The following is a 54619-nucleotide window of genomic DNA, read 5'->3' as shown; positions in this document are numbered from 1 at the left end:
CCTGTACGCGATCCTGTTCGGCACGTCGCTCCCGGTCACGGCGATCATGGTGCCGGTCTATGGCCTGTTCGTGCAGTTGCAATTGCTGGACTCGATGCCGGCAACCGTCTTCTTCATGGCGACTACCACCTTGCCCATGGCCATTTGGATGACCAAGAACTTCATGGACTCCGTGCCGCTTGAGCTGGAAGAAGCTGCCTGGATGGACGGGGCCTCAGGACTGGCCACACTCCGGAGAATCGTCGTACCGCTGATGAGTCAAGGGCTGGGCGTCGTGTTCATCTTCGTTTTCATCCAGGCCTGGGGTAACTTCTTCGTCCCGTTCATCCTGTTGTTGTCCAGTTCCAAGCAACCAGCCGCGGTGTCCGTCTTCAGCTTCTTTGGCCAGCACGGAGCCATTGCTTACGGAGAACTTGCCGCGTTCTCCATCTTGTATTCGGTCCCGGTGCTGATCCTCTACACCGTGGTTGCCAGGGGCTCCGGCAGCGCGTTTGCGCTTTCCGGCGCGATGAAGGGCTGAACAGCCGACGGCCGGGACTGAGCAGCCGGGACTCAGCAGCCGGGACTCAGTCGATGTCCTCCACGATGGTGCCGTACGGAATGGAATCATCCAGATGCGCTTGATGGCCTGTAAGGCCGCGGTTGTAGAGTACGCGCACACCATGAAGCTTGTCCGCGGCCGATTGCATCAAGATGGGGCGGACGGTTTGGATGAACCGCTCGTCCTTGCCGTCGAGGTATTCCTGATAACTGGCTGGAAGCTGGATCATGGCAAAAGAATAGTCCTGCAGGACCGTCAAGGGGAGGGCTCGCGACCCGGTTCTCCGAGGCGTACTATTTTGGGCTTCAACCGTGCCGGACGTCCAAACGAACAATCTTCAGAAATCAGGCGAAACGTAGCGTAAAAGTGCGTCTTAATTCGGTGGGGGATTTGTCGCACCCGGGGCCTCGTTCTAGAGTCGTATTCAAGTTACCGCGGTAACGTGTCAGCGATCCTCCGCCGGATCTGCCTCTTGAAGGCAGGCAGGAGGGTGTGGGTGCCCCCATGTGGGCCTGACATTTGCACACGGACAACTTCATTCCAGGCGTAACAGTCGCGGCTGCGCCCTGCTGGAGTTCGTTGCGTGTATCCCCAAACTCAATTCACCGATTCTGCAGTCCACGGACCTGGTTTTCAAGTCCGTGAACGCAGGCCCGCTGACACACAGCCAAGGACGCAAATGTCACCACCAAGCCTCATCGACACTCATCCGAACCTGACCGGCGCCGCTCCCGTTGCGCTGTCCTACGAACTTTTCCCTCCCCGCTCTCCAGCGGCCGCGGAGTCCCTCTGGACGACCATCGGCGAGCTCGAGGCCACTGACCCCGACTTCGTTTCCGTGACCTACGGCGCCAGCGGATCCAACCGGGACACCGCCGTCGAGCTCATCAACCGGCTCCTGCTCGAAACGACCCTGCGGCCATTGGCCCACCTGACCTGCGTCGGAAACACCCCGGAGGAATTGGCCGAGATCATCGGCGAGCTCCTGGACAACGGCGTGCGCGGCATCCTTGCGCTGCGTGGCGACCTCCCCAAGGACAGCGGGCAGCCGGTCAACGGTTCGCTGCGCTACGCCCAGGACCTGATCGAACTGATCCGCCGCGTGGAACAGCGACGTTCGGCCCTCCTGTGCGCTGGCAAGATCGCCGTCGGCGTGGCCGCCTATCCCACCCGCCACCCTGAGTCCCCGAGCGTGGAGCACGACGTCGAGGTGCTGCTCGCGAAGCAGCGCTCGGGCGCCGACTTCGCCATCACGCAGGTCTTCTTCCACACCGAGCAATATGCGGACCTGATCTCCCGTGCCCGACGTGCCGGCGTCACGATCCCGATCATTCCGGGCGTCATGCCGCTGACGAGCCTTCGCCGGCTCAAGCGCCTCGGTGAGCTCACCGGCGTCGAACCGGCACCGGAGCTGATCGACCGCCTTGCCGCGGCGGACAGCGACGCCGAACGGCGCAAGATCGGAGTCCGCGCCACCGTGGACCTGGCCAATGCCGCCCTCCAGGCCGGTGCTCCGGGCATCCACCTGTACACCTTCAACGAGCACGCCTGCGCCCTGGACGTGCTGGACAAGCTTGCCTTGCCCCGGCCGGCCCGGCCTGCCAGCAGGCTCAGCGCGATTGCCCGCCGGCAAGAACTCGTCAGCTGATCAGCCAACGCTGCTCCGCAAACCCCTAGACACATCGATTTGCACCTACTGCCCCAAGGAAATCCCATGACTGAACAGAATCTCACCCAGTTCCCCGCTGCATCCCTGCTCGGCTACCCGCGCATCGGCCGCCGTCGCGAACTCAAGAAGGCTGTCGAAGCCTACTGGGCCGGCAAGATCGATGCCGCTGCCCTTGACGCCGCCGCCAAGGACATCCAGCTGACCACCGCGAAGCGGCTCCAGGAACTCGGCCTCAATGAAGCCGCCGCCGTTCCTGGCACCTTCTCCTTCTACGACCAGGTGCTTGACGCCACGGCTCACTTGGGCGCCGTCCCGGCCCGCTTCGGCCAGCTGCTCAACGCCGAAGGCCAGCTCGACATCGATGGCTACTTCACGCTGGCCCGCGGCAACAAGGAACAGCAGCCGCTGGAAATGACCAAGTGGTTCGACACCAACTACCACTACCTCGTTCCGGAAATCGGCCCGGAGACCGACTTCAAGCTCGCCTCCAACCGCATCGTCGAGGAATTCGAGTTCGCCCTGGCCAACGGCATCGAGACCCGCCCGTATATCGTCGGCCCGGTCACCTACCTGCTGCTTTCCAAGGCTTCCGACGACGCCCCTGCGGACTTCGCTCCGCTGTCCCGCCTCGAGGACATCCTCCCGGTCTACGTTGAACTTCTCGGCAAGCTTGCCGCTGCAGGTGCCAGCTGGATCCAGTTGGACGAGCCCGCCCTCGTCGTCGACCAGGACACCCCGGCCGCGGAAATCCAGGCCGCCACCGCCCGTGCGTACGAAGTGCTGTCGGGCGCTGCAGCGCGCCCGCAGCTCTTCGTCTCCACCCCGTACGGTTCACTCGACGGCCAGCTCGGCACCCTTGCCGCGACCAACATCGACGCCCTGCACATCGACGTCTTCAAGGGCGCGGTTCCGTCCGCAGCTGCCCTGGCGGGCCTGGGCAACAAGACCCTGGTTGCCGGCGTCGTTGACGGCCACAACATCTGGCGCAACGACCTCGCCGTCTCGGCCGCCAAGCTGGACGAACTGAAGGCCGCAGCCGGCAAGCTTGCCGTCAGCACCTCCACTTCCACCCAGCACGTTCCGCACGACACTGCCGAGGAGACCCAGCTCTCCGCGCAGCTCCGCAGCTGGCTCGCATTCGCTGACCAGAAGGCCGTCGAGGTAAAGGTCCTCGCGGACTACCTGGCCAACCCGGCTTCCGCGAAGGCCGCCATCGACGAAGCATCCGCTGTGATCGCCTCCCGCGCCACCGCCGAAGGCGTCCAGCGCGCCGACGTACGTGCCCGCACCGCTGCCCTCACCGAGGCCGACTTCAACCGCTCCGAGTACTCGGTCCGCGAAGCCGCCCAGGAAGCAGCGCTGCACTTGCCGCCGCTGCCCACCACCACCATCGGCTCCTTCCCCCAGACCTCGGAAATCCGCTCCGCCCGTGCCCGCAACAACAAGGGCGAGTTGAGCAACGAGCAGTACGAGCAGCTCATGAAGGACGAGATCAAGCGCGTCGTCGAGCTGCAGGAAGAGCTCGGCTACGACGTCCTGGTGCACGGCGAGCCCGAGCGCAACGACATGGTCCAGTACTTCGCAGAGAACCTCGAAGGCTTCGACGTGACGGTTCACGGCTGGGTCCAGTCCTACGGCTCCCGCTGCACCCGTCCGTCCATCCTCTGGGGCGATGTCACCCGTTCGGCTCCCATCACGGTTGTCTGGGCCGAATACGCGCAGTCCCTCACCAGCAAGCCGATGAAGGGCATGCTCACCGGTCCGGTCACCATCCTGGCGTGGTCCTTCGTCCGCGACGACCAGCCGCTGGGCGAGACCGCCAACCAGGTCGGACTTGCGCTGCGTGATGAAATCGCCGATCTCGAAGCTGCCGGCATCAAGGTCATCCAGGTGGACGAGCCCGCACTGCGCGAACTCCTGCCGCTGCGCAAGGCCGACCACGCCGCTTACTTGAAGTGGTCGGTTGACTCCTTCCGCCTGGCCACCGCCGGCGCCGGTGACGCCACCCAGATCCACACCCACCTCTGCTACTCGGAGTTCGGTGTGATCATTGACGCGATCGACGGCCTCGACGCCGACGTCACGTCCATCGAAGCTGCGCGTTCACGCATGGAGGTTGTCCACGACCTCGAGGCGCACCACTTCGGCCGTGGCGTTGGTCCGGGCGTCTACGACATCCACTCGCCGCGTGTTCCGGGCGAGGCAGAAGTCACCGAGCTCCTGTCCACCGCCGTCAAGCACGTTCCGTCCCGCCAGCTCTGGGTCAACCCGGACTGCGGCCTGAAGACCCGTGGCTACGCCGAGACCGAAGAGTCCCTGCGCAACCTGGTCAAGGCCACCAAGACGGTCCGCGCCAGCCTGCTGGAAGCAGCCAAGTAGGCATCACGCAGTACAAACGGCGTCGGCCGGTCACCTTGCGAGGTGGCCGGCCGACGTCGTTTTAACTCTGCGTCAGGACTCTTAGTCCTGTGTCAGGACTCCCAGAGGATCTCGTCGTCCACCACGCCGTCCTCGTCCGCCGCCACTACCAGGAGTTCGTCGGTGAAGTGCGAGCCCAAGGTGAAGTCCAGGACGAAATAGCGCTCCGGCTGGCCGGGGTAGATCGCCACATGACCTAGTTTGAGGGCCCTGAGGAAGACGTCCTTGGTGAGCTGCGTCTTGTCGCGGACGCCGAACACCGCCTCCAGTTGCTCTTCCTTGAGCTGGTTGGAGTGGAAGTGGAGGAACTGCTGGGAGTTGGTGCCGTCCTGGTCCAGCTCCTCGGCGATCATGTCCCGGACCTGGTCCACCAACTCGGGGAGGTAACCCAGGCGGTAGTCCACCTTGTGGAGTGCCTTCTCGTCGAAGTGGTCATGCGCCGTGACGTTCAGGTCCAGTTCGAGGGGATTTCCGGCGAGCTCGTGCGAAGCCACGTAACAGTGCTCCCGCCCGTGGTTGAGCTCGATCTCCCCAAAATGTTTGCTCGCTACCTTGCTCATGTCTTCAAGATAGTCCCAAACAAGCGGCGTGTTCTAGCATCCTGGAAGATTTCAGGTACGCGGTTTGGGCGTTGACTTTTGAGTCGTTTTGGGCATCGTCGCGGCGCTGCGCGCCCGGACCGTTGCGGTGCTCCCGCGAAGGGTGTCCGCCAGCAATTCCGTGAACAGCTGCACCTGCGCCGTGCGCTTCTCGTTGAGGAGCAGGGCGAACACGTTGCGGGCGAGCCGGATGTCCGGAACATCGAGCACCACGACGCCGGGCGGCCGGTGCCGCAGCGCGAGTTCCGGCACCAAGGCGGCGCCGAGCCCCGCTGCCGCCATCTCGAGGCTGGCGTGGAAGTCATCGCTGTACGCCACGACGCGCGGGTGCAGATTGCAACTGGCGAACAGGCGCTCGATCACCACGGCGTCGCTGGTGCCCGGATGGTGCATGATCCAAGGCATGTCCGAGAGTTGCGAGGCCTGCATCTCGGCGTCCTCCCGGATGCCCCACGACGCGGGGAGCACAACCCGGAAATCGTCATCGCCGATCCATTGCCGGTCCAAGGTGTGGGGCCACGCGAGCCCGGACTGGCCTACTTGGTACACCAGTGCGAGGTCCAGTTCGCCGCCGGTGCGCAGCCCCTGGATGGTCTGGGACGGTTCGGCCACCCATACGCGCAGTTCTATGCCCAGCTTCTTCCAGCGCGGGTTCCGGAGTATGTCCGGGAGGATGTAGGTTGCCAGGCTGGGGAAAATGCCAAGCCGAAGTTCCTGGACGGGGGAGTCCGTGCTGCGTGAGGCGGCCGCCAGCAGGGTCTCGACGTCGGTGAGCACCTTGGAGGCATGGCGCACCATGGTGAGGGCGGCTTCGGTGGGAACCACGCTTCGGGCGGAACGGTGGAAGAGTTCGACGCCGGTATCCCGTTCCAGCGCTGCCATCTGTTGGGAGACGGCCGACGCGGTGTAGCCGAGCCGCGCGGCGGCTGCCGCGAAGGAACCGAGCCGCGTGACTTCAAGCAGTGTCCGGAGGTGGAGAAGGTTGACCATCAGTGATCCTTAGGCTCGGTGCCGGCCGAAAGACCGTGGAAGCCAGCATAGCTGTGTGAATTCGGTCTCCGCTGTTGCTGTTGCTGGGTCGGCCCGGCGCCACGAAACCGTGTTTGCAGGATGCCGCGACACGCCGGGATCCAAGCGACACGCTGGCGATTAAATGTGGCTAAGTAGTCCACAGGGTGTGGATTACGTCTCCGGATTTGGCGGATTCCCGGACATTTTTACCTCCCTTGCCTGTGGACTACCGGTGCGTAAAATGACATACTTGTAATACATCATCTTGGGGTTCCGCCGAGGCGCTTGCACTACATGTAGTATCGATTTACGGATTGAGCGGGAAACCAGCACAAGACATGAATGCAAGACGTGAATAGAAGAGTTTGGCCGCCCAGGCGGCCAGCGGGCCAGTATCGGAGTCGGAATCAGTTCCGGTCGGGGCCTGCCGAACGAAGAGCAAAGACTTCAACAAAGGGGACAGGGACCATGACTGTTACGGTTTACACGAAGCCGGCCTGTGTTCAGTGCAACGCAACGTACCGTGCACTCGACAAAAAGGGCATCGCCTACCAGAGCGTTGACATCTCACAGGATGCCGAGGCCCTTGAGCGCCTGAAGGCCCTTGGATACATGCAGGCCCCCGTCGTGGTGACCGAGCAGGACCACTGGTCAGGATTCCGTCCGGACAAGATCGAAGAGCTGGCACTGGCTGCCGCTTCGGTGGCCTAGTTTTTGAGGGACTAGTCTTTCAGGACTCCGCCACAACAAGAACAAAGTATTCCAATGTAGTCGAGGTGACTCCCATGGCAGCGCTGGCAACAGCTCCTGCTCAAGCAATGGCTGAAGCTGTCAGCACGCGGAGTCACCTCATCTACTTTTCCTCCACATCTGAGAACACCAAGCGCTTCGTCCAGAAGCTCGGCGTCGACGCGGCACGCATCCCGCTCCATGCCAAGGACGTGCCGCTGCTCGCACTGGAACCCTTCGTCCTTGTGTTGCCCACGTATGGCGGCACGAATGGCGAAGGATCGGTGCCCAAGCAAGTCATCAGGTTTCTGAACAACCCGCAGAACAGGGAACTGATCCGCGGCGTCATCGGAGCAGGAAACACCAACTTCGCGGAAAACTACTGCATGGCGGGAGACATCATCGCCACCAAATGCCGGGTTCCGCTTCTTTATCGATTCGAACTCATGGGGACTCCGGAAGATGTTGACCGGGTCAATCAAGGATTGGAAAAGTTTTGGACACGACTGTCGCAGATACAGAAGTAACCAAGGGCGCTGTGGACACCGCCAAGGTCAAGAAGCCATTGCCGGAGGCCTACAAGGGCCTTGGCTACCATGAGCTCAACGCCATGTTGAACCTCTATGGTCCGAACGGAGAGATCCAGTTCGAAGCCGACCGCGAGGCCGCGCACCAGTACTTCCTGCAGCACGTGAACAACAACACCGTTTTCTTCCACGACCTGGAAGAGAAGCTGGACTACCTGGTCAAGAACCAGTACTACGAGCGCGAAACCCTCGATCAGTACACGATGAACTTCATCCGTGAGCTCTTCAACCGCGCTTACAAGAAGAAGTTCCGCTTCGAGACCTTCCTCGGCGCCTTCAAGTTCTACACCTCGTACACGCTCAAGACGTTCGACGGCAAGCGTTTCCTCGAGCGCTACGAAGACCGCGTCTGCATGGTTGCCCTGCACCTTGCCCGCGGCAACGAAGAACTGGCCAGCCGCCTCGTCGACGAGATCATCGACGGCCGCTTCCAGCCCGCCACGCCCACGTTCCTCAACGCCGGCAAGGCCCAGCGCGGCGAGTTGGTCTCCTGCTTCCTGTTGCGCATCGAAGACAACATGGAATCGATCGCCCGCGGTATCAACTCGGCGCTGCAGCTGTCCAAGCGCGGCGGCGGCGTGGCCCTCTCGCTGACCAACATCCGCGAGCACGGCGCCCCGATCAAGCAGATCGAGAACCAGTCCTCCGGCGTCATCCCGGTCATGAAGCTCCTCGAAGACAGCTTCTCCTACGCCAACCAGCTCGGTGCCCGCCAGGGTGCGGGGGCCGTGTACCTGCACGCCCACCACCCGGACATCTACCGCTTCCTGGACACCAAGCGTGAAAACGCCGACGAGAAAATCCGCATCAAGACGCTGTCCCTCGGCGTCGTGGTTCCGGACATCACGTTCGAGCTGGCCAAGAAGAACGAGGACATGTACCTGTTCTCCCCGTACGACGTCGAACGCGTCTACGGCGTTCCGTTCTCCGACATCTCGGTCACCGAGAAGTACTACGAGATGGTGGACGACTCCCGGATCAAGAAGACCAAGATCAGCGCCCGTGAGTTCTTCCAGACCCTCGCGGAGATCCAGTTCGAGTCCGGCTACCCGTACATCATGTTCGAGGACACCGTGAACCGGGCCAACCCGATCGCGGGCAAGATCACCATGAGCAACCTGTGCTCGGAGATCCTGCAGGTTTCCACGCCGTCCATCTACGCCGAGGACCTCAGCTACGAGACGGTGGGCAAGGACATCTCCTGCAACCTTGGTTCGATGAACATCGCCAAGACCATGGATTCCCCGGACTTCGGCTTGTCGATCGAGACCTCCATCCGTGCCCTCAGCGCGGTGTCGGACATGTCCTACATCAATTCGGTGCCGTCCATCGCGCAGGGCAACGCCCAGAGCCACGCCATCGGCCTTGGCCAGATGAACCTGCACGGCTACCTTGCCCGTGAACACGTCCACTACGGTTCCGAAGAGGGCCTGGACTTCACCAACATCTACTTCTACACGGTGCTGTTCCACGCTCTCCGCGCCTCGAACAAGCTGGCCATCGAGACCGGTCAGCCCTTTGCCGGCTTCGAGAACTCCACATATGCAAGCGGCGAGTTCTTCAACAAGTACACCGAGCAGGAATGGACCCCGGAGACCGAGCGCGTTAGCGAGCTCTTCGCCGGCATCCACATTCCGACGCAGGACGACTGGCGCGAGCTGAAGGCTTCCGTCATGGAGCACGGCATCTACAACCAGAACCTGCAGGCCGTGCCGCCCACGGGTTCCATCAGCTACATCAACAACTCGACGTCGTCGATCCACCCGGTGGCCGCCAAGATCGAAATCCGCAAGGAAGGCAAGATCGGCCGCGTCTACTACCCGGCTCCGTACCTCGACAACGACAACCTGGAGTACTACCAGGACGCGTACGAGATCGGCTACGAGAAGATCATCGACACCTACGCCGCCGCCACGCAGCACGTGGACCAGGGCCTGTCCCTGACGCTGTTCTTCAAGGACACCGCCACCACGCGTGACATCAACAAGGCGCAGATCTACGCATGGCGCAAGGGCATCAAGACCCTCTACTACATCCGCCTCCGCCAGCTCGCGCTGGAAGGTACCGAAGTTGAGGGCTGCGTTTCCTGCATGCTGTAACCGATAACGGTTGTTTATTTGCGGCAGCCGCCGCGCCTCAAAACTGAAGAGCACGACGCCGGGTGAGCGCCCGGCGTCGTACGCTTACCTTAAAGAACACATACGTTAAGGGGACGAAATGACCGAGAAGGTCAAGCTGCTTAGCCACGTCGAAGCGATCAACTGGAACCGCATCCAGGATGACAAGGACGTGGAGGTCTGGAACCGCCTGGTCAACAACTTCTGGCTGCCGGAGAAGGTGCCGCTGTCCAACGACGTCCAGTCCTGGCACACCCTGACGCCGGACGAGCAGCAACTCACCATGCGCGTATTCACGGGCCTGACCCTGCTGGACACCATCCAGGGCACAGTGGGCGCCGTTTCCCTGATCCCGGATGCCATCACCCCTCATGAAGAGGCCGTGTACACCAACATCGCCTTCATGGAGTCGGTGCACGCGAAGTCGTATTCGTCGATTTTCTCGACCCTGTGCTCCACCAAGGAGATCGACGACGCCTTCCGCTGGTCCCTCGAGAACGAGAACCTGCAGAAGAAGGCGCAGATCGTCATGGACTACTACCAGGGCGACGATCCCCTGAAGCGCAAGGTCGCTTCCACGCTGCTGGAATCGTTCCTGTTCTACTCCGGCTTCTACCTTCCGATGTACTGGTCTTCCCGTGCCAAGCTCACGAACACGGCTGACCTCATTCGCTTGATCATCCGCGACGAAGCCGTGCACGGCTACTACATCGGCTACAAGTTCCAGAAGGGCCTGGAAAAGGTCTCCGAGGAAAAGCGCCAGGAAATCAAGGACTACACTTTCGAGCTGCTCTTCGAGCTGTACGAAAACGAGGTCCAGTACACGCACGACCTGTACGACGGCGTGGGCCTGGCCGAGGACGTCAAGAAGTTCCTGCACTACAACGCCAACAAGGCCCTCATGAACCTCGGCTACGAGGCCATGTTCCCGGCCTCCGTCACCGACGTGAACCCGGCCATCCTGTCGGCCCTGTCGCCCAACGCCGACGAGAACCACGACTTCTTCTCGGGGTCTGGGTCGTCTTATGTGATTGGCAAGGCTGTTAATACTGAGGATGAGGACTGGGAGTTCTAGTTCGGTTGTGAGATGTCGACCTAGTTGGAAGAAACGACATCCATTGTGAATTGACAAGTTAGTTGGCATCAGGGACAGGTTAGTTGGCATAGTGACAAAGAACTTGGCATATGACAAGTTAGTTGGCACCAACGGTTGGTGTTTGGAAGTTGGTTTGCGCCCAGGTTTGTGCTTGAACATACTCCGACCAAGGGCCCTTGCTCGACCAAACAAGGGTCGAGTAGGGACCAGCTCTGGAAATTCGCAATCTTCATCCGGTACGTGAGCCTCTGAATCGCGGATGTGGATAAATGAATCCGGATGGACTCTGGCCCTCAGGTCCCAGACTGTGGAAGAGGCTTTGAGTGTTGTCCGTAAAGGACAAGATTCGATTCCAATCGCGCTCACGAGCGTGATCAAAGAGCCTCAGCCAGCCGTCCGTTCAAATGCCGGGTCAAGAATATCTCCAAGGAGACGTTCCGCGTCGGAAATATCCTCGAGCCGCATGAGTGCCTCGCCTCGGAGGACCTTGGCCATGCGGTCATAGCCGATGCCGGTCAGTTGCGCGTAGCTGTGGATGCTATGGCCCGTATCCCTGAGTCTGGAGTTGATCCTCGCGGCAATCGTATGCTGCAGCCGTGCCGCTGCGATGCGTGATTTCTCTGCCTCCGTGGTGCCTTCGAGCCAAGTGATGGAGCTGGCTTTCCCAAATAGCCGGCGGTCTGACGGCGCGGCCATCTCGCGGGGCCGGAATCGGGGGTCGCTCATGAATTGATCCTACGCGTGACTCTGGCTTGAATCCTTGGCGTGTCGGCAAATAGACCCATCTATGTCTGATACACATAGTCTATGTCTAAAAGACATAAGCGTGTATCGAGTGACGGTGATGATGGGACAGCGTTTGAAAGCAAGAAATAGAGGCGTAGCGGCAGATCCCTACCGCAATCTCGTGAATGCAGACGACCGGGACGTCATCGCGTGGACGGACGCGGCGGGGGATGCCCGTACTTCCGTTGCGGACGCACGGTGCCTGAGGCATGGGCTTGAATCCGCGCGGATGGTCCGGCGGCCGGTGAAGTATCAACACCGTCGCAATTACGAGGGCTACTACTGGTGTGCCGGGAGCGGTCAAAGTGTTTGGTATGAATCAATGACGGAGTACTCGGTGCTGATGGAGTTGGATCACACCACGGACCTGGCCAAGGTCGCAGCCCAGCCGTTTTGCATCCTCTTCGCCGATGGGGCCAGACACTACCCGGACTATTTTGCCCTACATTCCTCTGGCAGGCAGGTGGTCTACGACGTCAGACCTGCGGACCGCGTCGACGAGAAGGCCACGGTTCAGTTCGAAAAGACCCGGCGTGTCTGCGAGGAAGTCGGCTGGGGCTACGAAGTCCTGCATGGAGTCATGGGGGTGCGGCGGCACAACCTTGAATGGCTGGCCGGATACCGTCACCCCTATGTCGACCCCGGACACCGGGAACGCGCCCGGATCCTTGACGCGTCTACCGAACCGGTGCCGTTGGCGCAACTGGCTGTTGACCTCGATGCGGTATTGCCCGCCAAGTCCCTTCCGGGGATCTACCACCTCATGTGGAGCCAGGACCTCACCTACGACCCGTCGAAGCCCCTGGGGTGGCGCACCCTGATCGAAAGGAACCATCGTGGATAGTGTCCAGCTCGGAGATACCCTCAATCTTGAGGAGGGAGACTACATTCTCGAAAGCATCCAGGGAGCCAACCTTGGCCTGCGGAACACACAGACTGCCGAACGCATGTCCGTTCACATCAGTGCTCTTCCGTCCCTGATGTTGACGCCGCCGAAATTCAGCCTTGAGGAACCCGGCCCGCGGTCCCTGGAGTGGGGCGATTCCAGGGAAATGGAGCGCGTAGCCAAGCTGGCGGCCCACCTGGAGGAAATGATGCACGGGGCACCCCTCACCGGAGGGGAGCGACGTGACGACTACGACACAGAGAAGACGACCTGGACCAAGCGGGTTGAGAACAAAGCCGGGGAACTGAATTCGCTAGGGATCAAGTGTTCCCGGCGCACCCTCGCCCGATGGGCCAGTGACTACAGGGAACGCGGCCACGCAGGTCTGGCGGACAAGCGACATGAGCGTCGACAAGAGCCTCTGGGTCGTTTGGATGAGCGGGTCAAGGAAGTCCTGATAAGCGTGATCGCGGGTGAGACGGACCGATCCACCGGGTCGGCGGACCGGTTGATTCGCATCCTGAAAGCGGAAATCATCAAGACGTATCCGGGTGAAGACACCTTCATCCCCTCGGACCGCACCTTGAGACGCCACATCAATGCTCTTACCCGAGGCAAGTACACCACCGGGAACGCGGCCAACCGGCGGACTGCCGCCAACGCGCCAAAACGAATGTACAGTCCCCGCCCGGCCATCGCACCCGGGCACGAGGTCCAGGTGGACTCCTCGCCATTCGACGTGATGGTCATCACCGGCATCGACCAGGAGAGCGGAAAGCTGAAGATCGGGCGGGCAAATCTCGTCATCATGCTGGACAAAGCGACGCAAAGCATCATAGCCACCAGCGTGAGACTCAAAGGAGTGAAAGGCGTGGATCTTGCCTTCATGCTCGCCCAGTGCCTGACCCCCCGTCTGATGCGGCCGCAAGGACTGGTCGCGTTCAATGAATACGAGCTGGCTGAGATGCCATGGGCGAAGTTTCTCTCCGTTGAGGAGGCCGCCAGATTCGAGACGACGCGCCCCTTTATCAAGCCCCAGCGCATCATGAAAGACAACGGATCCGACTATGCTTCCGCGGTCTTCGAATCAGCGTGTACCCAGTTCGGCATTGACACCACCAGCGCCGCCATACATACGCCCACGGACAAACCGAATGTCGAGAGGGCCTTCCTCACGATCAAGACCAAGTTCGCCCAACACCTGCCGGGTTACACCGGGGGCAGCACCGACAAGCGCGGAGAGCATCCGGAGAAGGAGGACCTGCTCGACGTCTATACGCTGGCGGAACTGTTCGAACGGTGGGTGGCCATTGTCTGGCAAAACATGAAGCACGATTCCTTGCGGGACCCTTTGGTTCCGTCGATCGTTCATTCCCCGAATTCGATGTACCTGGCCATGTTCCCCATGACCGGATACGTGCCCCTGCCACTCAGGGCCGAGGACTACATTGCACTGCTTCCGACAGAGCTGCGCACAATCCAGCTCGACGGCATTCAGATCGACTACCGCCGATATGATGCGCCAGAGCTCCACCCCTACAGGCTGCAGGCGTCCGCTGACGCAAACCGGGACGGCAAATGGACCGTCCACTACAACCCGCATGATCCCAGCGCCGTCTGGATACGCGATCCGCAAGAGGACGGGTTCATCCAGTGCGACTGGATGAACCGCGATGCATTCGCCAAGCCGTTCTCGGCCAGCATCCGCCGCGACGCCCGCGAAATCACCGCCGCCCAAGGAGTTTTGGGCGACGACGCCAGCACCCAGGCGGCCATTGAACTGATCGGGCAGACCAAAGCAGCCCGCCGGCGCCACGCCGCTGTCCTGGAGCGCCAGGAATCCGCCCGCAACCTCGCATCCCTTTCCGGCACGAAGCTGCCGTTGCCTGCCCCAAGGCTTGTTGCCGATGCGGTCGCGAGCTACACCATCGACGACGGGGAAATCGAATATGACGAGCTGGAGATCTTCGATCCCATGAAAGGACTGGCCAATTGATCTTCAGCCATGCAGATGCTCCCTCACTGGATCGCCACGAGGACCTGCACGAACTCCTGGCCCATCAGCCTTCCCGCCCGCAAATGCCCGCGCCCGAGCGATACGGGGAACTTGCGGAACAGGAACGCCGGGCGTTCGACACCCAGCGGCTGGACTTCCTGGGGGGCGGCCTCACCGTTGCCACACCCCAGGTCAAGGCCTTGATCAGAAACGTGCGTTTGGCCATTCTGGGAAATCGGGGCCGTGCCTCGGGTCGCACGGGTGTCATGGTCTCCGGCCAGTCCACCGTCGGCAAGACCACAGCCTGTATCGCCCTGATGCGCAGCGTCCATGCGCTATACAGACTTCAGCATCCCGGCATCAGCGGCCGGGGAGCCATCCCCGTGGCGTACGTGGAGGTTCCTGCCGGTTCTTCGGCCAAGGCAATGATCGGAAGGTTTGCGCACTTCTACGGGCTGGAGTTGCCGACACGATCCACCCTCGAACAGACCCTCCACGCCGTAGTCACCGCGATGCGTTCGTGCTCCACGCAGCTGGTGGTGGTCGACGAACTGCAGAATCTGAACCGGATCAGCCAGGGAAACGGTGAATCGGTCGACGTCCTCAAGAGCCTGTCCAACCAGGTCCCGGCGACATTCGTGTACTCCGGGATCAGTATCCACCTCGGTGGATTGCTCGCGGGGGAGCGGGGGAACCAAATCAGCCGGCGCTTCACGCTGCTGGAGATGCAGCGCTACGGACACGCGACGGCCGATGAAGTGAAGACCTGGAACGGCATCGTGCGGGCGTTCTCCCAAGAACTACCGCTTATGGCCCATGACAGCGCGACATTTCTCAAGAATGCGGCCTGGCTTCACAAGCGAAGCGGAGGAAATATCGGCACTCTCCAGCGGATACTCGTCGGGGGTGCCCAGCTGCTCATCGTTGATGGCGACCCTGGCCAGGAAACCCTGACGCGGGAGTACATGGAAGCGATCCCCGTGGACATGGGCGCCGAGCGCGCCGAAGGGAAACTAGATGACAGCCCGGCCCTGCGGCAGCTGGCAGGCTGATTCATGGGACTCGACATGACCCGGGCCTTTCCCGTCAAGATCCGCCCCCTGCACCTGGAAACACCTGACAGCTATGGCCGACGACTCGCTCTTGCCAACGGCCTGCCAGCGGAATCCTCAACCACAGCAGCCCGCCACCTGGCCGCGGGACCTGCTGCGCGGGCCATCAGGGAAGGACTTGCGAGGTGGTGCGAGGTCAAGGGCGATCTCCGGGCCGGGCACTTCCAACGTCAACCCCAACGCGGTGGCGATGGCCTGCCTGCACGCACCATGTGCAGGCTTTGCGCCCAGGGTGAGACCGTTGAGCAGTTCGCTCATGACGAGTCCTACTGTTGCCTGCGGCACGGGTTGTGGACCGGACCGGGATTCGGTTTTCAGGATTCGGTTGAGGACCAGCTCCTGGCCGTGGAATTACGCTATCGTCGCTTGCGGCAATCAGGACGCATGCCAACAGCCCTGGTGCAGGAGGTGGCCGTGCTCGTCAACAGGGACAGCGGGCATCCTGAATTCGGAACGGCATTCGATCCCGGATCGTACAGTGCGGTGGTTTCTCTGGCCCAGCTCCTGACGGATCGCTCCTTCCAACGTGATCTCTTTAGAGCGACTCGGACCTTCGCCGAGGCCCGAGAGCTCCTTGAGAGAGAAATTCAGGCGCGGATGCCTGGCGCCGGGCAGGTCCTCGTTGATGGTGTGTGGCGGCTTCTCCGACCTGCCTTCCTCGCGGTGCGAGATCGGGTGCAGGGCCAGGATCGCCCGGTCCCTGCCGTTTGCGCGCTTCTCGGTTTCGATCCGTCCAGCATTGCTGGTGCAGCGGAGGTTCAGCGCCCGTTGGAGCCTTTTGCCCGCTATCTTGACATCCTGGGAACTTCCCTTGTCGACCGGTGGGCAAACACCTGTGAGCTGACCCTGGTGGCAGGCCAGCAGGACCGGCCCCGCGCCGAATCCAAACAGGGTGCTGCCTGGGTCGCCGCGTTCATTTGTGCCCACGGCCACTGGAGCCAGCGCACCCTCAACACCGCCTACAGCGGCCTAAAGAAGGGCAGAGACGGCTGCCCCTACTGCGCGGGGCTACGGGCCCTCGCCGGATTCAATTCCATGGCTGAAACCCACCCTCGGCTGGCGGCCGAATGGCATCCTTCGCTGAACGGCACCACGAAGCCGTCCGACGTCACCGGCGCCGGCAACTCAGCATCCTACTGGTGGGCCTGCCGGAAACGGCACGAGTGGCAGGCTACGCCGAACAACAGGGCAAAAGGCAAAGGGTGCCCATACTGCTCGGGGCTCAGATGTCTACCCGGTGTGAACACGCTGGATGTCACCCACCCGGAGATCGCCGCCGAATGGAACCACCGCCTGAACCCCGGCATGACACCCTCGACTACCACTGCCGGAAGCGGCATTACTGTCGATTGGGTTTGTAGCCAAGGCCACGAATATGTATCAGCACCAGCGTCACGCACAGGCCAGGGAAGGGGATGTCCAGTGTGCGCCAACCTGCGGGTCCTGGAAGGGGTGAACGACCTAGCGACCACACACCCGCTAATTGCCGCCGAGTGGCATCCCGGGCTGAACGGAGCTATGACTCCCCGAACCGTGGTCGCAGGTTCAGGCAAGAAATACTACTGGCGCTGCCCGGCCGGACACGACTACCTTTCCCCGGTGTCCAGCAGAACGAACGGGAAGGGTTGTCCCGCCTGTGCAGGTCAGCAGGTCATTACCGGATTCAACGACCTGCGCACAACCCACCCCGGCGTGGCGGCGGAATGGGATCATGAGGCAAACGGGAGCCGGACCCCGGAAAGCGTCATCGCCGGAAGCGCACGAATCGGCCATTGGATCTGCGCGCTCGGCCACCATTATGCGAAGCCCATCAACCAACGCGCAGCAGGCGCAGGCTGCCAGTACTGCGCCAACAGGAAAGTGCTCCAAGGCTTCAACGATCTCGCGACCCGGTATCCGGCGATCGCCCGGGATTGGCACACACACAGGAATGGATTGCTGACACCTGCAGACGTGGTTCCCGGGAACACACCCCGCTGGTGGAAGTGCGGCGCAGGTCACGAGCAATTCGGAACGGTCCCGAACAGGATCAAGACGCAGGGATGCACAGAATGCCCCCCCAGACCGCCGTCAAGACAACAGGGAACGTGGCCGGTCATCAGGACCCGGAGATCCTTAGCGGTTCGATCCTCAGGGGAGTTTCTCCGGGCCAGAGGAGCACGGCGTTTCCATCCCGTGAATTCTCCATGTTCAGAACATCGACCCTTGTCGTGCTGCCATCGGGGTGCATGATTTCGTCAATGCGGCGCTGGTGCCAGTGCCCGCTGAAGACATGGGCGGGTCGGGTGGCAGCCACCGCCTGGGCCAGCAGTTCCCGCGTGACGTTGGCTCGGGCACTGACGTCAGCGGGCAGGTTCAGCCCGGACCTCAACTGAATCTCTGCCGGGACATCGTGGGTGAGAAGGATGTCCACCGGTCCGCCGGCGATGAATTCGGCGACGTGGTCCGGGGCAAGGTCCTCGATTGCCCACCAGTCTTTGCCTTCGGTGCGGTACCGGAAGTCCACACTGAACGCGCCTCCCAGCCCGCCGACCGTCAGCCCCTGGACGGTGGTTCTTCCGGGGCGGGGAAGGTACTTGATGTTCGATCGTAGCGTTGCGAGCCCGTCTTCATCGATCGGCAGCTTTTCGAGCTCAGCCCAGTTGTCGTGATTACCGGCAATGAAGATCAGCCGGATGTCTGAGGCTTCCAGATAGAGGTTGAGCCGGGCTTCGAAGCGGCCCTTCATTTTGCCGGGCCAGAGGGCTCCGAAATCGCCGACCTGGAGGATGGTTTTCACCCCCTGCCAGGCGGCTGAACGGACCACGGTCCGGGCCCAGCCGAGGTTTCCATGCCAGTCACCGGCCACGACGATAGGAACTGAATTCACTCCATGAGCCTACTTGCTTTGGATTCGGGACCGGCGAATGAACGACCCAGGGGCTGTGCAGGCGCGGTTCATTATTTCCACCACGGTGTTCGTGCTTGGACCTCTAACGCAAGGCTTGGACTTTGGCGGTTTCTGACGGGACCGCACGGACCTTACAGACGCAACGAGAATGCCAGCGGGCCACCGGAGCTAGCGAGAGGATGCAAGCCGATCCCGGCACAAGCACCCCACGACCAACGCGGTCCGGGCGCTGAACTTGGAACCCGCCGTAAGAATCCAGCTATGAACGAGCATCCGAAACGCAGTCACGCGTCAGATAGGTCCGGCACTGCTTGGGTATGGCAGTTTGATTGGAGATCGGTTTCGCAGTCTGATCGGGGCCCACTTCACGGCTCGCCGGTTGATGAATCGCAGTTTCAGTTGAGCCCACCCCACCGTTGGTTCCATCAAAGTGTTTTTCCCAACAGTGGAAGGCAGTCATGGAGTCGAGAGTGGAGCTGTTCGCGAGTATCCGGCGGGATGCCAGGGTTCATGGTTTGTCGATCCGGGCTCTTGCCCGCCGGCACCGGGTCGCCAGGAGAACTGTCCGTCAGGCTCTGGCTGCGGCGGAACCGCCCGAACGGAAGCCTCCCAAGCGACGGGCTCCGAAGCTGGGTCAGTTGAAGAGTGTTATTGATCAGATGCTGCTCTCTGACCTGGATGCCCCGCGGAAGCAACGCCACACAGCGCAACGGGTTTTCGACCGTCTGGTGTATGAACACCGGGCGGTCATTTCGTACTCCACGGTCCGTCAGTATGTGAATGGGTGGACCTGGACGGTGTGAGGACCCGTTGTTACATGTTCGCTTTCCGGCTCTCGAGTTCTGGAAAGTCCGTTCACCGCGTGTACCTTACCTGCGCGCAGGAGGCCTTTCTGGAAGGCCATATCGAGGCGTTCAACGCCATTGGCGGGGTGCCGACCAAGCACATCCGCTATGACAACCTCACCTCGGCCGTAAGCAAGGTCGTTTATGGTGCCGGTAGGCAGCGGGTGGAGAACGAGCGTTGGGTCCTTTTCAAATCGCACTTTGGGTTTGATGCTTTTTACTGCGAACCAGGGACCGCTGTCGCCGCTGTGGATCAAGCCTGCAGACGGCTGCGGCTGCCCACGATCAGGGCCGTCCTGGACGAAGCCCTCTCCGTCGCCGGCAAAGAACAACTCTCCTACCAAGGATTCCTTGCCGAGTTGCTGCTGGCAGAGTGTGATGACCGGGACAGGCGTTCCTCGGTCCGAAGGGTCAAATCAGCCGGCTTCCCACGGGACAAATGGCTTGGGGACTTCGACTTCGAAGCGAACACGAACATCAACCCCGCCACGATCACACCCTCGCCAGCGGGGATTGGATCCGCAAAGGCCAGCCCCTGTGCCTGATCGGGGACTCAGGAACCGGCAAGTCCCACCTGCTCATCGGTCTCGGCACCGCGGCCGCGGAGAAGGGATTCCGGGTCAAATACACCCTCGCGACCCGACTCGTCAACGAACTCGTCGAGGCCGAGAACGATAAAGCCCTGGCCAAAACCATCGCACGCTACGGCCGCGTCGATCTTTTGTGTATTGACGAGAACTGGGTTACATGGAGTTGGACAAACGCGGAGCCGAGCTGCTCTTCCAGGTCCTCACCGAACGAGAAGAATAAGCATCCGTCGCGATCGCCACCAACGAATCCTTCTCCAGTTGGCTGGACCAAAACCTTCACCGACCCGCGCCTCTGCGCCGCCATCGTAGACCGGCTCACCTTCAACGGAACCATCATCGAAACCGGCACCGACTCCTACCGCCTCGCCCACACACTAGCCCAGCAGGTCTTTGGCTAGCCAGGAAGTTCTGGCTCAAGCCGCCACAACGATGGAAAAGCGTCGGGGTGGCACTCAACTATGCCTTGGACCTGCCGCCTCTCAATGGCCGACCGCCAGCAATAAAACGCCCGTGGGACTGGCAGTAACGGTGTATCCGGCGGTTTGAAGTTTTCAGCGGTCAAGCTTGACCGGTGTCGTCGGCTAAAGGCTTCCGGCGCCAACCACAATTCCGATCACTATTACCACTCCTCCGAATACCGCCATGGCAACACTCAAGATGCGTGATAGTCCTTTCGTCGCCAGGTTACCGTTGCCAATCCCCCGAAGGAGCATCAGCATAAACGACGCATACAGGTTCCTGCCGAGAATGATTAGCACGCCGAAGACAACTACTCCAGCCCCAAGGAGGGTTGTGGCGGGGTCTCTCACCCTCTTCCCACCTTGCCCCCTGCAAGCCCGAAGATCAGGAAACCTAGTCCAATGAGAAAGATCACGCCCGGGAAGATCACTCCGCCGATTTCCTGGATACGTCTGAACCTTCCAGCGTCCCTGTCTGGGAAGGTCCGCGAGTATCCCTTAACGACGACTCCGCGCACGAGCCGAATTAGGATGTAGCCCACGATGCTTATGCCGATGGCAAACAGTCCGAAGAGTACTTCATCTGACACTTGGTTCCTCCGTCGACTACCGGTAGGTACTGAACATGATCGCGCATCCGCCGCCCAGGCCGCCACTCCAGCCTCCGGCTACACCGAAAGATGTCAATGAGATTGAGCCGTAGCCGCCGTAGGGGCCGAAGATACCCGAGCACTCTACTGACGGGCCGTTCAAGTTTCCGACCCCCGCACCTAGGCCGACGCTGGCCTCGGCGACCACCCCGATACCAACAGTCGTTCCAAACTGAATCCCATTACCCCAGTCGTAAGTGCCTGAAACACCAAAGCATACGATGAGACACACCGTCCCTGAGATCACAAACAATCTGACACCCTCGGGCAGTGTAGACGACCGAGTTGTCGCCGCCCACGGTGATGGCCGCCTCGTTGGCACCCACTGACAGAGTCGGACGCGCATCGTTGAGCGAGTTGTACCGCCAGCCGATGGTCAGGTCCCTGCCTGCGCCCTTGACGTGCAGCAGCTGCCCGGCGAGAGCGACATTGCCGTTCGAAGGATTGAACGAGAGAGTCGACAGGTCCGTCAGATGTCTGGTGAGCATGGACGCCGAGGGGCGGTTGCCGGACGCGATCCCGTTAGTCCCCGAGGCTGGAGGCAGGAGCATCGCCAGACCAAGTTTTGGGGCCATTGGCGCAGTAGCGTATCGGGCGGTGAGTGCCTTCGCCGCCGAAACACTTCGACTGGGCGGCAGGGCCGCGGTCGGCGAAGCCGTAGCCTTGGAGGGCACAGCCAAACCTGTGAGAACAACTGCGGAAATTGCGACACCTGACAGAAGAGACCGTAAAGCAGCCATGCTGCGCCCCCGAAATTTTGTGCTCCCCAGTGAGCATCCTTGCGCCCCCAGCGAGCACAGCCTGATCATCAACCCATCGAATGGATAAAGCAAGAGGAACCGGTGTGGACATTTTCCGGTCGGTTGCGGGTCCGCCGCGGTACTGCGGCTCTGATGGGGACGGGGTGTGACAAACGGCGGCCACCGAGCGCCGGCACCACAAAGGCCGGCATAACCCTGGTGGGCCGCGGAAAGACCGGGAACAAGGGGACCTCCCAGGCCGGGCAGGGATGAGTGTGGCTATCCGTTGCCTAAGGCACGCACTCCGCTGGTCAACGTGTAATTACCATTATTGTCACCTTCTTGACAGTTTGCCGGGACAGGCGGCCAGAAACGGATAGAGGCCGAACTCCCGAAAGAGGAAGTGCCCGCATACAAGCCGAAATCATCCGACCCTGCCAGAGCCTCGCACAACGAGCGTCTTGTGTGGGAATTCAATAATGCCCCGGACACAAGGTGGTCCCGAATCAGGCTGCGATTCAACGCGAAAGTGGGCTCAAAGCAAATTGACATTCTCAATCGGGACTACGACAGCCTGATGAGACCAGCGCGGATGGCGACGAAGGCGACCAGCACGGCGAGACTACACCCTCGAAGGAGGACCGCGACTTCATCCGCTCAAGTCCGGCGACGCCGCCGCCCTCCGCCGCGAACACCGGTTCCTCGAAAGGAAACAGCCCTGAACCTCCGCATAAAGGCGGCCGGTCAGGGGGCCGCGCGGAAACCCCAATCTCCATCCGGGCCCCTGACCGGCTTTCAAAAGAGTAGAATGGCTCGCACCCCCGCTCCGGTGTGCCAATGGCGCATGCGGAAGCGTTCAGTCGAATGTGGCCCGATTGATGGGCTGAATGCCGGATCTCTTACATCCGTAGAACTAGACGATGCGACGACCCCCAACTTGGTCCCGACTCCGCAAAGGGCATCAGGTTGGCGAGAAAGTGCAGGCCCCTATGGCAATCTCAGCTCAAACCAGCCGGGAGCAAAACCAGCGGCACCGCATTCCCGCTCAGCCACCGGCTCTGCCGGGGTGCCCGCAATGCGGTACGGATGCGTATCTAGAATTCACCCGGTATGTGCCGGCCTCGTACGCTCCCGACCCTGAAAACCTGCGGCCCCCTGCCGTCAGCTACATCTGCAAGCGCTGCGGCAACCATTACTCCCACCGGACCCCGGACGACTGGGCCCCGCCCGGCTGGCAGTGGTACGCCTAGGTCCCACCGTGCCGAGACATTGTAATCGAGGGAGTTGCTCGGCCGGCAATCCATGGCTTCGCGAGGACGCCAGGTGCAGCAGGCCCGGGTCTACCCCCAACGTTCAAGCTCGGCCCCAACGTTCAAGCTCGGCCCCAACGTTCAAGCTCGGCCCCAACGTTCAAGCTCGGCCCCAACGTTCAAGCTCGGCCCCAACGGGTCCGGCCGCGGCTCATGCAATAGGACCGTTCTCCTCTCTTGTCTGCCCGAACGGCACCATCTGCCGGCAGGTCAGTGGGGTGTCCTGGATGGTTCCGCCGATGCTGAGTTTTCGCTTGGCGTTAGGTGAGGTATTCGATGTTGTCCCGGCCCTCGGGCAAGCGCGCCTGGGGAGACGGCCGAACGTCGGACGCGGAACGGTGCCGCCGGCGCAGCCGGAACGCTGCTGCCGGGGAAAGGGTCGACTCGCCGATCCTTGGTCAAGGACGGGACCGGCGGGCTGCCCGAATGGGATCATCGGTCCATGAGTCTTACTGGCGTGCCGGGCTCCCCGGATAAGGGTTTCAATTCCGTGGCGCATCATTCGCGGCTTCGTGTTGTGGTCATGGCTGTTTTGGGTCTGGGTACCGCCCTGGCTGTTGGAACTTTGAATTCCTGGGCGTACGCGCCGGCGCTGGGCTGGGCGGTGGCGTCACTGACGTATCTTGTCTGGGTCTGGGCGGTTGTCGGGCCGCTGCCGGCGGAAGCCACGGCAGCCCATGCACGGCGCGAGGATCCGGGGCGGCGCGTCTCGGACGTCCTGGTGTTGGCCGCCACCGTGGCCAGCTTCGCCGGGGTCGCGCTCATCCTGCTGGAGGCTTCCAACGCCCAAGGGGGCACGAAGGCGGCGATCATTTCCATGGCCCTGGGCAGCGTTGTCTTGTCCTGGTTCCTGGTCCATACCCTTTTTGCCCTTCGCTACGCGTCGATCTATTACCGGGACAAGGCCGGCGTGGACTTCAACGAGGACACACTGCCCCGCTTCCTGGACTTCGCCTATTTGTCCTTCACGGTCGGGATGACGTTCCAGGTTTCCGATACCGACCTGAAGACCGACGCGATCCGCACCACCGTGCTGCGCCAGGCCCTCCTGTCCTATCTGCTGGGAGCCATAGTGTTGGCGACGACCATCAACCTCGTGTCCGGCCTGATCCACTGAACGCACCCACGCAGAAACAGGCCCGACCCCACCTCACAACGTCCGGCCGCGGCGGGCGCGCTGCAGCGCAGCCATGCCGCACGGCGCCCCGCTCTTCAAGCGCTCAAGGGCACACTGGGCCGCCGACCCCGGCCGGGAGGTGGGACTGTTGTCAACGCGGCGGGGTGCTGCTATGACCGTTCTATCGGCGGTCCCGGGCGGCGGCCGGTTGATGGGAGTCATGATGGATGCGCAGTGGATCGTTGGCTTCGCCGGCGGCTATGTGGCAGCGGCGGTCACGGTGTTGTACTTGCCTTTCCTGGTCCTTTTCGGTGTGCTGCTTCTTGTGGCGGGCTTGCTGGAGGTGCTGGCGCTGCCGTTTCTGGTGTTGTTCCGGAAACTCCGGGGCCGCGGAAAACCCGGCTCCTCATCCGGCGGGTCCTGGCTTCCCGGTTGACCCGTCACCGGGTCCAGGACGTTCCGTTGGCGACCACGTCAAGGGAGCGCTGGCTTCCCGGCCGGTTCAAGCGCTCAGGGGCAGCGTCGGGCCGTCGTGCGGTCAGGTGCGGAGGGTTTTCAGTGCTGTGGTCCAGGAGATCAGCTGGTCCAGGAGGGGGTTCAGGGCCTCTTCGGCGGTTTCGCTTGGGGTGAAGGTGGTGAAGTTTTCGAATTCGGTGGCGAAGGGCAAGGCCACCTGGGCCCTGACGTCGGCGATCTGGAGTTCACCGGCGATGAGGCGGAGATTTTCGACGGCGCGGACCCCGCCGGCGCCTCCGTAGGAGACGAAGCCGGCGGCTTTGTTGTTCCATTCCGCGTAGAGGAAGTCCAGGGCGTTCTTCAGAACCCCGGGAACGGAGTGGTTGTATTCGGCGGTGACGAAGATGAAGCCGTCGAACCGGGAGATGGTCCGGGCCCAGGCCTTGGTGTGCTCGTGCTTGTAGTCCCCGAGCGATGGGGGTACGGGCTCGTCCAGCAGCGGCAGCTTGTAGTCGGCCAGGTCCAGGATCTCGAAGTCGGCGCCTCCGTGCGCGGTTGCCCGGGCCAGGACCCAGTCCGCTACCTGCCTGCTCCGGCGCCCGGGCCGGGTGCTGCCGACCACGACGGCGATCCTTACCATGTGAACCACTCCTTCTTCCTGTCGGTTCTTGTTGCCGGTTTTGCACGCGATACGTTTTCGAAGCCCGGGCGGGCCGGGAGCGGGTGATGAGGTCCCCGGCGGGCCGGGAGTATTCGGGGTCAGCCGGTGTTTGAGGTGTTTGCCAGGGTGGCGGTGAAGGTCTTGGTATCTGTTCCCCGCCGGGCGGTGAGGTCGACTTGTTGGCCGGGTTGGGCCTTGCGCAGGGCCGCGAGCAGGTCGGTGACCTGGGTGATTTTCTGCCCGGCGAAGGAGGTGATGATGTCTCCTGCCCGGATGCCGGCCGTGTCCGCCGGGCCTGCGGGGGAAACCTGGATGACGAGTGCGCCTGTTGTTGTTGCCAGGTTGAACCGCTGCACGATTTCCGGGCTTAGATCGGCAGGGACCAGCCCGAGGACTGCGTGGGAGGCTTTCCCGTTCTTCAGCAACTGGTCCGCGACGTTCGTCACGGTGGCCGAGGGCGTGACGAATCCGATGGCCACGGCTCCGGAGCTCGGCGGCAGGTATGCCTCGGAGAGCCCGATGACCGCTCCTGTTGCGTCGGCGACCGCGCCGCCGGAATTTCCCGGCGAGATCGGGGCATCGGTCTGGATCAGGTCCAGGGCTCCTTGCGGCTGTTCCCGGGACGGGGGCATGTTGCGGTGAAGCCCGGAGACGATCCCCGAGGTGACGGTGTCTTCCAGGCCCAGCGGGGTGCCGATCACGACGGTCAGGTCCCCGACTTCGGGAGTGGCTGTGGAGAACCGTGCCGCAGGAAGATTTGAGCGGTCTGCCTTGATGACGGCGACGTCCGTGGGGTCATCGATGGCAATGACGGAAGCATTGGTCTGGGTGCCGTCGGCCAGTTGGACCCGGACGCTCTTGAAGGGCTGCCTTTGCTGGTCTTCGACAACGTGCGCGTCGGTCACGATGCTGCCGTCCCCGCGGTAGATCACGCCGCTGCCGATCCCTGTCTGCGTGGTGATCGTCACCACCGAGGGCTCGACGTCCTTCACCACCTGCGGTATCGACAGTGTCGCCGCCGGCACCGGGAACACCCCCGGCGGGCCAGGCGAAGCAGTTCCGGCGGGGGACCCGCCACCGGAAGCCGGGCCTGAGGTGGCCGGGGCCTGTCCGGCACCGGGGCCGGTACAGCCCGGAACCGTGAGCAGCACCGCTGCGGTGAGAAGCGCGGCCGCGGGGCCGTTGCTGAACCTGAAGCTGAACATCCTCGTTCCCCTTCCCTCGGCTGCCTGTGGCCCCTTCCCGTTGCCGGCCCGCCCCCCGTTTGTGGCTCCAGGCAACGGGCTGCACGGAAATTATCTCTCCAAAGAGCCTCGGACGCACCAGCCCGATCGTGCCGGTCCTGGCCCGGTGCGGTCCGCACGCGTTCCGCGGTGCTTCATGCACTGGCCAAGCCTGCTGGAGGATTCAGAGACCCAGATGCGTCTTGAGAGCTTCCGAAACCGGATGGCCTGCCGGACGGGCTCCAGCGGGCGCGGGTCACCGTCCGTCAGGGCGCCGGCCGTGGGGAGGCGTAGGCGTCCCGGGGTTTATTCAGCCGTGTCCGCTGCCGGTCCGGTCTTTGGTTCAGTGGTGGCGGCCCGGTTCTGCCGGCGTTGCCATGCAAGTGCTGCTGCCGCGGCGGCCGTGGCGAGGATGCCTGCTGCCAGCCAGGCCTTGGCGTGGCCGGTGGGCCTGAGTTTCCGTTCCGCGTGGCGGACGGCGGCTTCGGCTGATTTCCGGGCCTGTTTGGCGGCCTTTTTCTTCCCGGTAAGGGTCAGGACCACGGCGTGGACCACGTCAGGGACGTTGGCTTCCCCGAGCCTGGCCAGGGCCCACCGGATCGCGGCTTCGGTCTGGGGCGAGGGATCCTCGATGGCGTGTTTGATCCAGGCGGCGGTGCGGTGCTGGATGTCGTGTGTGGATTTGTTCAATGCGGTCATGGTCATCCTTTCCGGAGCGGGTTGGGGGGCCGATACGAGGCCGGGACCCTGGCTGCAGCACATCCGGGTGTCGGACATGCCGGGATGGGTACGGCCGGTTATGGGCGGCGGGTCGGATCGGGGTGCGGCGGCGGTACCGGCCCCGGGTCCGGGATTGGGAGGGGCCCGGGCGCCGGGTTCGGGTCGGGGGCCGGGTGAGGGGGGAACGGCGTGTCCCGGTCCGGGGCTGGTGCCGGACCGGGATCGGGAGGGAAAGGTTCGGGTTCGTGTTGCGGTGGAAGGGTCATTGGTTGCTCCTTTGGCGTTGGGCCAAGCTCCTCACGTCGGGCTACGGGCCGGCATCCTCGCAATGCAGGCGTTTGGCCGGGGCTGGTTCCCGGCCGGCGTGGGTGTCAGGGCGGGGGTGTTGGTGTGCGGCGGTTGCGGGATCTGAGCTGGATGATGCGCACGGCACCGGCTACGGCGACCAAGGCCCCGCCGCCGACCGCAGCGACGAGCAGGGCAATGCCCAGGGAGATGGTCCCATCCAGGCCGAAAAACCTGACCCTGGCGGCGTCCTGGTTCTGCACGATGAACGCGATGAGCAGGATCAGGAGCACGAGGGCGGCAACGGTGGCCGTCCAGGCCATCCCCGCGCGGGTGACCACCGGCCGACGTCCTCCTGCCGGCGGGGACGCCCCGGGTGCGGGTGCGGGCTCCGGGGCCGGATGTTGGTCTGCATCCATGAGGACTCCTCTGCCCTTCGACGTTGAGCCTCAGCGTTATCCGGGCTGTTTTGCGTCGAAGATCCGGTGATCCGGCTGGGCCGGCGTCCCTTCGGCCCGGGCCCGGATGAAGTCAAGGTCTTCGCGGGAGAGACTGGCTTGGTCGTGCTGGTCCGAGTCCGCGGTGATTCCGGTTTCCTGATGGACGATCTCGGTGACGGTGCGGGGCAGCACCACGCACCCGGGGTTCTCGGTGAGCCATTGCCGGGTTCCGGGGCTGAGGTTGTCCCAGTGGTCCCTGATGTTCATCTCCATCGATGACGCCTAACTGATTGAATCCGGAGGCGAAGGACCCGGGCCGGGCCGGTCCCGCGGACGTGATCAGGGTACGCCGGGCGGACGCGGAAAGACAGGGCCCGATAAGGAAAACCCCCGCGCGAGTCGGGAGCGACTCCAGCGCAGGGGTTCCCGGCGGCTGGGCAAATGGGGGATATGCGATGCCGCCAGAACAACCGTATGCCACTGAGGGCGCCGTCCACACCGGCTCTTGCGTGGCTGGCCACGGGAGCGTGCCGGACCGATCGGTGAGCAGAGGCTCCGGTCGCTGGCTGCGACGCACGCCGCAGCTAGTGCGCATGAGATGGGACAGGGGGCCGCGTCGTGACAGGGTTCGGGCGCAAGGGCACTGGCCACCGCGGGTCCCCTCCGGTAGGGTTGACGCCTGACCTCATGTGGCGTGACTCACATTTTCCTTGAACGCGCATTCATTCCCCGCCCCGGGGCCCTACGCAGCGCCGCGTGCGGGCTCCGGGGATACGTCGAGCGTCCGGCTGGCGGCCGGGCGTGAAGGAGGACTTCCATGACCGGTTCGTTCGAACTCTTCGAAGATGAGCGTGGCTGCTTCAGGTTCAGGATGGCAGCCCCCGACGGGGCCGTGATGGCCCTTTCCCGGGATTTCCCGGACAAGCGGTCAGCGGTAGATGGCATCGAAGCCGTGCGTGAGTACGCGGGCATGGGGCTGATCACCGACCAGTGTCCGGGGGTTCCCCTCCGCCCAGCGGACGCCGGGGACACCGGGCGCACAGACCACGAACGCAGCATGATCGGGCCCGCTCCCGCAGCCGCCCCGCAGAGGGTCCCCCGCCTGGCCGGCAGGATCCATGCCCCGCAGCGCACGGCCCCGCTGGAACCGGCCGGGGCCCTCCGCCGCGCAGCCGCCGGCCGTCCCCGCCAGCTGCAGCCCTGAGGCGTCCGGCCAAGTGCCACCAAGACACGGTGCACACGTTTGGCGTTTCCACGGCGTGCCGTCCCCATTTCTCCCGGCGCATGGCCGGTGGGTACGACGGCCGGGTTCCCGGGACCGCCGCCAAACCACCTCGGACGGCTCACTCTCGTAGCGGCCCCTAAAACAGGTAGCCGGTACTCGGGCGGCGGGCCGGTTCCGGGGACTACGATCTGCACCGGAACGTTTTCCGTGGAAGATGATCCCGGCGGTAGCTGCGCCAATGCCCGGCACCAGGTGACACCGGGCATTGGCGCGTTTCCTTGCCCCGGCCGGCCTGAGGCGGAGGCGCTTGCCGGGAAGCAGCAGCGCACGGATTTTGTTACAAAAGTACCCGTGCGGCGAGGACAGCGGACAGCCGCCGGGAACGGCGCCCGGCCCGTTTTCGCGGCCCCCGGAGGCGGTACTTTCACGGGAAGTCAGCGTCAAATACAATAAGAATCCTCCGGCGTGACGTCAGAGGAACGCCGGGGTGCAGTCCGCATCACAGAGGTGGTTTCAATGAAGAAATGGACGCGATGGCAGGATTGGGTCACGGTCGCCGCCGGGCTCTACGCTGCCCTGTCGGTCATCTGGACCACGGCGGCCGGTTCGTCGGCTGCCTTGATGGTCGTGTTCGGCGCTTTGCTGGTCGTCAGCGGCGTCATCAATCTGGCCATGCCCGGAACCCCGGCCATGGAATGGATCCAGGCGGCCTTCGGCGCCTTGCTGTTCCTTTCACCGTGGTTCGGTTCCTACACCATGCAGACAGGCGTCGCCTGGACGTCCTGGATCACCGGCCTGGTGGCGCTCGTCGTCACCGCGACCGCGATCAAACCCAGCACCGAGGAACACCGGCACCACACGGTCAGCCCCTCGCACTGAAGTGCTGAAAACCTGAATAAGGGCACCGCTCAATAGGGTAAACGCCGGATAGCGGTTGCCGGACAGCGGAAAACATCGGATAACGGTTACTGGACAGCGGAAACCTCGGCCGGCGGATCCGGTCCTGGTCCGGACCCAACGGTGGCGGTGGTTCCCGGCAGGGGCGGTCCCGGGCGCGTCAGTGTCCGGGAGAGAGGCCCCTGCGGTCCTTTCGTCCCTATTCCGGTCACAGGAGGTTGACGTGGAAATGAATGTTCAGCCGGAGGAAATCGGTCCCGAAGTACCCGAAGCCGATGCTCTCGAGCAGCGCACACCGGTCCTGCCCGAGGGCTCGGGGGAATTGACGGAGATGGACGGTTTGCCCGGGGATGTCCCGCAAGCGGACGTCATTGAACAGCGCACGGACGTTCATCCCGGCGGCGCCGGCTACGACCGGATCGCGGTCACGGAAGCGGAGCCGCCGAAGCGGACCTCATCGACCAGGCCACGGAGCTTTCCCCAGGCGCCGAGGACGAGTACCCGGACGCCGCCGAAGACCCCGGCACGTGAGGCCACGGCAGCCCCGGGCGTGACGGGAGCTGCGAGGCCCCGTCGCCGGCTCCTCTGCAGGCAGGCAGATGTTGGGCTATTGGTCCAGGACGCTGTCGATGAGTTCCTTGAGGATTTCCCAGAAGTCCCGGGCCCGGTACGAGGTGACGGGTCCGCGGCCCTGGGCTTCGCGGACGGTGTCTGCGATGGCTATGGCTTCGGCGAACAGTTCGGCCGTGACTGCGGGGACCCGTTCCGGCTCGAGGGTGAGGATGTGCCGGACCAGTTCGCGGGAGTGCTGCTCGGTCTCGCCTGCCGGTTCCGGGTGCAGGCCGCTGCGTTCCAGACGCGTTGATGCGGACTCGAAGCCGCGGTCCACGTGCGGCCCGAAGCCTTTGTCCATGTACAGGATGGACATGTCGGTCTCCTTTCCAATTTCCTCTTTGCAGTCCCGGGGGAAGCGCAGGCGGCCGCAGCGGAATGTGCAGCCCCGCTGTCCGGAATTTCACCGGAGCGTCCGGGCGGATGGTTGTCCGGTTCAGAGCTGGGTGCCGTAGATGAATTCCTTGGCGTGGTTGACGGCTTTCCGGAAGGCGTCGTTGCGGAGGGTGATCTGTTCTTCGGTGCCGTTCTTGCCGGGTTCGAGGTAGGCGGTGTGCCCGGGGTGCAGGACCCAGATGTCCCCGGACGGGGGCAGGTAGAAGACACCGAAGGAGCGGTGCCGGGGGTCCGTGGCCCAGATGGGCACCACGGCGACGGCCGCGCCGGTGTCCGGGTTGATCCATTGGGCCCGGGGCAGGGGCTGGAGATGGATCTGGACCCCGGGGTCCAGGAAAGGGGCCGTCCCTTTGCCCCAGCGCTGTTCAAAACGTTCGTAGAACGCCGGCATCAGAAGGTCATCGTAGGGGTGCCAGGCGCTCATGGCAGGCTCCTTCCAGGTTCGGGCGCCGGGTGTCGGGAGGGTCCCCGGCCGGGCGGGCCGGGGACCCTCGGTGCGGGAGGCATCGTCGGGGGCCGCCTTTTCGGTGCGCTACTCGCGCGGTGGCGTGGCTGGTCTGCATCGCCCTTCACTGCCGGCGGCCGGTCCAATGCTCCCGGTCCAGCGGTGCCGGCCCCGGTCCTAGGCGTTGATCGCCTGGCGCGGGGTCGACTCCGACGCGATCTCGATCCGGCGCGGTTTGGCCTTCTCGGCCACCGGGATCCGCAAGGTCAGCACCCCGGCGTCATAACTGGCCTTCACGGCATCGGTATCCAGGGCCTCGCCGAGGACGAGCTGGCGGCTGAAGACACCCCGGGGCCGTTCGGCGGCGATCATCTCGGTGTTCTCCCCGGCCGGGTCCTTCCGTTCGGCCTTCACGGTCAGGACATTGCGTTCGACGTCGATGTCCACCGAGTCGACCTCGACCCCGGGAAGATCCAGGGCGACAACGAATTCCCCGCCTTCCCGCCAGGCATCCAGCGGCATGGCCGCCGGCCGGGCCGCGGTGCCCAGGACCTGCCGGGCCAGCCTGTCGAGCTCGCGGAACGGGTCGGTACGCATCAACATGGTCTCCTCACTCCTTACAGATCGGTACGATCCTTCCATCCCAACCACCTATTTCCTATGCTGGCTGGTATAGATTTTTTATAGCACTGGAATGAAACCGCCGCAAGGGGGCTGCCCGGGTTTTTTGTATGGGCCCCGGAACCGGACCGGCGCGCGAACCACGGCTCCTGCCGTTTCCTCCGACCCTCGGGCGGAAGGGGGCCGGCGTCCCTCCGGGGGCTTGGCGGTGCAGAAAAGGCGGTGTAGAACAAGGGAGGGGCGCCGTCATCCGCTGCCTGTTCTCCGGATGCCGGGACGACGGCTGGCCTCCTGGTGCCGATGACTGCCGGCGCGGAGCCCGGTTCCGGGACGGCCCCGGTGCGGGCGTGGAGGGGCGGCCAGCTCCAGCAGTTCGCTCCGGCCCAGTCCGGAGGCGTCGCTGACTTCGGCCACGGTGGCTTCCCCGCAACGCAGGATCGCCGCGGCCACCTGCCGCAGGGTCAGATAGGCTGCGGCGAGCTCCTCTTCCGCGGCCTCGATGGCGCCGGCCAGGGCGCTCAGGCGCTCCAGCTCCGCACTCATTCCACTCTCATCCCTTCCTTGCCGGGCAGGATCTTTCTGGCGGTTCCCGGACGATCACGTCGGGGACCGCCGGAGAAGATCACACGTCCCGCTATCTAAAGTGGTCGATACAGATTTTTTATATCACCTGAGATAGTCAAGGGCAAGGCCTTCCGGGAGGTCCTCACGGCCCGGTTCGCAGGCCCGGCTATTTGTTCCGGGGGTCGTTTCCGATGAACGTCCCGGGAGGCATCCGGGCGCCGAACACGGGGCCGGGGTCCGGCCGCTTCGCACGGCGCTCTTCCTCGGAGCTGTGGTGTGTGAGGTGTTGCAGGACCCAGGGGACCAGGTGTTCGCGTGTCCAGATGATGTCATCGGCCCGTGCTTCGCGCCAGCTGCGCGCGGGCAGCTCTTTGGGCGTCATCGGCTCCAGGGTGTGGGGAACGTTGAGGGTTTCCAGGACCATGATGGCGATGGTGTGCTGGCCCAGGGGAGAGAAGTGCAGCCGGTCCGGATCCCACATCCGGGGGTGGGTGAGCTGGCGCAGGGCCCAGAGGTCGGCGATCACGGCGTCATGGCGGGCCGCGATGGTGCGCAGGTTCTCGTTGAAGATCGCTACCTTGCCCCGCACGTGTCCGAGCACGGGGGTCGTGCCCCAGTCCGGTCCGGCGAACAGCACGACCGTGGCCCCGGTCGAGGCGAGGAGTTGGACGCCGGCGTCCAGCTCGGCGGCGAGTTTGTCGGGGTCGGTCCGGTGGAAGATCAGGTCGTTGCCGCCGCCGTTGAGGGTGATCAGATCCGGTTGCAGGGCCAGGGCGGGGGCGATCTGCTCATCCAGGATCTGATGGAGCAGCCGTCCTCGGACTGCCAGGTTCGCGTAGGCGAAATCCGCGTGGCCGGCGCTTAGTTCTTCCGCGACCCGGTCCGCCCAGCCGCGCAGGCCCCCGGGGCTGCGCGGTTCCGGGTCCCCGACCCCTTCGGTGAAGGAATCACCCAGGGCCACATAACGGCTCCACGGGTGCAGGCGGGCCCCGGAACCAACGGAGCCATCCTCCGGAGGGCCGGCTGCGGGGGCGTTCATCCCCCCATACTGCCCCTGCGGTGCCCGTCCGCGCCATGGCCCGTGTCGGTGACCGTCCCGCGCCGGACTCGCAGGGGAGAACGGAATGTCGTAGCAGCGACGGAGGTCTAGGCGGCCATCCGGGACTCCGGGCCGCGGGATTTCCGGGTACGGGACGAAGAGCCCGAGTAAGACCCGGCGTTCGGGATGCGGGCTCCCTCGGGAACCAGGGTGTCCCCGTGCAGCCGGACCGCGCGGCCGATGAGTGCCCCCGCCCCGATGCGGGAGTGGCTGCCGACGTGGACCCAGCTGCCCAGGACCGTTCCCCGGCCCACGTACACGTCGTCACCGATGAAGGCATGGTTCCCGACCGTTGCCCGGCGGTCGATCCAGCTCCCGCGGCCGATCCGGCACCCGGAACCGACACGTGCGCCGGCCTCGACATAGGTCGTTGCACCGATGAAGGAATCCGCCTCCACCCGTGCGCCGGGACCAAGCAGCCCGCCCCCGTTCGGGTGCCGGTGGTAGGTGGTGGTCATACCGGCATCGTCCTCGACCGTTTCGATGTTCCTGTTCCTCCTTTTCATCTTCTTCCTTCCTGCCGCACACCTGCGACAAGAAAATTAACGCCGGAACGCCGGTGTTGATTCCGGCAACCGGCCGGACGAAAGGCCTGCAGGACGGAGGGCTGCGTGGAAGGCATGGCCGGGAGTGGGCTTCATCCGGCGGGCGGGCACCGGCTGACGCGGGAGCCCGTAGCAGGCCCGGGCGCCGGGTGGTCTAGCTGCGGCCTTCGACCTTGCCCCCGGCGATGCTTCCGCGCCAGGCGCCGGTCTCTACTTCCCGGCCCTCGATGAATTCCTTGAACCGTTCCAGGTTCTTCTTGATCTGCCGGTCCTCCAGATGAGCCGTGGCCCCGGCCCGTTCCAGCACGGTCCGGGGTTCCCAGTCCACTTCGACGGTGACCCGTGTTTCGACGGTGCTCACCGCCTCGAAGGTGACGGTTCCGGAATGGTGCGGGCCCTCCACGCTCTCCCAGCTGATCAGTTCGTCCGGGATCTGGGCGAGGATCCTGGCGTCGAAGCCGCGCCGGACCCCGGCGATGCGGGTCTGGAAGTGCACGGTGGTTTCATCGACCTGGCGGACGGACTCGACCCCGGTCATGAAGCGGGGAAATTCCTCGAACTGGGTCCACTGGTTGTAGGTCTGGCTCAAGGGCATGTTGACGTCGATGGATTCCCGCACGGTGGCCATGACTGTTCACTCCTTCCTCAAGGACGGGCCTGGCCGCCGGGGGTCGCCGGCCATGGGCCTCGTTTCCACGCTAAAACGATCCACGGGAGCGGACAAGATGACCGGCCCCGCGGGCTGGAACAGCCCGGGTTGCCGTTCCGTTTACCTCAAAGAGGACGAAAAAGATGGAAAGGAAACCGACCGCGCTGATCATTCCCGCCAGCCTGGGAGAACCCGTGGTCCTGGGCAGGCTGGACACCGGCGCCGCCGCGCTCCGGCGGCTGCTCGGAGGCGGCGCAGAATCAATTTCCCGGGGCGACTGGCATGTCTACCTCAACGCCCGGGCCAGGCTGTTGAACCTGCAGCCCAACATCCGTGCCGCCCGGCTCGCCGAGGACGCGGGCCTGGACATCAGCGACGCGGCCCGGGGAACGGCGGTGTTCCTGGGACACACGGACCTGGCCGCGGAAGCCGACGTCCCGGCGTACCTGACCAGACGCGCCACGGAACTCTTCGGCACCCCGCTCGCTGCCTAGGCCTGCCCCGGACCGGTTCTTCCGGCGAGGTCCACCCCTGGAGCCGAGGATGGGGAGTCCCTGCTGTGTCCGCTGAGTCATGGGTGCAACCGCGCCCGTCGGAGTGGACTTTCGCTTCTCTGCTGCCCGGCCACGTCCTTTGTCCGGTGGATGGAGGGGGCTCGTGTCCTGTCGATCTAGCGACCCGGTGCCCACGGCCGGCCGCTGGCTCGAGGAATGATCACTGGACGTCAAAAGGCAATCCCGCCGGCCTACCCGGCAGTAGGTCTTGTCCATTGTCCGTCCGGGAGTAATAGTCAGTTCAGAGGTTAAGCAGAGGCCTTCGGCGGGTTTTGGGTGCGTGTCGGGACGCAGGGGGAGTCCGACCCATCCGTTTCTTGGAAGGCAAGAAATGCGGATAGGACTTGTTGCAGGACCATGGATCCCCGTTCCCCCGCAGACCTATGGCGGTATCGAAAGGGTGGTGGACCTTCTGGCACGGGGGTTTGCCGGGGCCGGGCACGAGGTGGTGCTGGCCGCGTCCTCGGACAGCCGGTGCCCCGTACCCCGGGTCCCGGGGATGAGGACGTCGGATCCGACGAGCCTTGGCTTCACCATCTCCGAACTCAGCCACCTGATCAGGGCTTACGAGGGGCTCGGGGAGGTGGACATCATCCACGACCACACCCTGGCCGGGCCCCTGTACCGCTACGGGCCGCCCGGGGTGCCAGTGGTGACGACGATCCACGGCCCGCTCACGTCCTCAGCCAAGGACATCTACCGTGCGATCGGAAGAACTACCTCCATCATCGCGATCTCCCGCAACCAGGCTTCCCAGGCGTCCGGCATACCGGTCCGTGGCGTGATCCATCACGGCATCGATCTGTCGACCGTGCCCGTGGGCACCGGCCGGGGCGGCTACGTCTGTTTCGTGGGGAGGATGTGCCCGGACAAAGGCGTCCTGGAAGCCATCAGGATCGCCCGTCAGGCGGGCGTGCCGCTCCGGATCGCGGCCAAAATGCGCGAACCGGAGGAGATCCAGTACTTCGAGGAAGTCATCAAACCGATCCTTGGTCCCAACGAGGACTTCACAGGCGAGGTCGACGACGCCGGAAAATACCATCTCATGGGCGAAGCACTCGCGTTCCTCAACCCGATCCAGTGGTCCGAACCCTTCGGCCTGGTCATGATTGAAGCACTTTCCACCGGGACGCCCGTTCTGGGAACGCCCCTGGGAGCCGCACCGGAAATCGTTGCGCACGGACTAACGGGTTACCTCGCCTCTGCCGATGACCTCGCAGCCATGATCCCGGCGGCCGCTGGCCTGAGCCGGGCGCAGTGCAGGGCCCGGGTGGAGCAGCAATTCAGTGCCGAACGCATGGTGGCCGACCATTTGCAGCTGTTCGCCGACCTCATCGAAGAGCAATGCGAATCCGGGCTTCCGGATTCGGTCGCGTTGAACCAGAATCTTTAAGGGAACCGGTTTTCCCGTGCCCCGTTATCTGCTTTGGCGGTAATTGTCCTGGCGCCGCCGCCGCGCCGTGAGGTGAGGAGTCCTCCCATGACGGCATGGAACGCCGATACCGAAACGACGGTTTCCGAGGCAGGAACCGTCACGCTCGTGGAGGGGTCCTCCTTTTGCATTTCCTCCCGCAGCGGGGACATCCTCCCGGACGGCGAGACAAACGGCGCGTTCTTCCAGGACACCCGGATCCTTTCCCGCTGGGAACTGCACATCAACGGGTCCCCCCGCGAGCCGCTCGCGGCCCAGCGTCCCGATGCTTTCGAGGCGACCTTCGTGGGCCGGGCCCAATGGCCGGACGGCCGTTTCGACAGCCCTCTGGTAGTCCGGCAGCAACGCCATGTCGGCCCCGGCCTCCGGGATGACATCACGCTGGAGAATTTTTCCGCGGAACCCGTGGACTGCAGCATCGAACTGCTCGTGGACGCGGACCAGGCCGACCTGTTCGACGTCAAAGGAGGCCGCCCCACCAAGCATACGTCCGTGACCAGGCACGTGCGGGGGCATGAACTGGTGGTCGAAGCCGTCAGCGACGGCCAGCGGCGGGGATCGGCGATTCGGGCGGCGGGCGCCGAAATCTCCGAAGACGCCCTCCGTTTCCGGGCCACCATCCCCGCACGGGGCAAGTGGTCCACCAGCGTCATCGTGGTCCCCCTGGTCGACTCCGTGGCCCCGGAGGAGCCCTTCACGGAGACTGGGGTCCCGCACCTCCGGACGGGCGTCAAACGGCACCGGGCCTGGGAAAAAAACGTTCCACCCATCACCCTTGCCGACAGCAGCGTCCAAGCCACGCTGCAGTGGAGCCAACGCGACCTGGGCTCACTGCGGATCTTTGATCCGGCCAACCCCGACCGCGTGGCCGTGGCCGCAGGCGCTCCATGGTTCATGGCCCTGTTCGGCAGGGATGCACTGCTGGCCTCCTACATGGCGCTCCTGATCGACCCGGATCTGGCCTCGGGAACCCTCCAGACCCTGGCGGACATCCAAGGCACCAGAGTGGACCATGACTCCGAGGAGGAACCCGGCCGCATTCCGCATGAAGTCCGGCTCGGCGTCACCGGCGGCTTGTCCAGGGGCGGGACAGCCTACTACGGCACCGCCGATGCCACCCCGCTGTTCGTGGGGTTGCTGGGCGAGCTAAGCCGGTGGGGGCTCTCTGAGGACATCATCGAGTCGCTGCTTCCGCACGCGGACCGGGCCCTTGGCTGGATCCACGACTACGGTGACCGCGACGGGGACGGTTTCGTCGAGTACCACAGGGCCACCGACCATGGCCTGGCCAATCAGGGCTGGAAGGACTCCTGGGACGGGATCAATTTTGCGGACGGGACCCTGGCGGAGTCGCCCATCGCCCTGTGTGAAGTCCAGGCCTACGTTTACGCCGCGTATTTGGCCCGGGCATGCCTGGCCCGGGCGGCAGGAGAGAGGGAAACGGAGCAGTACTGGGCCGGGCGTGCCGCCACGCTGAAGAATGAATTCAACAAAAGGTTCTGGCTGCCGGACAAGGGCTATTTCGCCATCGCACTGGACAAGGACAAGAAACCGGTGGACTCCTGCGCCTCCAACATGGGCCACTGCCTGTGGACAGGCATCGTCGAGGAGGACAAAGCGTCATCGGTGGTCCAACGGCTGATGTCACGGGAGATGTTCACCGGCTGGGGCATCCGGACCCTGGGCTCGGACATGGGTGCCTACAACCCGGTCAGCTATCACAACGGTTCCGTCTGGCCGCACGACACCGCCCTGGCCGCAACCGGAATGATGCGGTACGGATTCGTGGATGAAGCCAGAAAGGTAGCGCACGGTCTTTTGGGAGCAGCCGGACACTTCGACGGCCAGCTCCCGGAACTTTTCTGCGGCTTCGACCGCTCTGAATTCCACGCCCCTGTTCCCTATCCCACGGCGTGCGCACCCCAGGCGTGGGCGGCCGCGACCCCGGTGCAGCTGATGCGGACCCTGCTCAGGTTCGATCCTGACCTGACACGCAACGTGGTCCACCTTGCCCCGATCCTCCCGGAGGAATTCGGGGAATTCACGGCCGAGAACGTGAAACTGGCCGGGTCCCTCCTCACCCTCAGGGCGAAAGGACGCGAAGGCAGCGTCCAGGGCCTGCCCCCGGGTCTGAAGCTCCTGAAGGAACCCCGGCCGCCGTTGGATGAACGGCCCGGCGGGCGGGCCGGCGATTAGAAAACCTATGGCCGGCATAGACCGGGACCAGGGGCGCGTCCGCCCACCCGCAGCCGGACGATAACTGCGGGGGATACCGCGCGTCGATCGGCCCGGGCGGGCTCGTCGTGGCGGGCGGGGACCGCGCCTCATCCATGAATAGGTTGGAGGATCAGGTGGCCCGCATTCCGACGTGACAGGTGAGACAGACATCCACCAGGCAAGGCCTCCTTGAGGGGGACCGATCCGGATCAGTCCGTTTCGGACTGCCATGGTCCCGAGCCCGGTTCTTGCTTGGGTTTTTGTTGGCTGGACGAGTCGCCGTCCGGGCCGAGCTCGTCGGAGTAGGGTGCGCGACCCTGGGGGAATGTGTCGATGAGTTCGTTGGCGGCCATGGCCAGCAGGTCGCGTTGCAGGACGGGCAGGGAGAGGAGGCCTTGGAGATAGGCTTCCACCTCGTACTCGCCAACTTCGCCTCCCAGGCTGAAGTACTTGAGCCAGAGTTCGCCGACGTTGATTTGTGCTGACTTCATGGCAGCGGCCAGCATGCGCTGCTGTTGTGGTTCGTGCTGATCGAAGCCCACGGGCCGGCCTCAGTCCAGGGCCGCCGGAATCCCGGCGACGAGATCGGCACTGATCTGGCCCAGCGTGCTGTTCTGCAGCCGGGCCCGGCGCATCAGTTCGGCAAGGGCCAAGTCAACGGTCAAAGAGTGGCGCTGCATCAAGATGCCGCAGGCCCGGTTGACCAGGTCACGACTATGAAGGGATTCAGCCAGGGCTTCGCTGATGCGGTGAGGTGCTTCGCTGGCCTGGATATTCGCAAGCAGCGTCGCTGCCGGGGCGGCGAATAGTTCCAGCACCCGGGCCGCGTCCTCGCCGAAAGCGCCGGCACGGTCCGAATAGATCTTCAAAGCGCCGATGCATTCCTGCCCGGCGATCAAAGGGGTGCTGACCACCGCATGGATGGGCATGCCCTTCACAGCGTCAGACCAGTCCGGCCACCGCGGATCAGTTTCGACGTTCCGGACGATCACCGTTTCCTCCATCGCCCAGGCCGTCAGGCACGGCCCCTGGCCCAATTCATACTGAAGGGCGTCCGCACGGGTGACCACGTGGTCCGTGGAGGCGCTGCTGGTCAGCCTGCCCCTCGAATCCAGGATGGAGACCCCCGCGCCGCTCGCTCCGGACACAGAGTCCTTGATGGCACGGGCAAGCAACCGCACGGCGCGGTCCACTTTCTCTTCCGTCAGCAGCAGGCCCTGGATTCGCGCGATAACGGTCGACAGTTCATCCAGCGGTAGTTTCCGCGCCATAGTCCTCATTCATCCAGGTCGGGTGCATCGAGCCGCAAGCGTGAAAGAGAATCCGGTACGGCAGTTGGTGCGCTGTTCCCAGCCTACTTCCCGCCCCTGGCCGGTGGCAGAAGCCAGGGCGAGGAAACGCAAACGGTAGCCGCGGCCACATGGGGCGACGGAAGAAGTGCCCGCGTCGTGGCAGGAAGACGGCTCCCGGCCCCGGGTCCGCAGAAACCCGCCGGGCGAGGGAGAGGAGCTCCGGTCACCCTGGCGGCCGAGGGCGTCCGGTGGCCGGACCGGACAACCTGCGATTCCACCGCATGTCCCCGGCTGTTCTGGCTATTCGTCGAAGTACGGTGCCAGGTCCGTTTCTCCCGAAACGGAGGCGATGACCTGCGCGGCAATGTCCCGGAGTTTGACGTTCCGGCTGTTCGACGCCCTGGTCAGAACCTTGACGGCAGTATCGCGGCTGCAGCGGTTTTGCGCCATGACAATGCCGACGGCCGTGTCGATGGTCGAACGCGACTGCATGGCCGCGGTGAGATCGTTCCGGGCATGACGCAGGTGCGCGATCCTCAACGCCAGGCGCAGCGACTTCGCCGCGCTGTCGGCGAATGCTTCCGCGGCCGTGATGTCCGGTCCGGAAAACCCCAGGGGTTTGGTGGAATACAGGCTCATCACGGCTTCGGCTTCACCGGCCAGATCCAGCGGGACAGCCAGGATGGATCGGATGCCGTTCCGACGGAGAGCGTCCATGGAGTCACGCCAGCGGTTCTCGCCGCCGGTGTCGGGGACGAGAATCACGTCATCGTCCCGGAGGGCTGTCAGGGAAGGCCCGTCGTGAAGGTCGTTCTGCAGTTCCTCGAGAACGCGGCCTCTCTCATCGCTGCCGGCCGCTGCGGGGCTTCTTTTCCTCCTCCTGAGGGTGACCCCGCACGAAAGGGTGTTCGTGATGGTCGAGAGAACGGCGGCTGCCACGCCGGCCAGGGCGACAAGGAATTCCATGACGTCGCTGCTGTCCAGGACCAGTTCCTGCAGGGTAATGCAAGGGTCCTGTCTGCGGTTCCGGGCCGGAGCGGTGGAGGCGCCGGGTGCTGCGTCCCACTGCGGGTCAATCACGGGTCGGTCATCCTTTCGGTGTCCATTTCCAGTATTGCCAGGGCCAGAAGACTCACCCCGGGGTGGCGGGAGACCGCCGAGCTCATGGAGGTAAGCATCGAGGCTGGTTTCTTCCGCATCGCTCTGACTATCCCGTAGAAGCGGGCCCACAGCCTGGCCAACCCGTGTTGCGGTCGCGGTACCAGGGTGGCGCCACCGGTGCCCGGCGCTTCAGGCGTGTCCATCGGGGACGCCCGGGGAAGTCCAATCCTGGGGTGCTGATCCGTTCAGGATATCGGTGGCGATGTCATGAAGACGCCGGTTGTTGTTCCGCGCAGCAAGCTGAAGGAGTTCCATGGCGCGGTCCCGCCCACAACGGTTCTGGAGCATGATCAAGGACAGCGCCGCGTCCACCACGGCGCGCGATTGCAGGGCCGAGCGCAAATGTTCAGGGCATGGCTCCGGGACGTGAAGCCGCAGCGCCAACCTCAGCGTTTTCGAAATCGCCTCGGCATGCTCCTGCACGCGGGCGACGATGGCCGGATTAAAGGTCCCGGGCGCATAGGCGTAGCAATTCAAAGCTGCGCGTGAGGAGGAGTCCGTCTGGATCGGCACTGCGAGGACAGAGCGAATACCTTCGCCATCCACCTGGTGGGCGTACTGTGCCCAACGGTCGTCGGCCTGCAGGTCGTCAATCAGCACGCGATGTTGGTGACGCAAGGCCGTCAGGCAGGGGCCGTCGTCGAACGCGTATTGCTTCTCGTCCAAGCGCTGCGCCGCAGCGGTACTGCTGGCCACCGTCGAGGGGCCGGCATCATGTTCGACGGTAATGGCGCATAAAAGAGGTTCCCTGCCGTCCAACAACGACGCTGAGATGGTGGCCAAGCCGAGGAGGAATTCGGTGAAGCCCGGGCTTTCAAGCAGGAGGTCCTGCAATTGTTCCGTGGTGGGTACTGCGTTGTTGCCGGCCATGCGGCCTCGATTCCAAGGGGCGCCCGGGATCTTCGACCCAGGCCTGCAGCCGTGCCCGCTCGCGCGTCGCACAGTCCTGATATTCAATCCCCGGATCCGAACGACCATCCCGAAATCTCCTACTTCGACACTACGCCCCCGTGGGAGCTTTGGACACGAGAGCCCGGACGCCTGCGTTCACCAGTCCACTGATCGAAGACGAAACCTCCGATCCTTCTTCCCGGACCTGATTATCTCCGGGGTCCTGAATGTCTTCTTCCGCGCCAGGCCCGGGGACGCCTGCCGCACTTCGCAGGTGAGCCTTCCGGTAAAACCAACCCGGGGGCGCCCCGTCGAGATGTCGTTTCAACGGCGCGCCCGCACCACAACAACGGGCTCCCGGCGCCCGGGCATGCCTTGGCCCGGGACTGGTGCATCCGGTGGGGTTCGAACCCACGACCCGAGGATTAAAAGTCCCCTGCTCTGACCACTGAGCTACGGATGCGGACCGGCCGACTCACTGAAGGGCCTTACCTTCCATGCTGCTCCACCCGTGGTTCCGCAGCCAAGGCCCTGGAGGCAGAGCTGCTTGGTCCCGCCTTCAGAGCCGCCATGCCCCGGGCACAACCGCAGCGCCGGCGTATCCGGTGTCAGCTCAGTTTTTCGGCCCGGGCCCTGACCCCGCAGGCGAACCGGTCCGCGGACCGGGACAGGCCCGGGTTGTGTTTTTGGATCAGCGTCCGGAGGGGGCCGGTGAAGTCATCCCTCACCACCAGGCGGGTCTTGCCGTTCTCAGCCCTCACGGTGATGGTCCGGACCGCTTTGAACAATCTCCCTGGCAACCGGAACGTCCAGGACATGGCGCCGTCCCCATACCGGTGGACAGCCACCGTGACCGGCCTGGCCAGGCCGGCGGGCCGGACCCGGATGCTCTGCCCGTGGCCGATGTCCCCGATGAGCCCGGCAATCCCCGAATCCCACTCCGGATAGCCGGCCGAATCAGTGATGACGGCCCACACCGTTTCCGGCGCTGCACAGATCAGCGCACGGCCCCCATACGAATCCATGGACGACAGCATAAACCCCGGCCGTCCCGCGTATCCCGGCAGGCTCCCGTCCCGCGAGCAGCCAGATGCCCGGGCAGAACCGTGGATGAAGGGGACGGGCCGGGTCTACGATAAAAATGTCCGGCCCGCACGGGCCGGCCCGTCCCCCTTGAGAGGAGCCGTCATGGGTCTGGGTGACAAAATCAAGCACGCCGCCGAAAAGGTCGGCGGCAAAGCCAAAGAAGCAACCGGCGACGCCACGGATAACGACAGGCTGAAAGCCGAAGGCAAAGCCGCACAAGCCAAAGCGGAGCTGAAGCAGGCCGCAGACAAAGTGAAGGACGCCTTCAAAAAGCACTGACAGGAAACGCCGGGAGCACCAAGTGTTCCACCATGGGTCCGGGCCTCCTCGCCCGCGTCCCGTCTGGGCTGGCCGGCGACACCGCCGGGAACGAGCAGGCCGAGGGTCCGGACTGCGGGTGTGGCCGGGGCCGTATCCGCCGGTCTTTTGGCTGTGAACAGCGTCGGTGATGGACAGTTCAGCGGCGCCAGATGACCGTGATGGCCTCACCATCGGGCACGGCCTGGATATGCAAGGAGACGTCCAGGCCCCCGGGATCACGGCACGGGTTCGTGCCGGTGGAGGCGATGATCTCCTGGATCAGCCGGTCCAGGGCCAGTGCCATGGCCCGCCCCCAGTCCCCGGGACGGGTGCTGGAGGCCTCCACGGTCACCGAACGGACGGCCTCTGTGGTGGGCCGGGGGTCTGTCTGCATAGCGGTCTCCATCTGCGTTTCTGCACCAGGAAATGCGGTGCCCGTGATGCGCAGACAGACCTCCAACCAGGTGCAGGTGGTCCGTTGCCGTCCCCGGCGGCGGGCCCCGCGTCACCTCGTTGGCCTCCGCAGCAGGGTATGCCCAGTCTAGAAGCGCCGCAGCCTGGCCGTCCACGGCACGGACCGGCAGGCACCGGCACAGGCGGGCGCTCCGGGACCTCCGGCATGACGCGCATGTTGCCCGGAAGCGATCCCGCCGCCGCCCCGGTGCCTGGGCCCGGCATTCCCATCCGCCTCACGGCCAGGACGAGGTGGCTGCCGCGGAACGCGGGTTTCCCTCGGTGCCCGGGGCTGAATGCGTCAAATCTTCGGGTTTGATGGGTCGGGGCGCGGTGTTCCCGGGCGTGTCCGGTGGTGGGCGGACGGTGTTTTCTTTCGGTATCGGAGGGCTCATGGAAGTCTGGGCGGGCAGTGCCTATCCCTTGGGGGCGACGTATGACGGCAGCGGTACCAACTTCGCCGTCTTCAGCGAAGCGGCCAGTGCGGTGTATCTGTGCCTGTTCGATGAGCGAGGGTCCGAGCAGCGGATTGCCCTGGAGGCTGTGGACGCGTTCGTCTGGCACTGCTACCTGCCCCATATGCTCCCGGGACAGTCGTACGGTTACCGGGTGGAGGGGCCCTATGACCCGGCCAACGGGATGCGATGTAACCCGGCCAAGCTGCTGCTGGACCCGTACGCGAAAGCGGCCAGCGGGGACATCGCCTGGGGGCAAGCCATGTTCTCCTACGATCCGGGCAACCCGCTCTCGTTGAATACAAGCGATTCGGCCGGCTCGACGATGCGGTCGGTGGTGATCAGCCCGTTCTTCGACTGGCAGGGCGACCGCCCCCTGCGGGTCCCGTACAGCGACTCATTCATCTACGAAACCCATGTCAAGGGCATGACCATGCTCCACCCCGAGGTGCCCGCGGAGGAACGCGGCACCTTCGCGGGCCTGGCGCACCCGGCCGTGATCGAGCACCTGCAAAGACTCGGCGTTACCGCGATCGAACTGATGCCGGTGCACCAGTTCGTGCACGACAGCCTGCTCAGGGAGAAGGGTCTGTCCAATTACTGGGGCTACAACACCGTCGGGTTCTTCGCCCCGCACCACGGCTACAGCTCCACGCATGTGCCCGGGCAGCAGGTCCAGGAGTTCAAGGCCATGGTCCGTTCCCTGCACGCCGCCGGGATGGAGATCATCCTCGACGTCGTCTACAACCACACGGCCGAAGGGAACCACCTCGGCCCGACCCTGTCGTTCAAGGGCATCGACAACCAGGCCTACTACCGCCTGGTCGCGGGCGACAAGCAGTATTACATGGACTACACGGGCACGGGGAACACGGTCAACGTGCGCCACCCGCACGTCCTGCAGCTCCTGATGGACTCCCTGCGTTACTGGGTGACGGAGATGCATGTGGACGGGTTCCGCTTCGATCTGGCGGCCACCCTGGCCCGCGAGTTCTACGAGGTGGACCGGTTGTCAAGCTTCTTCGACCTGGTCCAGCAGGACCCGGTCGTGTCCCAGGTGAAGCTGATCGCCGAGCCCTGGGACGTGGGCCCCGGCGGCTACCAGGTGGGAAACTTCCCGCCGCTGTGGACCGAATGGAACGGCAAGTATCGGGATGCAGTGCGTGACTTCTGGCGCGGCGAACCCTCGACCCTTGGCGAATTCGCCGCCCGGCTTGCCGGCTCCGCGGACCTGTACGGGTCATCGGGCCGGCGTCCGGTGGCCTCCGTCAACTTCGTCACCGCTCACGACGGCTTCACCCTGCATGACCTCGTCTCGTACAACGAGAAGCACAACGAGGCCAACGGGGCCGGCAACAACGACGGCGAGACCCACAACCGGTCCTGGAACTGCGGCGCCGAGGGACGCACCGACGATGAAAGCGTGCTCGCACTGCGTGCCCGCCAGCAACGGAACTTCATTGCCACCCTGATGCTCTCCCAAGGCGTCCCGATGCTGCTCCACGGTGATGAGCTGGGCCGGACCCAGGAAGGGAACAACAACGCATACTGCCAGGACTCGGAGCTGAGCTGGATCCACTGGGAAAGCATGGACAAGCCGCTGACCGAGTTCGCCGCCGCAGCTGCCCGGCTGCGGCGGGACCATGCGACCTTCCGGCGGAACAGGTTTTTTGAAGGGCGTCCGGTCAAGCGCAGGGAAGGCCAGCCGCTTCCGGACATCGTCTGGCTGAACACGGACGCGTCCGTGATGGTGCCCGAGGACTGGAACAACCCGCTTGCCCGGGCGCTCGGGGTCTTCTACAACGGCGCCGGGATCGGCAGGGACGACCGGGGCCGCTCCGTGACGGATGTGAACTTCCTCCTCTGCTTCAACTCCGGGGACGAGGCGGTGTCCTTCACCCTTCCCCCGGCCGAATACGCTTCGCGGTGGGAACAGGTCCTGGACACCGCCGGAGAACGCGCAGGCACGGCCTTCCTGGACGCGGGCGGCGTGCTCGATGTAGCGGGCAAATCGGTCCTGGTCCTGCGGGCCTACACGCCGCCGGCCAAGGAGCCGGACCGCTCGGTAGCCGCGTCCCTTGCCCTGCTCGCCGCAACCAAGGGCCCGGCGAGCTCCGCACGTGCCCCTGGAAGTCCGGCCACCGCCTCCGGAACCTGGGCTCCCGGCCGGGCGGCAGCGGAGAATCTGCCCCCGCGGCCTGGCGGCGCAGGCCACGGCGCGGTGCTCCGGGCGGACAGGAGCGGTGCGGCGCTATCCGCTCCGGCGGCCGGCGCGGCGGGTGAGGAGCACGCAGGCACCTGCCAGCAGCAGGATGAATCCCGGGAAGCCGATGCCCGGAAGCCGGGCGGCCATGGCCATGATGATCAGTTCAATGCCCGCGACGGTCAGGGCCAGGCCGGCGGAACGGCGAAGCCACCGGAGGGTTGGCCTGCCGGTGCTCAGTTCCCGCGCGAGAACCGGATCCTGGGCTGCCAGATCCGATTCGAGTTCCCGGAGCCGCCTGCGTTCAGAGTCGGACAACGGCATCGAGATCCCTCCACCTGACCCCTCAGTCCGCCCGGGGGCGGGGAAGTTCCATCTGGAAACCGCAGCGGCAATGCAGCACCCGGGTCCGGAGGTAAACCTCCAGGAGCCTGCGCCCGGTGTTTTTCGCCGCCTCCGAAGCGACGCTTCGGCCGGCCGGGCGGCCCAGGGTCATGGGCTCGCCGCAGTGCGTGTAGATGCCGGGCTGCTCATCGCCCGGGACGGGCAGGATCCCGGCCAGGACCTTCGGGTCCAGGGCGCCCGCGGGGACCTGGTGGGCGTAGTAGCCCTCGCATTCGGTGCAGGTGAAGCTGACGTCCAGTTCACCGGCCGGACCGCCGGCCGGGAACGCAGCGGTTTCGAAGATCAGGAACTCGTCGCTGTCGCACGTCCCGCACCACGGACGGTTCCCGCCCGCATGGTCACTGTGTGTTGTTTTCAGGGCCGTTGACGTCATTGTCATCTTCTGCATTTCCAAATGTCTCGTTGCGGGTCAGTGGTGCGGTGTCTTCTTTGCAGGGCGCAGGCCAGCCATGCGCAGGGCGGTCCGGAAGGCCTGATGGGGGACGGGGACTTTCCGGTTCAGGCCGCACCAGCTGACGTAGAGGAGGTAGGACGCATCGGCGTCGAGGCGTGCGTTGCCGGCGGCTGCGCGGATGCTGCAGTCCTGGAGGAACTGGCTGATCTGTTGAGGGGTCATTGGATAGTCCGGGAATGTCCGTCAGGGCCCGGGCCGCGGCGGAAGGGCCGGTCCCCGCGGCGGATCCGATGGACGGTTCACCGCCGGGCTTGCCGGTTGCCTGATCCGGGTGGTCGGGGCGGCTTTCAGGGTTGGGTTCCGTAGATGAATTCCTTGGCGTGCGCGACGGCTTTCCGGAAGGCGTCGTTGCGCAGGGTTACTTGCTCAGGGTTTTTGGGGTCGGTTTCGAGATAGTTCGTGTGCCCGGGGCGCAGGACCCAGATGTCGCCGGCCGGGGGCAGGTAGAACACCCCGAAGGAGCGGTGCCGGGGGTCCCCGGTCCAGATGGGGACGACCGCGACCGCGGCGCCGGTGTCCGGGTTGATCCATTGGGCCCGGGGCATGGGTTGTTCGTGGGTCTCGGGGTCCAGGAACGGCGCTGTTCCTTTGCCCCACCGCTTTTCGAAGCGTTCGTAAAAGGCGGGCATCAACTGGCTGTCGTACGGACGCCAGGCACTCATCAGGTCTCCTTCGTCATGGTGCTTTCGGGTCGGACGGTTGGTCAGCGCGGGATCCGCCGGATCAACGTGCAACCGGGCGGATACGGACCCTGCCACGCCGGGACCGCGCGGGACCGTCCGGCGGCCGGCTCCCAGATGACCGGTCCGATCAGCAGTGAGGCGGCGGGAAGCAGCGGAGCTGGCGGCCGGACCAGGGGTTCCCGGGGGTGCGGTTCGGTCGGAGCGGGCCGCGGGTGGTCCCTGTCGTAGGCTGCCCGCTTTTCCGCGTTGCCCAGGATGGCATAGGCGTTCATCACGTCCTGCAGCTCCTTCTGTGATTCGGGCGTCGTCGGGCCGGTGGCGGTGCCGTGTCCGCGGGCCGGCCGGGTGTCCGGGTGCCGGCTGCGCATCTGCGCGCGGTAAGCACGACCCACCTCCCGCGCCGTGGCGGTCGGGTCAATGTGCAGGATCTCGTAGGGGTCCGGGCCGTTGGTCTTCATCGTTGGTGGTGCCGTGTGTTCATCTGGGGACAGGGATGGTCCCCGGTCCGTTCAGCCGGGGACCATCGTTGCGGGAGTCATCCTCGGGGGCCTGTATCTGTGCGCTACCCGCGCCGTGGCGTGGTCTGCGAAACCCCATCACCCAATTACGTGTTGGCCGCCGAGGCGCTCCCGGTCCAGGAAGCCGTACCGGTGCTCAGGCGCTGATCTCCTGGCGCTGGTTCGCCGTGGTATCGATTTCGATCCGGCGCGGCTTTGCCTTCTCCGCCACCGGGATGCGCAGGGTCAGGACCCCGCCGTCGTAGCTTGCCTTCACTCCGTCGGTATCCAGCGCGTCGCCGAGAATGAGCTGGCGGCTGAACACGCCGCGGGGACGTTCGGAGGCAATCAGTTCCGTGCCCTCGCCGACGGGGTCCGGGCGCTCGGCCTTGACGGTCAGCACGTTTTGTTCAACGTCGATGTCCACCGAGTCAACGGTGACTCCGGGCAGGTCGAAGGCGACCACGAAATCGTCGCCTTCCCGCCAGGCGTCCATCGGCATCGCCGCAGGCCGTGCCGTCGTTCCGAGGACCTGTTCGGCCAGCCGGTCGAATTCACGGAAGGGGTCCGTTCGCATCAGCATGGTGTGTCACTCCTTGCAGATCGCAGCTTTTTTGTTGTCAACCCAGCCGATCTGTTGCGGCTGGTATATATTTCTTATAGCACTGCGACTGGGTCGTGGCAAGCCTGATTTTGGGAAGATTTGGAGGTGGCCGATGGCAGGCGGTAACAACGCGGGCAGGGGGGTGTACGCGATTTCCGTCGCGGCGGAGCTGGTGGGCATGGGGCAGCAGAACCTGCGCCTGTACGAACGCAGGGGCCTGATCGAACCCGGCCGGACCCTGGGCGGGACCCGCCAGTACAGCGAGGAGGATCTGGCGACCTTGCGGCGGATCGGTGAGCTGCTGGACCTGGGCTTGAACCTGGCAGGCATCGGGATGGTCCTGCGCCTCGAAGCCGAAAACCGGCGCCTCCAGCGGGAACTCCGTTCCGCCACCGCTGAGCGCGCGAACGCCAGGTCCCGGCCAGGATGAGACGAACCCGCAGTCCGCGCACCAGCGCTGGCGCAACGCGGCACTGTAGATCCGGACGCAGGAAGGCCCGGTAGATAGTTCCGGGTCTTTGCCGTGCGGAGATCTCGATCAGGCAAAGCCAAGGAAGACCAGTGGTGCCCGCTCCTCCTCGACCAGCTCCGTTGCCGTCAGGTGCCCCACCCGCTTGTGAGCGTTGACCAGGGGCGTCCACTCTCGACTCCATCCAGACCGGCCTTCCGTTGCATCCATTGATGAATCCAACGTTGAAGGTGGGTCACGAATAACCGTCACAAGGTGCTCGGCGAGTCACGAAGTGGGGCCGGAAATATCCGTCATACCGGGGCAATCCAAACCTGTCACAGTCAACCCATGGCGAACGGAGAGACGGTCGGTGCAGCCATCACACCCGGCCTGTCCTGTTTTTCCTTGCCGGGCATAGCCTGAGCACGTCCCCTGCACCACGGCCCGATGAAAGAACCAGGCCGCCAGTGTGCAACGGCGTCGTCGCGGTGCGGTATCGGTGGGTGAAGGGTAAGACTACTGCCCGTGCCCGGCACCACCGGCGGGCATGCGAGAACATCTTCAGCCTGATGAGGGAGGCCGCAATGTCCGCACACATGGGAGTTCATGACCATTGCCACAGAAACGGTGCCAACTAATTTGACAATTCTGTCCGCCAGCCGGCGATCAAAAACCCAGGATTTCAAGGGGCACCTAGCGCGACTGTTGGCCAAGTTGCTTGGCATCTCACACCATTTGGAAGAACCGGTCGAGGTTTTTCGCCTGGTAGGGCGCGCTGTCAGCGGCCGCGATCATCGCAGTGAGGTCGGCGGTGTTGGTGCTGGTCGCGATTCCGTAGCTCACGGTGATCCGCGAGGTCTGGACCACCCGCCCCGCACGTCGTCCGTGGTCTGTCGGCGGAACCGGCAGGACGCTACTGGCGAACCTCGATCTCGGGGTGGTGCTTCATGACCCACTTGGCCATCCGATGCTGCCGTCCCGCGATGAACTCCAGCGTGGCCTCCCGGTACGTCACGTACTCCTCGGTTGTGGCCGGGGTCCCGGAACGCTCGAAGTTGTCGAACGGCAGGTAGAACCGGACCGCGTCATAGTCGGGCGTCACGAGGTCTTGCAAGTGGAAGAAGTCCACGAACTCCGCGAACCCGCCGAAGAGCGCGAAGAAGTCCGCATAGGCGGTGAGGACACCGGCGAGCGGACTCCCTTGCTCTCCGGCGTAGTGACGCCGGATGCACTCCAGGGTGAGGTCCATGCGGTCACCGATCAGCCGACCTGAGGAACCGAAGCCTCGCGCTTGGTTCATGGTCGGGCGGTCCTTCGACCTGACGGGCCAAATCATCGAACTGCCGATGGTGTACGCCGGGTCAAGGTAGAGGGACCGCTGGTCCTCGTTCAGCCCCGCGATAGCGTTGGCCAGAGTCTTCGGCCTCAACCACGTGGTGTAGGAACCGGTGATGGCGTCACCCCCGTACCAATGCCTCGCCCCGGAGGCGTCAGTAAAGATGAGGTAGCCGTCGCGCCGAACCGAGGGCGCGGTCGGGGCGAAACAGAGTCCGGAGCACAGCTCCTTGGTCCACAGCAGCTCATGGTCCAACCGGAGCCTCGGACTGTCCCTGTCGGCGTCGGGCCTGGTCTTCGAAGGGGTGTCAGTTTTGTAGTCGAATCTGGTGTCGAAGACGCGCATGTTCGAAGTGTATGCGCACGTCGGGTGTCTTAGAGGGATCCACCATAGTTTTCAGTTATGTGGCCAAGAGTTTCTGGCCGCCAGCTTGACGGGCTGCCAGAGCCGCCACCGGGGTCCAGTGCCCGGCCCTGGCATTGGGGCGTTTGCGGTTGTACCAGGCCTCGATGCAGTCCATGCCTCCGGTTCCAGACAAAAGCATGTTTATGAGGGCCTGTGCCTACGTCGTGAAATCCGGTGCGCCCTCCCCAACGGCGGATCCTCTTACAAGTTCTCGGACACGTCTCCGTGAGGATCAGCAGACTGTTTCGGTCCCGGAATGCCAGTCGATGGCGTCCGTCACGCCCTCTGCCAGGCGCCGGAGTGTGCCGGCAAGGCTGGCATCGCTGCAGGGGTAGGTAGCTGCGGCCTCTGCGACGGCGGAACGGATCTCTGGCCACGTGATCCAGCAGACCGTTTCGGGAATGGACTGGACGAGACGCTCGACGTCGGCATCTGGCCTGGCTGCGGCGGAGCACAGTTCCTCCAACCCGATGGTGACCCCCTCGAAGAGGTCGATCCGTCCGGATGACTGAATACGGACCGGGGGAGGGGAGCTCATGATGACCAGGAGCAGCTTGTGCTCTCGCGGGCCGGTCATCAAGGCAAGGTATTCGCGTGCAAGTTGTGTCTTCTGGAACTGGGCCGCCTTTCGCGTGCCCTTGGCCTCAATGAGCACCGCGGCGTCGTTCATCCAGATCGCGGCGTCCGGCTGTACCCCGACGCCGGTGCCGGGGATGGTGATCTCGTCCGGGAACGTCTGCACCGTGGCTTGTTCCAAGCTTGAAGCCAGCAGCGCCCGGGGCTCCATGGGCGGCCGCAAGGACGCCGCCCAGGAAGGCCGCCCTGGGGAGCAACGACAGTAGCAGCATGACTTCGGCTGTGAGGACGTTCTCGTCTCCGCGCCCGCCGTTCCTGAGGCGGCGGATGTTTGAGCCCGCCCATGACAGTTCGTCGACTAAACGGCCGATCACTGAGGCCGGCGATGCGGATTCCATGGCATGACCCTATATGCGGTGACCGACACACTCCTGGTGCCGGGCCGTGGCTGTCGGGATTATCGCACTGCTCCCCATTGTGCGGCGGGGTGCCGACCGCAGCATGCACCGGGCAGCACCGAGCTCGCCGGTTCTGATTCAGTCCTGGGCGGGACGCCCTGACCTGCCTCGTACGTTTGAAGTGGCGGGTGTGGTGTCCAGATGCGTAGTTAGCTTGCGAGACAGGTAGTCGCCACTCTTGGGCCCACAGCTCCAGCCCGGTTAGGCTCGCACCGCTGTGCCGGGAGACCGGCTGGGAACTCGGCGGCATCTTCTCACGCCGCAGTCTGGGCGTTGTCCCGAAAGTTCATGGTGGCCCAACCCGTCCATCCGTTCGGACGGTGTGCCAACCGTGAATGAACATCACAGAATATCGGAGCCCGGCCACGATGGTACGGCCTGGATCCTCCCTTCCAGGGAGCCGAGCGCACGTGCCGGAGGCGTCTCCGCGCTCCGGCAAAATAAAGGATCGGATATGAAAAAGGCAATTTTCGCGTTCATCAGTGCTTCCATGCTGTTGTTGGCAGCACCGCTGGCGGCCTCGGCCTCTCCCGTTGCAGCACCGTCGGGAGCCGCGGCGCCGTCGGTGGCCAATTCGTACAGCCCTCTGGCGGCGAAGTGGTGGGTCTGGGTGCTGAGCCAGCCCGCGTCGTCGAACCCGCTGCTGGACACCAACGGTTCCCAGTGCGCAAATCAACAGTCCGGCCCCACTTGGTTCCTCGCCGGGCTTTTCAACACCGGTGGAAGCGTTACCCGCAGCTGCACCGTCCCAGCCCATACCAACCTGTTCTTCCCGCTCGCCAACTCCTTCGACATCGAGCTTCAGTCCGCCCACAAGACCCCGGCGTTCGTCCGCGGCGTTGTCGCCCAGGCCGGCGTCCAAAACGGAGCGAGCAACCTGACGGTCACCTTCGACGGAACAGCCGTCGGCCCAGGTGTCGTGAAATACGAAGAATCGCCCATCTTCAAGGTCACTCTGCCCAGTGACAACATCTTCGGTGACCCGACCCTCGCCGGCGTCTACGAACCCGGAGCCGATGCCGGCTACTATGCCATGATCCATGACGTGCTTCCCGGCACCCACACCCTGAATTTCACCGGGACACTTAACGGTCAAACCATCAACTCGACTTATGCCCTGACGGTCTCGCCATAGGGGCGCGCCACACCGGCAGCTGATGCCGGGGCCATCGCCGCGACGCCTACCGCCTATACGGACTTGCAGGCCAGCGACGGGCCGAATGGCAAGGCGGTATTGCCAACCACTCGTGGCCGTCGCACAATCGGCACGTGAGATTCGATGGAGTGCTCCCGGAGGACGCACCAGATCCGCGTCTCCAGCAGGCCAGGCGTCTGGAACTGATGCCGATCCCCATCATGGGACTGGCGCCCCAGGCCTCGCTGGAGGATCCGGATTTGGTTGGCATCCAGTACGGGCAGGATTCCCTCGGATACAACGAGATGTCAGCGAGCATCACCTACACGCTGTGGCGCAACCCCGCTGACCGAGCCGACCCGATAAATCTGGCCGAGCTCGACGAGCAGACGCGAAGGTCGATCGAGGACGTTCCGCCTTGGCCGCGGCCGGCCTGGCTGGTTGAAGGGGTTCAACGGATGCGATACCCCCAGTTGTGGGACGCCGTGCGGACCACGTGGCACCGCGACACTTCCGAACGCTCGTCCCCGTCCCGGGTGTTGGCTGAACACATGAACCACGTCCTTATCAATCGTTACCGTCGCGA

At 64.2% G+C, this 54619-nt stretch carries 60 protein-coding genes, 1 tRNA gene and 4 pseudogenes (2 of these 65 running past the window's edge); 25 read left to right on the top strand and 40 right to left on the bottom strand.

All coding sequences use genetic code 11. The annotated features are described in order from the left end of the window. Positions 1-520: the 3' portion of a carbohydrate ABC transporter permease gene (locus ABEA18_RS20330; RefSeq protein WP_345452224.1), read on the top strand. 335 nt of this gene lie to the left of the window's left edge; only the last 520 of its 855 coding nucleotides appear in the window; the start codon falls outside the window, past its left edge; it ends in the stop codon at positions 518-520. Between the two features lie 46 nt (positions 521-566). Here ABEA18_RS20330 and ABEA18_RS20325 read toward each other — a convergent pair whose 3' ends face one another. Next, on the bottom strand, positions 567-770 hold the full coding sequence (locus ABEA18_RS20325; RefSeq protein ID WP_113990700.1) for a hypothetical protein: 204 nt from the start codon (positions 768-770) through the stop codon (positions 567-569). Between the two features lie 450 nt (positions 771-1220). Between ABEA18_RS20325 and ABEA18_RS20320 the strand changes: the two genes are divergently transcribed. Together ABEA18_RS20320 and metE are read left to right on the top strand one after the other, a co-directional pair. Then, complete coding sequence (locus ABEA18_RS20320) at positions 1221-2189, top strand: methylenetetrahydrofolate reductase (RefSeq protein ID WP_345452188.1); 969 nt, start codon at positions 1221-1223, stop codon at positions 2187-2189. 66 nt (positions 2190-2255) lie between these two features. Then, the gene (metE, locus tag ABEA18_RS20315; RefSeq protein WP_345452186.1) at positions 2256-4589 is read left to right on the top strand and encodes a 5-methyltetrahydropteroyltriglutamate--homocysteine S-methyltransferase; all 2334 of its coding nucleotides are present in this window, start codon (positions 2256-2258) and stop codon (positions 4587-4589) included. A gap of 92 nt (positions 4590-4681) precedes the next feature. Here the strand turns inward: metE and ABEA18_RS20310 are convergent, their stop codons facing one another. Next, complete coding sequence (locus ABEA18_RS20310; protein WP_236811282.1) at positions 4682-5188, bottom strand: DUF2004 domain-containing protein; 507 nt, start codon at positions 5186-5188, stop codon at positions 4682-4684. A gap of 51 nt (positions 5189-5239) precedes the next feature. Further along, entirely contained in the window at positions 5240-6217 is a 978-nt protein-coding gene (locus ABEA18_RS20305) for a LysR family transcriptional regulator (RefSeq protein ID WP_345452182.1), read from the bottom strand. 489 nt (positions 6218-6706) lie between these two features. On the opposite strand from ABEA18_RS20305, the gene nrdH reads away from it, so the two are divergent. The 4 genes from nrdH (at position 6707) to nrdF (ending at position 10746) form a co-directional block, all read left to right on the top strand. Continuing rightward, positions 6707-6949, top strand: coding sequence for a glutaredoxin-like protein NrdH (nrdH, locus tag ABEA18_RS20300; protein ID WP_028267421.1), 243 nt, complete (start codon positions 6707-6709; stop codon positions 6947-6949). Between the two features lie 74 nt (positions 6950-7023). Next, positions 7024-7494, top strand: coding sequence for a class Ib ribonucleoside-diphosphate reductase assembly flavoprotein NrdI (gene nrdI / locus ABEA18_RS20295; protein WP_345452180.1), 471 nt, complete (start codon positions 7024-7026; stop codon positions 7492-7494). Positions 7495-7505: 11 nt separating this feature from the next. After that, positions 7506-9653: a class 1b ribonucleoside-diphosphate reductase subunit alpha gene (gene nrdE, locus ABEA18_RS20290; RefSeq protein ID WP_345452222.1), complete on the top strand. Its 2148-nt coding sequence runs from the start codon at positions 7506-7508 to the stop codon at positions 9651-9653. A 118-nt stretch (positions 9654-9771) separates the two neighbouring features. Further along, the gene (gene nrdF / locus ABEA18_RS20285; RefSeq protein ID WP_059389329.1) at positions 9772-10746 is read left to right on the top strand and encodes a class 1b ribonucleoside-diphosphate reductase subunit beta; all 975 of its coding nucleotides are present in this window, start codon (positions 9772-9774) and stop codon (positions 10744-10746) included. 405 nt (positions 10747-11151) lie between these two features. Here nrdF and ABEA18_RS20280 read toward each other — a convergent pair whose 3' ends face one another. Beyond that, positions 11152-11493, bottom strand: a complete 342-nt coding sequence (locus tag ABEA18_RS20280; RefSeq protein ID WP_345452179.1) for a hypothetical protein — start codon at positions 11491-11493, stop codon at positions 11152-11154. Between the two features lie 61 nt (positions 11494-11554). Here ABEA18_RS20280 and ABEA18_RS20275 point away from each other — a divergent pair, with 61 nt between their 5' ends. The 3 genes from ABEA18_RS20275 to ABEA18_RS20265 are packed head-to-tail and all read left to right on the top strand — an operon-like array spanning position 11555 to position 15487. Beyond that, complete coding sequence (locus tag ABEA18_RS20275) at positions 11555-12397, top strand: TnsA-like heteromeric transposase endonuclease subunit (protein ID WP_345452178.1); 843 nt, start codon at positions 11555-11557, stop codon at positions 12395-12397. Further along, complete coding sequence (locus ABEA18_RS20270; protein WP_345452176.1) at positions 12390-14435, top strand: Mu transposase C-terminal domain-containing protein; 2046 nt, start codon at positions 12390-12392, stop codon at positions 14433-14435. The genes ABEA18_RS20275 and ABEA18_RS20270 overlap by 8 nt, the downstream gene beginning before the upstream one ends. Next, a complete protein-coding gene (locus tag ABEA18_RS20265; protein WP_345452175.1) occupies positions 14432-15487 on the top strand; it encodes a TniB family NTP-binding protein in 1056 nt (351 codons plus the stop codon). The genes ABEA18_RS20270 and ABEA18_RS20265 overlap by 4 nt, the downstream gene beginning before the upstream one ends. A gap of 117 nt (positions 15488-15604) precedes the next feature. Here ABEA18_RS20265 and ABEA18_RS20260 read toward each other — a convergent pair whose 3' ends face one another. Beyond that, entirely contained in the window at positions 15605-15805 is a 201-nt protein-coding gene (locus tag ABEA18_RS20260; RefSeq protein WP_345452174.1) for a hypothetical protein, read from the bottom strand. A gap of 117 nt (positions 15806-15922) precedes the next feature. Then, a complete protein-coding gene (locus ABEA18_RS20255) occupies positions 15923-16474 on the bottom strand; it encodes a hypothetical protein (protein ID WP_345452172.1) in 552 nt (183 codons plus the stop codon). A 108-nt stretch (positions 16475-16582) separates the two neighbouring features. Here ABEA18_RS20255 and ABEA18_RS24730 point away from each other — a divergent pair. After that, positions 16583-17596: pseudogene (locus ABEA18_RS24730) on the top strand (zinc-ribbon domain-containing protein); the annotation flags it as partial. A gap of 49 nt (positions 17597-17645) precedes the next feature. Here the strand turns inward: ABEA18_RS24730 and ABEA18_RS20250 are convergent. After that, positions 17646-18416, bottom strand: a complete 771-nt coding sequence (locus tag ABEA18_RS20250) for a metallophosphoesterase family protein (RefSeq protein ID WP_345452170.1) — start codon at positions 18414-18416, stop codon at positions 17646-17648. Between the two features lie 479 nt (positions 18417-18895). On the opposite strand from ABEA18_RS20250, the pseudogene ABEA18_RS20245 reads away from it, so the two are divergent. After that, positions 18896-19515 (top strand): annotated as a pseudogene (locus tag ABEA18_RS20245) (transposase); the annotation flags it as partial. Between the two features lie 15 nt (positions 19516-19530). Next, a pseudogene (locus ABEA18_RS20235) lies at positions 19531-20270 on the top strand (ATP-binding protein). Between the two features lie 407 nt (positions 20271-20677). Here ABEA18_RS20235 and ABEA18_RS20230 read toward each other — a convergent pair. Together ABEA18_RS20230 and ABEA18_RS20225 are read right to left on the bottom strand one after the other, a co-directional pair. Continuing rightward, positions 20678-20920 (bottom strand): hypothetical protein, encoded by a 243-nt coding sequence (locus tag ABEA18_RS20230; protein ID WP_345452167.1) that lies wholly within the window; start codon positions 20918-20920, stop codon positions 20678-20680. A 242-nt stretch (positions 20921-21162) separates the two neighbouring features. Further along, positions 21163-21555, bottom strand: a complete 393-nt coding sequence (locus ABEA18_RS20225) for a hypothetical protein (RefSeq protein WP_345452165.1) — start codon at positions 21553-21555, stop codon at positions 21163-21165. A gap of 1917 nt (positions 21556-23472) precedes the next feature. Between ABEA18_RS20225 and ABEA18_RS20220 the strand changes: the two genes are divergently transcribed. Together ABEA18_RS20220 and ABEA18_RS20215 are read left to right on the top strand one after the other, a co-directional pair. After that, complete coding sequence (locus ABEA18_RS20220; protein WP_345452163.1) at positions 23473-24147, top strand: DUF1345 domain-containing protein; 675 nt, start codon at positions 23473-23475, stop codon at positions 24145-24147. A 172-nt stretch (positions 24148-24319) separates the two neighbouring features. Next, complete coding sequence (locus ABEA18_RS20215; protein ID WP_345452161.1) at positions 24320-24583, top strand: hypothetical protein; 264 nt, start codon at positions 24320-24322, stop codon at positions 24581-24583. 102 nt (positions 24584-24685) lie between these two features. On the opposite strand, the gene ABEA18_RS20210 is transcribed toward ABEA18_RS20215, so the two are convergent. The 5 genes from ABEA18_RS20210 to ABEA18_RS20190 form a co-directional block, all read right to left on the bottom strand. Continuing rightward, positions 24686-25243 (bottom strand): NADPH-dependent FMN reductase, encoded by a 558-nt coding sequence (locus ABEA18_RS20210; protein WP_345452159.1) that lies wholly within the window; start codon positions 25241-25243, stop codon positions 24686-24688. 119 nt (positions 25244-25362) lie between these two features. Beyond that, entirely contained in the window at positions 25363-26469 is a 1107-nt protein-coding gene (locus ABEA18_RS20205; RefSeq protein WP_345452157.1) for a S1C family serine protease, read from the bottom strand. Positions 26470-26793: 324 nt separating this feature from the next. Continuing rightward, entirely contained in the window at positions 26794-27186 is a 393-nt protein-coding gene (locus ABEA18_RS20200) for a hypothetical protein (protein ID WP_345452155.1), read from the bottom strand. A gap of 392 nt (positions 27187-27578) precedes the next feature. Further along, positions 27579-27911 carry a LapA family protein gene (locus ABEA18_RS20195; RefSeq protein ID WP_345452153.1) on the bottom strand — a complete coding sequence of 111 codons (333 nt, stop codon included), beginning with the start codon at positions 27909-27911 and terminating at the stop codon, positions 27579-27581. Positions 27912-27947: 36 nt separating this feature from the next. Continuing rightward, positions 27948-28205 carry a hypothetical protein gene (locus ABEA18_RS20190; RefSeq protein ID WP_345452151.1) on the bottom strand — a complete coding sequence of 86 codons (258 nt, stop codon included), beginning with the start codon at positions 28203-28205 and terminating at the stop codon, positions 27948-27950. Between the two features lie 544 nt (positions 28206-28749). Between ABEA18_RS20190 and ABEA18_RS20185 the strand changes: the two genes are divergently transcribed. After that, positions 28750-29136, top strand: coding sequence for a YegP family protein (locus ABEA18_RS20185; RefSeq protein ID WP_345452149.1), 387 nt, complete (start codon positions 28750-28752; stop codon positions 29134-29136). Positions 29137-29673: 537 nt separating this feature from the next. Further along, complete coding sequence (locus ABEA18_RS20180; RefSeq protein ID WP_284990510.1) at positions 29674-30036, top strand: SPW repeat protein; 363 nt, start codon at positions 29674-29676, stop codon at positions 30034-30036. A 226-nt stretch (positions 30037-30262) separates the two neighbouring features. Here ABEA18_RS20180 and ABEA18_RS20175 read toward each other — a convergent pair whose 3' ends face one another. From ABEA18_RS20175 to ABEA18_RS20135, 9 genes are all read right to left on the bottom strand, one after another. Continuing rightward, positions 30263-30448, bottom strand: a complete 186-nt coding sequence (locus tag ABEA18_RS20175) for a hypothetical protein (protein ID WP_345452147.1) — start codon at positions 30446-30448, stop codon at positions 30263-30265. 14 nt (positions 30449-30462) lie between these two features. Then, positions 30463-30591 carry a hypothetical protein gene (locus ABEA18_RS20170; RefSeq protein WP_345452145.1) on the bottom strand — a complete coding sequence of 43 codons (129 nt, stop codon included), beginning with the start codon at positions 30589-30591 and terminating at the stop codon, positions 30463-30465. Positions 30592-30661: 70 nt separating this feature from the next. Beyond that, the gene (locus ABEA18_RS20165) at positions 30662-30982 is read right to left on the bottom strand and encodes a hypothetical protein (protein ID WP_345452143.1); all 321 of its coding nucleotides are present in this window, start codon (positions 30980-30982) and stop codon (positions 30662-30664) included. Positions 30983-31102: 120 nt separating this feature from the next. Further along, the gene (locus ABEA18_RS20160; protein WP_345452141.1) at positions 31103-31486 is read right to left on the bottom strand and encodes a hypothetical protein; all 384 of its coding nucleotides are present in this window, start codon (positions 31484-31486) and stop codon (positions 31103-31105) included. 198 nt (positions 31487-31684) lie between these two features. Next, the gene (locus ABEA18_RS20155; protein ID WP_284990513.1) at positions 31685-32110 is read right to left on the bottom strand and encodes an Hsp20/alpha crystallin family protein; all 426 of its coding nucleotides are present in this window, start codon (positions 32108-32110) and stop codon (positions 31685-31687) included. Between the two features lie 264 nt (positions 32111-32374). Continuing rightward, positions 32375-32671, bottom strand: coding sequence for a hypothetical protein (locus tag ABEA18_RS20150; RefSeq protein ID WP_284990514.1), 297 nt, complete (start codon positions 32669-32671; stop codon positions 32375-32377). A gap of 187 nt (positions 32672-32858) precedes the next feature. Next, positions 32859-33731, bottom strand: a complete 873-nt coding sequence (locus ABEA18_RS20145; RefSeq protein ID WP_307055723.1) for an SGNH/GDSL hydrolase family protein — start codon at positions 33729-33731, stop codon at positions 32859-32861. Positions 33732-33838: 107 nt separating this feature from the next. Then, on the bottom strand, positions 33839-34297 hold the full coding sequence (locus tag ABEA18_RS20140) for a DapH/DapD/GlmU-related protein (RefSeq protein ID WP_345452134.1): 459 nt from the start codon (positions 34295-34297) through the stop codon (positions 33839-33841). A 193-nt stretch (positions 34298-34490) separates the two neighbouring features. After that, entirely contained in the window at positions 34491-34964 is a 474-nt protein-coding gene (locus ABEA18_RS20135; RefSeq protein WP_345452132.1) for an SRPBCC family protein, read from the bottom strand. A 164-nt stretch (positions 34965-35128) separates the two neighbouring features. Between ABEA18_RS20135 and ABEA18_RS20130 the strand changes: the two genes are divergently transcribed. From ABEA18_RS20130 to ABEA18_RS20120, 3 genes are all read left to right on the top strand, one after another. Continuing rightward, a complete protein-coding gene (locus ABEA18_RS20130) occupies positions 35129-35479 on the top strand; it encodes a hypothetical protein (protein WP_345452130.1) in 351 nt (116 codons plus the stop codon). A 391-nt stretch (positions 35480-35870) separates the two neighbouring features. Beyond that, positions 35871-36932, top strand: a complete 1062-nt coding sequence (locus ABEA18_RS20125) for a glycosyltransferase family 4 protein (RefSeq protein ID WP_345452128.1) — start codon at positions 35871-35873, stop codon at positions 36930-36932. 87 nt (positions 36933-37019) lie between these two features. Further along, entirely contained in the window at positions 37020-39167 is a 2148-nt protein-coding gene (locus ABEA18_RS20120) for an amylo-alpha-1,6-glucosidase (protein WP_345452126.1), read from the top strand. Between the two features lie 230 nt (positions 39168-39397). On the opposite strand, the gene ABEA18_RS20115 is transcribed toward ABEA18_RS20120, so the two are convergent. The 7 genes from ABEA18_RS20115 to ABEA18_RS20085 form a co-directional block, all read right to left on the bottom strand. Beyond that, positions 39398-39730 (bottom strand): hypothetical protein, encoded by a 333-nt coding sequence (locus ABEA18_RS20115; RefSeq protein ID WP_345452124.1) that lies wholly within the window; start codon positions 39728-39730, stop codon positions 39398-39400. 9 nt (positions 39731-39739) lie between these two features. After that, positions 39740-40459: a GAF domain-containing protein gene (locus ABEA18_RS20110; RefSeq protein ID WP_345452122.1), complete on the bottom strand. Its 720-nt coding sequence runs from the start codon at positions 40457-40459 to the stop codon at positions 39740-39742. Between the two features lie 321 nt (positions 40460-40780). Next, positions 40781-41560 (bottom strand): GAF and ANTAR domain-containing protein, encoded by a 780-nt coding sequence (locus tag ABEA18_RS20105; RefSeq protein WP_345452120.1) that lies wholly within the window; start codon positions 41558-41560, stop codon positions 40781-40783. Further along, on the bottom strand, positions 41557-41679 hold the full coding sequence (locus tag ABEA18_RS20100; RefSeq protein WP_345452118.1) for a hypothetical protein: 123 nt from the start codon (positions 41677-41679) through the stop codon (positions 41557-41559). The genes ABEA18_RS20105 and ABEA18_RS20100 overlap by 4 nt, the downstream gene beginning before the upstream one ends. A gap of 91 nt (positions 41680-41770) precedes the next feature. Next, a complete protein-coding gene (locus ABEA18_RS20095; RefSeq protein ID WP_345452116.1) occupies positions 41771-42511 on the bottom strand; it encodes a GAF and ANTAR domain-containing protein in 741 nt (246 codons plus the stop codon). A 408-nt stretch (positions 42512-42919) separates the two neighbouring features. Next, positions 42920-42995 (bottom strand) — tRNA-Lys (locus ABEA18_RS20090). A 145-nt stretch (positions 42996-43140) separates the two neighbouring features. After that, positions 43141-43557 carry an SRPBCC family protein gene (locus tag ABEA18_RS20085; protein WP_345452114.1) on the bottom strand — a complete coding sequence of 139 codons (417 nt, stop codon included), beginning with the start codon at positions 43555-43557 and terminating at the stop codon, positions 43141-43143. A gap of 163 nt (positions 43558-43720) precedes the next feature. On the opposite strand from ABEA18_RS20085, the gene ABEA18_RS20080 reads away from it, so the two are divergent. Continuing rightward, positions 43721-43897: a CsbD family protein gene (locus tag ABEA18_RS20080; protein WP_268023425.1), complete on the top strand. Its 177-nt coding sequence runs from the start codon at positions 43721-43723 to the stop codon at positions 43895-43897. Between the two features lie 178 nt (positions 43898-44075). On the opposite strand, the gene ABEA18_RS20075 is transcribed toward ABEA18_RS20080, so the two are convergent. Next, positions 44076-44312 (bottom strand): hypothetical protein, encoded by a 237-nt coding sequence (locus ABEA18_RS20075; RefSeq protein WP_268023423.1) that lies wholly within the window; start codon positions 44310-44312, stop codon positions 44076-44078. A 452-nt stretch (positions 44313-44764) separates the two neighbouring features. On the opposite strand from ABEA18_RS20075, the pseudogene glgX reads away from it, so the two are divergent. Then, positions 44765-46924, top strand: a pseudogene (glgX, locus tag ABEA18_RS20070) (glycogen debranching protein GlgX); the annotation flags it as partial. A 153-nt stretch (positions 46925-47077) separates the two neighbouring features. Here glgX and ABEA18_RS24725 read toward each other — a convergent pair. From ABEA18_RS24725 to ABEA18_RS20045, 6 genes are all read right to left on the bottom strand, one after another. Further along, positions 47078-47353, bottom strand: coding sequence for a DUF3040 domain-containing protein (locus tag ABEA18_RS24725; RefSeq protein WP_425550557.1), 276 nt, complete (start codon positions 47351-47353; stop codon positions 47078-47080). 22 nt (positions 47354-47375) lie between these two features. After that, positions 47376-47822 (bottom strand): hypothetical protein, encoded by a 447-nt coding sequence (locus ABEA18_RS20065; protein WP_345452108.1) that lies wholly within the window; start codon positions 47820-47822, stop codon positions 47376-47378. Positions 47823-47843: 21 nt separating this feature from the next. Next, a complete protein-coding gene (locus ABEA18_RS20060) occupies positions 47844-48050 on the bottom strand; it encodes a hypothetical protein (RefSeq protein WP_345452106.1) in 207 nt (68 codons plus the stop codon). Positions 48051-48175: 125 nt separating this feature from the next. Next, complete coding sequence (locus ABEA18_RS20055) at positions 48176-48550, bottom strand: hypothetical protein (RefSeq protein WP_284990532.1); 375 nt, start codon at positions 48548-48550, stop codon at positions 48176-48178. Between the two features lie 41 nt (positions 48551-48591). After that, positions 48592-49029, bottom strand: coding sequence for a J domain-containing protein (locus ABEA18_RS20050; protein ID WP_345452104.1), 438 nt, complete (start codon positions 49027-49029; stop codon positions 48592-48594). 196 nt (positions 49030-49225) lie between these two features. Further along, positions 49226-49651 carry an Hsp20/alpha crystallin family protein gene (locus ABEA18_RS20045; RefSeq protein ID WP_284990534.1) on the bottom strand — a complete coding sequence of 142 codons (426 nt, stop codon included), beginning with the start codon at positions 49649-49651 and terminating at the stop codon, positions 49226-49228. Between the two features lie 133 nt (positions 49652-49784). Here ABEA18_RS20045 and ABEA18_RS20040 point away from each other — a divergent pair, with 133 nt between their 5' ends. Next, positions 49785-50102 (top strand): MerR family transcriptional regulator, encoded by a 318-nt coding sequence (locus ABEA18_RS20040; protein WP_345452101.1) that lies wholly within the window; start codon positions 49785-49787, stop codon positions 50100-50102. Between the two features lie 108 nt (positions 50103-50210). Here ABEA18_RS20040 and ABEA18_RS20035 read toward each other — a convergent pair whose 3' ends face one another. The 3 genes from ABEA18_RS20035 to ABEA18_RS20025 all read right to left on the bottom strand — a co-directional run bounded on the left by ABEA18_RS20035 (position 50211) and on the right by ABEA18_RS20025 (position 52621). Then, positions 50211-50351, bottom strand: a complete 141-nt coding sequence (locus ABEA18_RS20035) for a hypothetical protein (protein WP_345452099.1) — start codon at positions 50349-50351, stop codon at positions 50211-50213. Positions 50352-51036: 685 nt separating this feature from the next. Continuing rightward, positions 51037-51804: a DUF6994 family protein gene (locus ABEA18_RS20030; protein ID WP_345452097.1), complete on the bottom strand. Its 768-nt coding sequence runs from the start codon at positions 51802-51804 to the stop codon at positions 51037-51039. A gap of 292 nt (positions 51805-52096) precedes the next feature. Then, positions 52097-52621 carry a hypothetical protein gene (locus ABEA18_RS20025; RefSeq protein WP_345452095.1) on the bottom strand — a complete coding sequence of 175 codons (525 nt, stop codon included), beginning with the start codon at positions 52619-52621 and terminating at the stop codon, positions 52097-52099. Positions 52622-53352: 731 nt separating this feature from the next. Between ABEA18_RS20025 and ABEA18_RS20020 the strand changes: the two genes are divergently transcribed. Continuing rightward, positions 53353-54033 carry a hypothetical protein gene (locus ABEA18_RS20020; protein ID WP_345452093.1) on the top strand — a complete coding sequence of 227 codons (681 nt, stop codon included), beginning with the start codon at positions 53353-53355 and terminating at the stop codon, positions 54031-54033. Positions 54034-54167: 134 nt separating this feature from the next. Then, a protein-coding gene (locus tag ABEA18_RS20015) for a hypothetical protein (RefSeq protein WP_345452091.1) crosses the window boundary here: on the top strand, positions 54168-54619 show its 5' portion. 232 nt of this gene lie beyond the right edge of the window; only the first 452 of its 684 coding nucleotides appear in the window; its start codon is at positions 54168-54170; its stop codon lies beyond the right edge, outside the window.

The organism is Arthrobacter gyeryongensis (assembly GCF_039543785.1).
Classification (GTDB): domain Bacteria; phylum Actinomycetota; class Actinomycetes; order Actinomycetales; family Micrococcaceae; genus Arthrobacter; species Arthrobacter gyeryongensis.
Note: the sequence above shows the minus strand (reverse complement) of the source record. Positions and strands in the feature narration are given on the sequence as shown.

Bases quoted from the DNA above. Each gene is read 5' to 3' on its own strand.
- ABEA18_RS20280 (WP_345452179.1), bottom strand. From the start codon at position 11,493: ATGAGCGACCCCCGATTCCGGCCCCGCGAGATGGCCGCGCCGTCAGAC.
- ABEA18_RS20030 (WP_345452097.1), bottom strand. From the start codon at position 51,804: ATGCGCGTCTTCGACACCAGATTCGACTACAAAACTGACACCCCTTCG.
- ABEA18_RS20215 (WP_345452161.1), top strand. From the start codon at position 24,320: ATGACCGTTCTATCGGCGGTCCCGGGCGGCGGCCGGTTGATGGGAGTC.
- ABEA18_RS20165 (WP_345452143.1), bottom strand. From the start codon at position 30,982: ATGTCCATCCTGTACATGGACAAAGGCTTCGGGCCGCACGTGGACCGC.
- ABEA18_RS20055 (WP_284990532.1), bottom strand. From the start codon at position 48,550: ATGAGTGCCTGGCGTCCGTACGACAGCCAGTTGATGCCCGCCTTTTAC.
- ABEA18_RS20145 (WP_307055723.1), bottom strand. From the start codon at position 33,731: ATGAACGCCCCCGCAGCCGGCCCTCCGGAGGATGGCTCCGTTGGTTCC.
- ABEA18_RS20050 (WP_345452104.1), bottom strand. From the start codon at position 49,029: ATGAAGACCAACGGCCCGGACCCCTACGAGATCCTGCACATTGACCCG.
- ABEA18_RS20310 (WP_236811282.1), bottom strand. From the start codon at position 5,188: ATGAGCAAGGTAGCGAGCAAACATTTTGGGGAGATCGAGCTCAACCAC.
- metE (WP_345452186.1), top strand. From the start codon at position 2,256: ATGACTGAACAGAATCTCACCCAGTTCCCCGCTGCATCCCTGCTCGGC.
- ABEA18_RS20185 (WP_345452149.1), top strand. From the start codon at position 28,750: ATGACCGGTTCGTTCGAACTCTTCGAAGATGAGCGTGGCTGCTTCAGG.
- ABEA18_RS20060 (WP_345452106.1), bottom strand. From the start codon at position 48,050: ATGACCCCTCAACAGATCAGCCAGTTCCTCCAGGACTGCAGCATCCGC.
- ABEA18_RS20020 (WP_345452093.1), top strand. From the start codon at position 53,353: ATGAAAAAGGCAATTTTCGCGTTCATCAGTGCTTCCATGCTGTTGTTG.
- ABEA18_RS20075 (WP_268023423.1), bottom strand. From the start codon at position 44,312: ATGCAGACAGACCCCCGGCCCACCACAGAGGCCGTCCGTTCGGTGACC.
- ABEA18_RS20160 (WP_345452141.1), bottom strand. From the start codon at position 31,486: ATGAGCGCCTGGCACCCCTACGATGACCTTCTGATGCCGGCGTTCTAC.
- ABEA18_RS24725 (WP_425550557.1), bottom strand. From the start codon at position 47,353: ATGCCGTTGTCCGACTCTGAACGCAGGCGGCTCCGGGAACTCGAATCG.
- ABEA18_RS20210 (WP_345452159.1), bottom strand. From the start codon at position 25,243: ATGGTAAGGATCGCCGTCGTGGTCGGCAGCACCCGGCCCGGGCGCCGG.
- ABEA18_RS20320 (WP_345452188.1), top strand. From the start codon at position 1,221: ATGTCACCACCAAGCCTCATCGACACTCATCCGAACCTGACCGGCGCC.
- ABEA18_RS20190 (WP_345452151.1), bottom strand. From the start codon at position 28,205: ATGGAGATGAACATCAGGGACCACTGGGACAACCTCAGCCCCGGAACC.
- ABEA18_RS20045 (WP_284990534.1), bottom strand. From the start codon at position 49,651: ATGCTGATGCGAACGGACCCCTTCCGTGAATTCGACCGGCTGGCCGAA.
- ABEA18_RS20205 (WP_345452157.1), bottom strand. From the start codon at position 26,469: ATGTTCAGCTTCAGGTTCAGCAACGGCCCCGCGGCCGCGCTTCTCACC.
- ABEA18_RS20130 (WP_345452130.1), top strand. From the start codon at position 35,129: ATGGAAAGGAAACCGACCGCGCTGATCATTCCCGCCAGCCTGGGAGAA.
- ABEA18_RS20180 (WP_284990510.1), top strand. From the start codon at position 29,674: ATGAAGAAATGGACGCGATGGCAGGATTGGGTCACGGTCGCCGCCGGG.
- ABEA18_RS20195 (WP_345452153.1), bottom strand. From the start codon at position 27,911: ATGGATGCAGACCAACATCCGGCCCCGGAGCCCGCACCCGCACCCGGG.
- ABEA18_RS20125 (WP_345452128.1), top strand. From the start codon at position 35,871: ATGCGGATAGGACTTGTTGCAGGACCATGGATCCCCGTTCCCCCGCAG.
- nrdH (WP_028267421.1), top strand. From the start codon at position 6,707: ATGACTGTTACGGTTTACACGAAGCCGGCCTGTGTTCAGTGCAACGCA.
- ABEA18_RS20225 (WP_345452165.1), bottom strand. From the start codon at position 21,555: ATGGCCCCAAAACTTGGTCTGGCGATGCTCCTGCCTCCAGCCTCGGGG.
- ABEA18_RS20140 (WP_345452134.1), bottom strand. From the start codon at position 34,297: ATGAAAAGGAGGAACAGGAACATCGAAACGGTCGAGGACGATGCCGGT.
- ABEA18_RS20035 (WP_345452099.1), bottom strand. From the start codon at position 50,351: ATGGATGCAACGGAAGGCCGGTCTGGATGGAGTCGAGAGTGGACGCCC.
- ABEA18_RS20080 (WP_268023425.1), top strand. From the start codon at position 43,721: ATGGGTCTGGGTGACAAAATCAAGCACGCCGCCGAAAAGGTCGGCGGC.
- ABEA18_RS20095 (WP_345452116.1), bottom strand. From the start codon at position 42,511: ATGGCCGGCAACAACGCAGTACCCACCACGGAACAATTGCAGGACCTC.
- ABEA18_RS20135 (WP_345452132.1), bottom strand. From the start codon at position 34,964: ATGGCCACCGTGCGGGAATCCATCGACGTCAACATGCCCTTGAGCCAG.
- ABEA18_RS20110 (WP_345452122.1), bottom strand. From the start codon at position 40,459: ATGGCGCGGAAACTACCGCTGGATGAACTGTCGACCGTTATCGCGCGA.
- nrdF (WP_059389329.1), top strand. From the start codon at position 9,772: ATGACCGAGAAGGTCAAGCTGCTTAGCCACGTCGAAGCGATCAACTGG.
- ABEA18_RS20200 (WP_345452155.1), bottom strand. From the start codon at position 27,186: ATGACCGCATTGAACAAATCCACACACGACATCCAGCACCGCACCGCC.
- ABEA18_RS20150 (WP_284990514.1), bottom strand. From the start codon at position 32,671: ATGAGTGCGGAGCTGGAGCGCCTGAGCGCCCTGGCCGGCGCCATCGAG.
- ABEA18_RS20085 (WP_345452114.1), bottom strand. From the start codon at position 43,557: ATGGATTCGTATGGGGGCCGTGCGCTGATCTGTGCAGCGCCGGAAACG.
- ABEA18_RS20275 (WP_345452178.1), top strand. From the start codon at position 11,555: ATGTCTGATACACATAGTCTATGTCTAAAAGACATAAGCGTGTATCGA.
- ABEA18_RS20100 (WP_345452118.1), bottom strand. From the start codon at position 41,679: ATGCGGAAGAAACCAGCCTCGATGCTTACCTCCATGAGCTCGGCGGTC.
- ABEA18_RS20040 (WP_345452101.1), top strand. From the start codon at position 49,785: ATGGCAGGCGGTAACAACGCGGGCAGGGGGGTGTACGCGATTTCCGTC.
- ABEA18_RS20155 (WP_284990513.1), bottom strand. From the start codon at position 32,110: ATGTTGATGCGTACCGACCCGTTCCGCGAGCTCGACAGGCTGGCCCGG.
- ABEA18_RS20220 (WP_345452163.1), top strand. From the start codon at position 23,473: ATGAGTCTTACTGGCGTGCCGGGCTCCCCGGATAAGGGTTTCAATTCC.
- ABEA18_RS20175 (WP_345452147.1), bottom strand. From the start codon at position 30,448: ATGAACGTCCGTGCGCTGTTCAATGACGTCCGCTTGCGGGACATCCCC.
- ABEA18_RS20120 (WP_345452126.1), top strand. From the start codon at position 37,020: ATGACGGCATGGAACGCCGATACCGAAACGACGGTTTCCGAGGCAGGA.
- nrdI (WP_345452180.1), top strand. From the start codon at position 7,024: ATGGCAGCGCTGGCAACAGCTCCTGCTCAAGCAATGGCTGAAGCTGTC.
- ABEA18_RS20260 (WP_345452174.1), bottom strand. From the start codon at position 15,805: ATGAGCGAACTGCTCAACGGTCTCACCCTGGGCGCAAAGCCTGCACAT.
- ABEA18_RS20325 (WP_113990700.1), bottom strand. From the start codon at position 770: ATGATCCAGCTTCCAGCCAGTTATCAGGAATACCTCGACGGCAAGGAC.
- ABEA18_RS20065 (WP_345452108.1), bottom strand. From the start codon at position 47,822: ATGCAGAAGATGACAATGACGTCAACGGCCCTGAAAACAACACACAGT.
- ABEA18_RS20305 (WP_345452182.1), bottom strand. From the start codon at position 6,217: ATGGTCAACCTTCTCCACCTCCGGACACTGCTTGAAGTCACGCGGCTC.